Below are 55,431 nucleotides of genomic sequence, written 5' to 3' on the forward strand. Positions count from 1 at the left end.
CGTGTGGCCCTGCGCCACCGCCACCAGTTCGATGTCGCTGCCCTCCGCGACGAGGCGCGGCACGGCGGCGGCCTGCTGAGGCGCTGGTCCCTCGTCATGGCCTTCATGTGCGTAGGCAGGCGCCAGCGCCGTGGACAGCACGGGCGTGGCAATCGTGAAAATCGCGAGGGTCGCCGCGCGGATCAGCGTCTTGGCGGGAAAGTTCATGCTCAAAGCCTCTTTCGTGAGAAAGCTCAAGCAATCGCGGGATCGGGAGCGAATATCGCGCGCGCCGTAACGGCACGCAGACGAGGGTCGCTTCTTATCTGGGATTGCTCAGGGAGAGCGCCGTGAGTCCGCAATCACGCGGACGGCGAGCGCAATCAGGCCAAGTCGCGGGGGGGCCGGAACAGCGGCGAGGACAGCTGGCCGAGCGGAATATGCGCTTCGCCCACCGGAACCGTGATCCGTGCATGGGCGGAAATCGAGAGACCGCAGTCTCCGGCGGCTACCGCAAAGGTCGCGCAGCTGTGCAGGTGGGCGTGCTTGCAGGGGCCGTCGCCGGACGCCGGCTCATCGCCGGAATGGCCAGCCGTATCGGCACCTGCGTCAGCGCAATCCGTGCTGGCAACATCTTGCGACGCGTGGTCGGCGTGGGTGCTCGCGCCGTCATTGGCATTAGCGTCGTGCGCGTGTACGGCGCCGCCGTGCTCATGCATCGGACACGAGGCAAGCGCAGACGCATAGCCGTTCACGCCCGCGACGCTCAAGGCGACGACGAGCATGAAAACGTGCAGAATCTGGCGAGCCAGTTGGCGCATGGGTTCGAGAAAAGCCGTGGGATTTGCGTCAGGTCAAGTGAATTTGACGCCATAATCTTGCGCGGACCTGTGGCTTTTCCGTGTTGGTCAGTCAAGCATAGCCCGCATTGCCGGGCTCATCTGCTCGAACAGCGCCGCGCCGTCATGCCGCACAAAGCGGGCGGCGATCCCGTGCCGCTCGGCGAATGCCGGCCCGAGGTCGGGGCCGAGCACGGTGAGGGCCGTCGCCGCGGCATCGGCTGTCATGCACGTCTCGGCGATCACTGTGACCGACACCAGATCATGCGTGACGGGGGCGCCGGTGCGCGGATCGATGGTGTGCGCATAGCGGCGTCCGCCGCGATCGAAATAGCGGCGCTCGTCGCCCGAGGTTGCAACGGAGCGTCCGGTCAGCGCGAGCAGCGTTTCCGGCAGCGCCGACGCGCCAGGCAGCGTTGCGCGCGGGCGCTCGAACTCGATCCACCAGGGCGCGCCGTCGGGCTTCAGGCCTTCGCCGCGCAGCTCGCCGCCGATCTCGACGAGCATGTTGCCGACGCCTTGCGCGCGCAGGAACCTCGCCACCTCATCGACCGCATAGCCCTTGGCAATGGCGCACAGGTCCAGCGCAACGCCTCCCGGCTGCACGGCCGTGCGGTTCGGGCGATCGAGCGTGACGCTGCGCCAGCCCCGATCGGCGCGTGCCGCTTCCACCTCGGCCTTGCCGGGCACATCCGTGCGGCGGCCGCCGGGACCGAAGCCCCATACGCCGACCGCCGCGCCGACGGTGGGATCAAACGCGCCGTTGCTCGTTTTGGCCCAATGCAGCGCCGCAGACAGCACCTTGAAGAACCCCGGCGGCAGGCGATGAGCCGTGCCGGCGGGGGCGGAGTTGAACCGGCTCAGGTGCGAGCCGGCTTCCCACGGGCTCATCTCACCGACGATGCGCGTGAGAACGTCCTCGATGCCGCTCGCAAGCGCGGCGACATCCACGCTTGCCGGCACCGCGAGCTTGACGGACCAGGACGTGCCCATGGTCTCGCCGCCAAGCTCTTTCATTTCGAGAACGCGCAGCGCGGCGAACGACGGCGGCAGCGCGACGTCGGTCGGGATCAGCACGCGCCGCTCGCTGGCGGCGGGACGGCGCTGCGTATCCACTTTTCTTGCCGCGGACGAACTCACTCCGGCATCACCTCGAACGTCGCGGAATACGTCGCCCGGCGCTCCTTGGCCTCGTTGGCCGTGGCCTTGTCGTCGGTGACGGAGGCTTCGAGCCAGTACATGCCGGCCTCGGGCCACTTGTACTTGAAGGCGCCGTTCGCGTCGCTGGTCACGGTCGTGTCGCCGAGCTGATTGCGGTAGCGGATGCCGCCGCGCACGATCTCGACCTTCACGCCCGCGGCGGGCTTGCCGTCGATGACGAGCTTGAACTCGGCTTCCTCGTTGGCGACGAGATCGTTCGGATGCGTAACGGGCACCAGCTCGAGGCCCGCGCCGGCGGGCTTCAACGCCGCCTCATCCGGATTGCCGACGGACACAAACGTTTCGAGGCGGCGCTGCGCCTGGGTCACGACGACGTCGGTTGCGGTGGCCGGAATTTCCTTCGCCAGGTTCTCGGCCTTGCCGCGCCAGCGCTTCTGCTCTCCGTTCTCCTTGTAGCGGGCGAACAGGCTGTCGGTGACGAGCGCGATGCGATAGGTGCCCGGGTCTTTCAGCGGCACATCGAAGGTGCTGCGGTACTTGCCCGTGTTCGTGTTCTCGGGCGTCACGGCGGCGCCGCCGGGAGCCGTGACGACAAGCCCCTGCAAGGGGATGGGGCGGTGATCGAAGTAGAAGAGGTCGTTCGAGGCGGCGGCGTCCACGGTCACCGCAAGGTCGCCCTTGCCGGACAGCACGGTCGAGGACGGCAACAGCCATGCCTTGTGAGCCTGCGCGGCCGACAGAGGGACGAGGCCGGCGAGTGCTGCGGCGGCCGCGGCGCGGAAAATGGTCTTCATGGGTTCGGTCTCCTCGGTCGGATCAGGGCGTGACGTTGACGGCGACGGTGCCAAGCTCGTGCTCGCCCTTGGCGTTGAGGGCGGTGCCCTTCGCGGGCGGCCACTGGACAGGAATGCGCACCACCTCGCGGCCGCCGACCTCGCGGGCCGCCTCGACGATGAGCTGATATTCGCCGGGGGCCAAATCCTTCAAGGCGGCGTGTGCGGCGTCAATCTTCACGACATGGCTGCCGGGCGCGCGCGTGGCGCTGGTCAGGCCGTCGGCCGGCACGGCGAGCGAACGGCCGGCGCGGCGCCACCACTGGCGCAGATCCTTCAGCCACTTGTCGCCTTCCTTCTTGGCGTTGGCGACGTCGTACCAGACGGCAAGATTGGCGGCGACGCTCTGGTCGGGCTTTTCGAGCCAGACGGCGACATAGGGACGATGGTACTCGGACACGTCGAGCTTCGGGACCTCGATCGAGATTTCCATCTCGGCCGCCAGCGCCGGGGCCGCGACAAGTCCGGTCAGACCGAAACTCAGGAGAATGCGCATTGATCGCCTCGTGGTTGGATGACGTGATTGGTTCAACAGTCAGTGGATCAGAAACAGGGCCAGCAGAACGGGAAGCGCAAGCCCCGCGGCCACGACCGGCCACGTGGATGGGCGGCCGTTCGCGTACATCTGGAGAAGCAGAAGACCCGTCACGCAAAAGACCACGCTGACGATCGCGAAGACGTCGATGAACAGGCTCCAGGCGGGTCCGGTGTGGCGGCCCTTGTGCAGATCGTTGAGGTAGGACACCCAGCCGCGATCCGTCTTCTCGTAAGTGATCTTGCCGGTGTCGCGCTCGATCGAAACCCACGCGTCGCCGCCGGGCCGCGGGAGCGACACGTAGACCTCGCCGTCCGACCATTCGGCTTCGCGGCCGACGACATCGACGCCGATGGCTGCGAGGACGGCCGCCGCGAGGGCCGCAGAGACGGCGGCGCGGCCGGTTTTCGGCCCCGCGGCGAGGCCCGTCAGGACATCTTGCGGGAGCGTGCCTTCGGCGGTCGTGGTGGCTGCCTTGGATTCGAACGACGACGAGTGGTTGAGCGTGATGCCGGTGATGGCGAACAGCAACATCGAGATGAGGCTGATGGCGCCGCTGATCCAATGCCATTGGCGCAGCTGGCGCATGAACTGCGCGCGACGGTTGGAACGGGCGGCCCTTTCACCGGCCACATCGCGGACGTTGACGTTCACTGGCTGCCCCCCGGCACGCTTTTTTCGACGCCCGCCACCATCGCGCGCACTTGCGCGTGTGGATGGGCGCCGAGATAGGCCATGGCGTCGTCGCGGAATTCCTGCGGCGCGTGGCTCAATGACGTAACGAACCAACGAATTCCGTCGGCGATGCGTCCTTCGGCAACGAGATAGCGTCCGTGGTGGAATTCACCGCGAAAGCAGCCGCGTTCCGCCGCCCATCGATACCAGAGCGCGGCCGACCTGTCGCGCACGCGCGGCACGCCTTGCTCCTCGCGGTAGCGGCCGATCATGTTCATCGCCTTGGGATTGCCGCGGCGCGCCGAGCGCACCAGAAGCGTCAGGGCCCGCTTCTCATCTGGCGGCACGAAACGCCCCTGGGCATAGAACGAGGCTAGGTTGAACTCGCCCCACGCGTGGCCCTGGTCGGCGGCGCGGCCATAGCACCGCACGGCTTCGCGGCCGTCGACCGGCACGCCCCAGCCGAACTCGTAGCAGCGGCCCAGCATATTGAGAGCATCAGAGTGTCCGCGCGTGGCGGCCATTTTGAACCAGCGGGCGGCGGCCTCATGATCGCGCGCGACGCCGCTGCCTTCGAGCAGCTTCATGCCCCAGGCGGTCTGGGACTCGAGGCAGCCGCGCAGAGCGCGATCGCGCCATTCGTGCGCCGGGCGGCCGTCGGACACCGCATTTTCGGGCGGCAGAACGCGCACATAGAGCGTGCGGAACTTCGCCCCTTGTTCGGCGACCGCAAGCTCAAAGTCGTCGTCGATCCTGACTTCCGCGCTCATGCGCCTGTCTGTGCCTGTCTGGTGGCGGCCAACCGGCCCTGTGCCCGGTCTTGCCGCTGCAGATCAGCAATATATGACCTACAAAATCAAGATAAATCACATGCGACCCGGTTTCGCGATCGCGTGCGCGAGGGCGGGAGCCCCTTTGGTCTTTCTCTCAGGCCGATCCGGGCCTTAAACGCAAATCGCAGAAGGGTGCGAAGTGCACCCTTCTGCTGTTTTTGCCGACGGCAATCGGATTAGAACTTCTTGCCGACCGAGAAGACGGCGGTCGTTCCGGCGCCCGGCGTGGCGCGGTTGTTGAACGACTGGTCGTAGTTCAACTCGTCCGTCAGGTTGTAGCCGTTGACGGCGAAGCGCCAGCCGTCGATCTCGTAGGCGATCATGGCGTCGAGGCTGAACAGCTCGGGGATCACGTACTGGTTGGCGCTGTTGTTCACCGAGAACATGTCTGCCTGGTAGAGGATGCCACCGCCGATAGTCCACTTGCCGGGACCGGAGATGATGCTCTCGGACAGGTTGTACGTGGTCCAGATGCTGAAGGCATTGTCGGGCACGCCGCCGATATCATGACCGATGTTTGCTTGGGTGGTCGAGTCAGTAATCTCAGCGTCAAGATAGGTGTAACCGGCCTGCACGACCCACGCCCTGGTCACCTGCCCCGCGATGCCGAATTCGACGCCGCGGACACGCTGAGATTCGCCCGTTTGAATCACCGCCAATGGATTGGCAGGATCCTGTGCAATCACGCCATTTTTCTCGACCTGGAACGCCGCGGCCGTCAGGCCGAGTCGGCCGTTCAGCACGCTCCACTTCGCGCCCAACTCGAAGCTCTCGTTCTCCTCCACGGCGTTCTGCGGAAGCGTGGTGGTGATCGGGTTGAGCGAGTTCGTTACGAATTGTCCGACGGGAGAAGCCGATCTCGACCAAGATGCGTAATAGGTTTGCGAGCTTGAGGGCTCCCAGATCAAGCTAACCTTCGGACTCCAGAAGTCACCTTCCGAGCTTCCGTCAATCGGCACAACTGGCGTAGCAGGGGTGACACCGGGTGCCGGTATGCCGCCGCGCAAATTGAAGTTGTAGTCAAAGTCCGTCCAGCGAACGCCTGCGAGAACCGACACCTCCGGCGTGAACCAGACCCGATCGCTCGCGAACACGCCGATCTCGGTACCGTCGCTGTTACGATCATTGGCAGGATTGCGAATGATATCGTAGCCATTGGAATACCGGATGCCCGGATTGCGGATGGGGCTGTTCGCAACTTTGTTGATCTGCGAGTACCCTGGCCGATCGTCCTCTTGATAAAACACGTCGACGCCCGCGACCAATTCATGTTTCAGGCCACCGGCTTGAAAGCGAGCAAGAGCGCTTGAAATGTTCTGGAAGCCCCAGGACTCCTGCATGATGGTCGGATTGCCGCCGCCAAAGCTCACATTGGGATTTCCGCCACCAAGGAAGTTGTCAGCGCAAGCGCCGGTGCAGCCCGGTACGGTGGTCGAGAAGTCACGCTGATAGAAGGCCAAGCGGCTGTCATTGAAAAGCGTCAACCCGCTGTTCACGCGATGCTGCAGTTTAGACGTGATGATGTCGACATCTGTCTCGTCGTGATCGCCGATACGGCCATAGAATGTGGACCGATCGACGCCGAGTTCGGTGACCGGCGCTCCGTATCTCTGCCCGGTGCCGATGATGTTCGGCACACCGTAGTCGGGCGTGCGCTCGCCGGACTGATGCAGATAGTTGACGGTCCAGGACGTGTCCGTGCCCAGGCCAAGGCCGATCGAGCCGAGGAAGCCCCAACGCTCAGATTCGACGTGATCGCGATCCGCCATGTCCTGGCTGTGGTAGAGCGCGACGCCGCGCATGGCGGTCGTCGAGTTCACCTGCTTGTTGATGTCGATGACGCCGCGATACAGGTTGTCCGTTCCGACGCTAAAATCGAAGCTCGACGAGTCGCCCAAGTGTGCCGTCTTCTGCCGGAGATTGATGACGCCGCCCGTTGTGCCGGCGCCAAAGCTTTCGGAAGCGGGGCCCTTAAGAACCTGCACCTCTTCGGTTGCGAAGCTGTCGCGTACATAAACGCCGAAGTCGCGCAGCCCGTCGACGTAGAGATCGCCCTTGGCTTCAAAGCCGCGAATGCGGAACTGGTCGCCGTTGAAGCCGCCGCCGCCTTCGCCGATGGCGACGGTCACGCCCGGCACATTGCGCAGCACCTGTTCCACTGATGAAGTGTTTTGCTCGCGAAGCTGCTGCTGCGCAATGACGTTGACGACCTGCGGCGTCTCCTGCACCGAGCCCGGCAAGCGACCGATGCCAGTGCCTGCTTCAAGCGAGTTGCCGGAGCCCGGCGTGAACGCGGCGTCCGGATTGACGTCCGGCTTTTCATTCTGCTCGGACTGAGCCGGAGCGGCAGGTGCGGCGACCGGGGTCGGAGAGGTCTTCTGAACCGCCTTCTTCTTGGCTGGCGACTTCTTGGCTGTCACTTCGAGCGGGGGAAGCGGCGTCGCTTCCTGCTTGTTGTTTTCCTGTGCGCCAGCCCCTGACGCCATCAAAACGGTCGCGAGACCCAAAGACACTGCACCCAACGATCCCGCCTCGGTATTTGGACCCGTAAGGGTCCAGCCGCGCGTCATCTCATCGCCCAAACTCATGTCGAACTCCCCCAAAGTGTGAAAATTTCGCGACACCGGGCTGGGTACACACTCTTGCCTTGCTACCGTGTATCTACGGAGGCATTCATCCTATTATGACTTTATGTGTCAAGTTATAGCGGGCGGTATGGCCGCTATCTGCGGCACATCCGGCGAGGCCGTGGCCGTACGGCCACTACTTGATGTTGAACTGGATTGGCAGCGACAGATTCTGCACGCCCGCCTCACTTTGGTCGGGAGGTGCAGGAAGCGGGCTTGCCCGCGAAAGCATCTCGAGCGCTTCCGCATCGAGCAGCGCCGAGCCCGAGCCCTTGGTCACTCGCTTATTCAGAATCTTGCCGGCGTTGTCGATCGCGAACGTCACCGTCACCACGCCTTGCACGCGGTTGCTCCGGGCTTCGCTGGGGTAGCGCTTGTGGCGGTTCAAATGGAGGTGCAGAGCCTTCTGCCACGACAGCGTCGCCTGGTTGGGCTTGCGTGACGTGCCCTGGAGAGGGGCAGCGGCCTTCACGTCGCGCATGGCGACTTCGATCTTGGGCGGCGCGCTCGCGAGCGAGGATGCGACGGCCTGCGCCTGCACCAGCTCCTGCGGCTTGACCTCTTCTTCCTTCTCCTGCTCCTCGACGGGCTTCACCTTCTCGAGCGCGACCTCCGGGTTCGGCGCAAGCGGCGCTTCCTCGACGGGCGGGAGTTCTTCCGGACGCTTCTCCTTGATTTCTTCGACCGGCGGCGTCGGCGTCGAATCCTCGGCGAGCGGGCCAGGCGTCAGGTCCTGGCGCTCCTCAGGCGGCGCAATCGCCATCGGAGCCAGCTCGAGCACCATCGCGCCCTCCGGCTCCTCTTCGTACTGCTCCTCCGGCCATTGCCAGAGCGCAGCCGCAGCGCCGCCGACGTGCATCGACAGCACCAGCGCGCCCGCCGCCATGAAGCGGCGCATGCGGCGCCAGTCCGACTCCAGATATTCGAGGCCGGTCGTCATGGCGTGGGGCCTTTAGGAGGCGGGGGAGTGGGCGCATCTTCAAGACCGACCAGCGCTACCTTGAGATAGCCGGCCGCGCGCAGCAGGTTCATCACGCGCATCAGCTCGCCGTAGGGCACGGTCTTGTCGGCACGCAGGAAAATGCGCTGCGTGCGGTCCGAGCTCGTCACGCCGTCGAGCGTGCTCGCCAGGCGTCCGCCCGGAATGGCGTCATTGCCGAGCGCCAACGACAGGTCCGCCTTGACGGTCAGGTAGATCGGCTTGTTGGGGCGGGGCTGCGGCTTGGCACTCGCGACCGGAAGATCGACCGGCACGTCGACCGTCGACAGCGGCGCGGCAACCATGAAGATGATCAGAAGCACGAGCATCACGTCGATGAACGGCGTGACGTTGATCTCGTGGTTCTCCGACAGGTCGTCGCCGTCGTCCAACCGTCCAGCCATGTCTCGACCCTCGCGTTCGCTTACTCTGCTGCCCGGGCGGCTTTGACCTTGAACCCGCGATCGAGATCGCGAGACACGAGGCGCATGACTTCGGCCGACGCCTCACCGATCAGCGCCTTGTAGCCTGAGATCGAGCGCGCAAACTGGTTGTAAATGATGACCGCCGGGATGGCAGCAACGAGGCCGATGGCCGTTGCCAGAAGCGCTTCGGCGATGCCGGGCGCGACGATGGCGAGGTTCGTCGTCTGTGCTTCGGAAATGCCGATGAAGCTGTTCATGATGCCCCAGACGGTGCCGAACAGGCCGACGAACGGCGCGGTGGAGCCGATGGTGGCGAGCACGCCGGTGCCCTTGTTCATGCCGCGGCCCGCAGCGGAGGCCAAGCCATCCAGGCGCGAGGAAATGCGCTCCTTCATGCCGGCCTTGTCGGGCACGTCCGCAGACAACCGCAGCTCGAGCGCGGCGAGTTCGATGAGACCTGCGACGACGCCCTTGCCGGTGCCAACGCGCTGTGCCGCCTCGGCGAGGCTCGCGGCGGCGTGGATCTCGGAGACATCGCGCGTCAGGCGACGGCGCGCCCACATCAGCTCGATCGATTTGGCGAGCCACACCGTCCACGTCACGACGGACGCAAAGGCGAGGCCGATCATCACCGACTTCACGACGATGTCGGCGGCCATAAACATGGCCCACGGCGACAGATCGCGCGGGAGGTGAGACGTATCGGGCTTGGATTCGGCGACGGGCGTGGGCGCGGCGCCGGCGGCGTCCGGCGCGGCCGGCACCGCCTGCGCGGAGGGATCCTGCGCAGCCGGATCTACCGGCGTTGCGGGTGCGCTCGACGGGGCGGCGGCATCGGCCGAAGGCGATGCCGTGGGGGCCGTTGACGGAGGAGCGGCGGGCGCGGCCGAAGGCGCTGCGGCGTCAGCGGCCGGAGTGGTTGTGGGCGTGGCTGGCGGCGTTTCAGCCGTCGCGGCCGGAGCCGACGGGGTGGGCGCTGCCGCGGCAGGCGTCTCGGTCGAAGACGGCGCCGCATCCGTAGCGGTGGGCGTCGTCGACGCGGGAGGCGTCGCAGCGGAAGGGGTCGATGTCGGCCCCTCCGGCGAAGGCGTAGCGTCCTGAGCGCGCGCGGCCGTTAGCGGCTGCGTCACAGACGAAAGGACAAGCGCCGCAACAACCGCCCCGCGCACGGCGCGCTGCGACAGATGAAGCGGATCTAGAATAGATCTAAACAATGTCATGGTCGGTCCGGAACCTGCTCTGGCGCTCATTCGCGCGCCGCGTTCTTACGCGGCCGAGCCCCATAAATGAAACTATACTAGCTTAGTCAATATTAAGTCTCAACGGGATAGCCCATGGCTCCGCTTCGAGGCTGCGCAACAGTGTCGCGCACGCCTCTCCCCATCGCGATCGGGCGCCTTTTACGCTCGATGCCGCAACGTTCACGGAAGATCTAGGACCAAAGATGGCGTGCCGCACCTCGGTGCGCATCGCTCGGGTCTCTTGGGGATGGAAAAATCAGCGGGCACTCGGGCGCGACCCGGCGCGTGGTACCGCCTCCCTGGCTCGAACAGGGGACCTCTAGATCCACAATCTAGCGCTCTAACCAACTGAGCTAAGGCGGCATTTCGGCCCGATGCGATAGGCGTGCCCGAACGGGCCGCGTCGCGAAGGCGGCGAAGCACGTGCTTATAGAAGCCGCGCCTGCCGGCTGCAACCCTCATCGCGCGGGCCTCATCGTGCTGGCCTGCCAAGGTTGCCGGTCCACACGGCTGACCGTTTCCGCCAGGCTCCGTGCCGAGCGCTGCCGAGGGGGCGCGCGAGATGCCGCGGACTCGCAAACCCATTTCAAATCAAAACCTTGCAGCGAACCCTTGCGGCAAAGGATAGGATCCGACGGCGGCATGATCTAGGGTTGCGGCATGAAACGCCGCGCTCACACGCTGTACAGCGCCGACCTTGCCCCCTCCGTGCTCGCGGCGCTCGACGCCAGCGGGCCCGCGGCCGCCTGGGCAATCGATGTCGACAGCGGTCGTATCCTGGCGGCGAACAGCGGGGGGCGCGCATCCTTGGGACTGCCGGCCGAGGACGGCACGTCGCCCGTGCTGGACGCGGCGACGCCTGCTCTGTCTCAGCTGCGCGAGATGGCGGCCGCATCAGACGATACGAAGACCGCGACCCTGACGTTCTGGGCTCCTCGCGGTGCGCAAAAAGTCCGCGCCCGCGTCCAGATCCTTCACGCGGGCGCGCAGGCGCTAGCGATCGTAGCAGCCAGCGCAGAGGGCGGCGCAGCGGAGCGAGCGGTGCGCACGCAAGGCTCCGCCAACCTGCGGGGCGACGACGGCGCCACCCTCAAGGAAATCGCGCGGCGCATCCGCGAAGGGGGACCGGCGTTCTCCGAGGTATCCGATCCATCCGGCGCGGCCGTCGCGATGCCGGATCTCGTAACGCCTGATCTTGCGCTTGATCTCGCAACGCTGGCACACGAACTCAAAACGCCGTTGGCAGCCATTTCGGCCGCATCCGAAATCATCAAGGACGAGCGATTCGGGCCGCTCGGAAACGCGCGCTACGCCGGTTACGCCGCCGACATTCACGGCAGCGCGCTGCACGCCTTGCGCCTGGTCGATCGCCTGCTGGACCGCGACGCATCCGGCGAGGGCCCGGCGGCCGGTCTCGACTTCGTCGAGCTCGACATGCGGAGCGTCCTCGAAGCGCTGTTCTCCCAATTGGCGCCGCTGGCGCAGGACGCGGGCGTCGCGCTCACGCTCCACGCTGTGCGCGGTCTGCCGCGTGTCATCGCGGACGCCACGGCCGTGCGCCAGATCGTGCTCAACCTGTTCTCGAATGCGCTGAGGCACACGCCACGTGGCGGCACGATCGACGTGCATGCGCGCCTGCGGGCCGACAACACCTTCGAGATCGCGGTGTCCGACACGGGCTCGGGCATGACGCGCGAAAAAGCCCAGCTCCTGGTGCGCGGCGCCGCTTCGCAACGCCCACACACCGGCTCACACTCCGGTCCTGGCACCGCGACCGGACATGGACATGGCATCGGCCTTCCGCTCGTCGTCTCCCTCGCCAGAGCCAACGGCGCGGCGTTCACCCTCGACAGCACGCCGGGGAGCGGGACCTCTGCCGCAATCGTTTTCAGCCGGGATCGCGTGGTGCCGATCTGATCGTGATCGACCCGCCGGACAATTGTGACAGTTTCTTCAATATCCTGAGGGAATCACCGATTGTTGACTTTCTTGACGTAGTTTTCCGCCGCTGCTTTATGGGCGGAGCGTTCTGCCGCCGGGCGGTGTCGAAACCTCCCATGCGCGCGGGACCGATAGCGGGGCCTTGACCCCCGATTATTGGAGACTTCAAACCATGCCTCACGCACTTCATCTGCGCGGCGCGATCGCGGCGCTCGCCGTGCCTGTGCTCGCACTCGCTGCCACGCTCCTGCCGTCCGTCGCCGCGCACGCCGAGGGCGAAGTGAACATCTACAGCTACCGCGAGCCGGGGCTGATCGATCCGATCCTGAAGCAGTTCAGCAAAGAGACCGGCATCAAGGTCAATGTCATCTATTCGAAGGATGGCCTGATCGAGCGGATGTCTGCCGAGGGCGCCAACAGCCCGGCCGATCTGCTGCTGACCCCGGAATCGGGCCTGCTGATCCAGGCCAAGGCCGCAGGCGTCACGCAAGCGCTCAACTCGAAGACGCTCGAGGACGCCGTGCCCGCCAGCCTGCGCGATCCCGAAGACCACTGGTTCGCGCTCACGCGGCGCGCACGCGTCGTCTACGCGTCCAAGGATCGCGTGGCCCAGAACGCCATCACCTACGAGGAGCTGGCGGACCCCAAGTGGAAGGGCAAGATCTGCATCCGTTCGGGCCAGCACACCTACAACATCGCGCTGATCGCCTCGATGATCGCCCATCTCGGCGAAGAGAAAGCGGAAGCCTGGCTGATCGGCCTGCGCGACAACCTTGCCCGCAAGCCCGCCGGCGGCGACCGTGAAGGCGTGCGCGACGTGCAAGCCGGGCTTTGCGATCTGGCCGTCGGCAACACCTACTACATGGCGGCAATGCTGAAAAACCCGGAGCAGAAGGTCTGGGCGGACTCGGTCAAGATGCTGTTCCCGAATGCCGCCGACCGCGGCACGCACATCAACATTTCCGGCGCGGCGCTGGCGGCCCATGCCCCGCATCGCGACAACGCCGCCAAGCTCATGGAATTCTTCGTGTCGCATGAGGCGCAGGAAATCTACGCCGAAGCGAATGGCGAGTATCCCGTGATCGCCTCGGCGAAGCCGTCCGAGCTGGTCAAGAGCTGGGGCGAGCTGAAGGCCGATCCGATCCTGCTCTCCGACCTCGCGGCGCTGCGCAAGAAGGCCTCCGAACTCGTCGACAAGGTGCGCTTCGACGCCGGCCCGAGCTCGTAAGACACGTCTTCGTCTCAACCTGTCCCGAAGGGAGCGGCGCGCGCGCCGCTCCCTTCGCCTTTTCCGCCGGCGCCCACGCTTGACGCGGGCGGCCACGGCAGCAATGGTCCCGGCCGATGAGCGTTACGCCCCCAATGTCAGAGAGGCCCAAGGCCGCAGGTCCGTTCGAGGCGCTGCGCGGCTGGCTCTCGGCGCGCCAGGGCGCGGCCCACGCTCCGGGCTGGGGCCTGTCGGTGGCCGTGCTGCTGGCGCTGATCGCGCTGCCCGTCGCCGCCGTGCTCGTGATCGCGGCGACGCCGGCCAACAACGACTGGCCGCATCTCGCAAGCTCGGTTCTGCCTCATGCACTCCGGCAAACCCTGCTGCTTGGGCTCGGCGCCGGACTGTTGACGCTCGCCACCGGCACGGCGACGGCCTGGCTCGTCACCATGTACCGGTTCCCCGGGCGTGTGCTGCTCGACCGCCTGCTCGTGCTGCCGCTCGCCATCCCGACCTACATCGCCGCCTACAGCTACAGCGAGCTGTTGGATTATGCCGGCCCGGTCCAGACGACGCTTCGCGGCCTGTTCGGATGGACGACGGTGCACGACTACTGGTTCCCGAGCATCCGCTCCCTCGGCGGCGCGGTGTTCGTGATGTCGGCCGTGCTCTATCCCTATGTCTACCTCGCGGCGCGGGCGAGCTTCGTCCAGCAGTCGGTCTGCGCGCTCGAAGTCGCGCGCACGCTCGGGCGCACGCCGATGGGGACGTTCTGGGCGGTGGCGCTGCCGCTGTCGCGTCCGGCGCTGGCCGCGGGCGTGGCACTGGTTGTCATGGAAACGCTGAACGACCTCGGCGCGGTGCAGCACCTCGGCGTCGAAACGCTGTCCGCCAGCATCTATGCGACCTGGCTGCAGCGTTCGAACCTCGGCGGGGCGGCGCAGATCGCGACGGTCATCCTGGGCCTCATCGTGCTGTTGTTCGCGGCCGAACGCTTCGCGCGCGGCGGGGCGAAGGTGCATCACACGACGGGGCGCTACCGCGCCATTCCGTTCCAGGACATCGAGGGCTGGCGGGGCTATGCGGCGGCGGCGCTCTGCGCGCTGCCGTTCGTCGCCGGGTTCGTGCTGCCGTTCCTGCTGCTGGCGAAGTTCGCGCTCACGCATATTTCGGTCGCGATCGAAGGCGGTTTTCTGCGCGCGGCGTGGAACAGCATCTTCCTCGCGACGGCGGCGGCGGCCGCGGCAACGGCCCTGGCGCTCGTCTTCACCTATGCTCCGCGGGTCGCCGCGAGCGGCCTCACGCGGTTTGCCCGCCGCGCGGCCGGGTTCGGATACGCTCTTCCGGGCACAGTTCTCGCAATCGGCGTGCTCGTCCCGCTGGCAGCATTCGACAACTTCGTGGATGGATGGGCGCGCAGCGTGCTGGGCATCTCGACCGGGCTGATCCTGTCGGGATCGATCGCGGCGCTCGTGTATGCGTATGTAATCCGTTTTCTCGCCGTCGCGCTCGGGGGCATCGAAGCCGGGCTCGAGCGCATCTCGCACAATCTCGACGCCGCCGCCCGAGCCCTCGGCGAAACGGCCATGTCCGCGCTCTGGCGCGTGCACCTGCCGTTGCTCGCGCCCTCGCTCGGCGTCGCGGCGCTGCTGGTGTTCGTCGATGCCTTGAAAGAACTGCCGGCGACGCTGCTGCTGCGTCCGTTCAACTTCGAAACGCTGGCGACGCATGTCTATGCGTTCGCGGCGCTGGAGCAGATCGAAAGCGGCGCGCTCGGCGCGCTGACGATCGTGCTGGCCGGGCTCGTGCCGCTTATTCTCCTGCACCGCGCGATTGCCGGCGGGCGCGCGGGCGGCAGCGGAGACTAAATCGCGCCCGGCATCCGTTTGGACGCCGAGCGCTTATTTCACTTACTTCTGCACGCCTTCGACGTCGAGGATCAGCTCGACGTTCTTCGACGCCGGGCCGAGATCCTTCGGCACGCCGAAGTCTGCCAACGCAATCGACGTCTTGCCGGTGAAGCCTGCGCGCGTCGAGCCCCACGGATCGGCGCCGCCGCCGACGTATTCTGCGTCGATGGCGACTTCCTTCGTAACGCCGCGCAGCGTCAGGTCGCCGACGATCTTGGCCTTGCCAGCAGCTGCAGGGGTGACGGATTTGCTGACGAAGGTCGCCTTCGGGAACTTCTCGACGTCCAGGAAGTCGGGGCTGCGGAGATGCTTGTCGCGCTCGGCGTGATTGGAGCTGACGCTCGCCGTTTCGATCTCAACGCTCACCTTGGAGGCCTCGGGCGCCTTCTCATCGTAGCTGAACGTACCGCTGAAGCGGTCGAAGCGCCCCGAGAGCCAGCTGAAGCCGAGATGATTGATGCGGAAGTTGATGGCGGCGTGCTGGCCTTTCGTATCGATCGCGTAGTCTGCCGCGGATGCGGGTCCTGTCAGGCAAAGTCCTGCGACGAGAGCGAGAGGGGCGAGGCGAAGCAACATCGGTATGTCCTTTCTGGGGGTGGAAACAATTACGCGGAAGGCGGGCCGGACCACATGCGCGTGAGCGTTTGCTTGCGGTCGACGAAATGGTGCTTGAAGGCGCCCGCCGCATGAACGGCCGCGAGCACGACAGTGGTGTAGGCGAGCCAGGCGTGCACGGCTCCCGCCGTATCCTCGAGCCCCTTGTTCTCGCCGGGCGAGGGGACGGAGAACCAGCCGAAGACTTCGATCGGCCGGCCGTCGGCGGTTGAGATCAGGTAGCCGCTGACCATCAGGGCCAGCAGGAGGGGATAGAAGCCCCAGTGAACGATGCGGGCAGCGATGCGCTCGAAGCGGCCGAGATCGCTGTCGTCCGGCTTGGCGTTGGCGATACGCCACCCAAACCGCAACGCGAGAGCGACGAGCAGGAGGATGCCGATGCTCTTGTGAAGCGCAGGGGCCGAATTGTAGTAGGGGCTGTAGTAGTCCAGATCGACCATCCAGAGGCCGAGCCCGAACATCGCGAGGATCGCGATTGCCATGAGCCAGTGCATGAGGCGGCTCACAAGCCCATAACCCGCCAGCGTATCTCGCATCAGCATGCGACCCCCCGACGGCTGCGCTGTTGAAACCGAAGCTGACGTAAGACCCGTCAGGTGCCGTTTCAAGTGAGCGCCTGTGCGAGCCGACGCGTGCAGTGTGCGCGTCCGCAAAGTAGAACGGCCGCAAGCTCTATGCTCGCGGCCGTGTTTACCTAGGGGATCTGGTATCCGCTAGAATCCGAAGTAGAGGCCGAACCCGCGACGGCGGTGATACCGGTACGGGTTGTAATAGTACGGCGAGTATCCGCCATAATAGTACGGGCGATAGTAGTGGCGGCGGTGCCAGCGGTGGTGTCCGCCCCAGTGGCGGTGGCCGCGCCAATGACGATGGCGCCAATGACGGCGTCCGACCTCTTGCACGCTGCTCTCGGCGCCTGCGGCGGACGATTGCGCAACGCCGCTGCTGGCAGGCATCGCGACTGCCGGAGCATTCGCAGAGAATGTCACCGCGCCTACTCCAAGCAAGGCTACGGCTATCAAGCTTCGCATGGTCAACTTCCTTTCTACGTTGATCCCGGCATAGTCTGGCGTTGAGCGATATAACCAATACATTGCGCTACCAATTTGACGGTCTTATTAATCCGCCATCGTCCCTTCTGCTGCGCCATCCCGCACAACAGGAGGAACTTCCACGACAGGAACGCAATGCAAACTACCGGCACCTACACGTTTTCCTATCAACGCAACCGCGTTGCATCGGTTCCTGTGCGCGCAATAGTTCTTATGTATTCCGGACGCGGACCTACGCGCTCAACGATTACTGTCTTTAATGTAGATCGCGATCCCGCGAGTTCAAATGCTCCGCACGGAATTTTGAGCGCCGGGACTCGCGCGTGACGCGGACTTCTCATCACCAGGCTGATCATCTTGGCTATCTCCCGCACGTCGACGGGCTTCGCGCGATTGCGGTTGCGCTCGTCGTCGTGTTTCACGCCTGGCCGAGCGTCCTGCCGGGCGGCTTCATCGGCGTCGACGTCTTCTTCGTCATTTCGGGCTTCATCATCACGCGGCAGCTCGCGGCCGAGATGGAGAGCGGGGGTTTCTCCTATCTCGCCTTCCTCGGCCGGCGCATCCGGCGCCTCATCCCGGCGGCGGCCGTCTGCTGCATCCTGACGGCGATGGCCGCCGCGGTCATTCTGATGCCGGATGCGCTCGAGATGTTCAGCCGGAGCCTCGTTGCCGTCTGGGGAATGCTGGCGAACTTCTACTTTTTCAAGGAAACGGGGTACTTCGATGCACCCGCGGCCGAGGCGCCGCTGCTGCATATGTGGTCGCTTGCAGTCGAGGACCAGTTCTATCTCACGTGGCCTCTTCTGCTGCTGCTGCTGTTCAAGCGCCAGTGGACGCGGCCGCAGATGCTCGTGGCGCTTGCCCTGCTCGCCGCCTTGTCACTTGCCCATTCCCAGCATGCCGCGACGCACCATCCCCAGGCGGCGTTCTTCCTGCCGCTGTCGCGGGCCTTCGAGTTGCTGGCCGGCTGCGCGTTGGCGCTCGCGCTCCCGTTCCTGACAACGCCGTCGCGCGGGCGCGGGCTGATCGACGCCGCGGGGCTCATCCTCGTGCTCGGATCCGCCGTCCTGCTGTCGGGCCAGACGCCGTTTCCCGGCTTCGCCGCGGTGCCGGCCATCGTGGGGTCGATGCTGCTCATCGGCACGGGACTCACGGGATCCACGCCCGTGTCGCGCGTGCTGTCGCTTCCGCCGGTGCTGCTCGTTGGCAAGATGAGCTATTCGATCTACCTCTATCACTGGCCGGTGCTGGCATTGGCGACCTATGCGCTCGGGCGGGCGCCTAACGCTGCGGAAGCGGGCGTGCTGGTCGCTGTCGCGCTGGTGCTCGCGGCGCTCTCGTGGGTGCTCGTCGAGCAGAAGCTCACGAGCGCGCTCAAGCTGCACAGCATGACACCCTTCCCGCTGATCGCACGCGCACTCGCCACGAGCGCTGGTCTCGTTGGCCTCGCGCTGATCGGAATTGCTGGCGAGGGATTGCCGCAACGCCTCGACCGGCCGGCCGCGGAGGTTTACCACGCTGCATCCTCGGGCAATCCGCTGCGGAGCGTCTGCGACGGCTACGATGCCGCATTCGACCATCACACCCACTGCACCTTCGGCGCGCCGCTGACGTCCAAGGGCTATGACATCGCGATCTTCGGCGATTCCAATGCCGATCATTTCGTGCCGATGGTCGCAGCCCTCGCGCACGACGCCCATCTGTCGGGCCGGCAGGTGACGCAGAGCGCGTGCGCGGCTCTGATCGGCGCGTCGCGGCTGGGGCCAGCGAGCCAGCAGGAGCCCTGCACGCGCTACCAAGAGACGGTGCTCGACTTCATCAAACGGAATCCCAACCTCAAGGTGGCCGTGCTGTCGTCGGCGTGGGGCGGCTACACGACGGTCGAGACCAACCGCCTGCTGACGCCGGCCGGTCCACCCGAGCGGCGGAGTTTCGCCGAGTTCGCGCGCTCAACAGTCGAGATCTTCCGCAAGCACGGGATCAAGGTGCTCATCATCGGGCAGATCCCGCATTTCAAGACGTTCACGCTCTCCTGCCTCGCGGCGGCGGCGCGCAACAAGACGAGGGACGTGGACTGCACGGCCCCGCGCGCCGAGATCGATCGCGCGCTTGCGGCGTCGCAGATGGCCTTTCGGGAGATCGCCAGCGCCGACCCCGGCGTGACCTTCCTCGACATGGTGAAGCTGCTCTGTACGGAGCAGCGTTGCAGCGCATTCAAGGACGACGTGCTGGTCTACCGCGACCGCGGACATCTCAACGCGATCGGGTCGGCGTATCTGGCGCGCTATGCGACGTTGCCGGCGCTCAACCCTTAGAAGGCTCGCGGCCTCATAAGCGTCAAGCCGCCGAGGCCACGCCCGCGACAGCCGCGGCTTGCGCGGGGCGGCGCGGCTTTCTCAGCTCGACGATGAGATTGTCGTCGAACAACGACATCCAGTTCATCCAGCGGAACTCGTAGCCGATGCTGGTGGCGAGCGCCTTCAACGACTTCGGCGTGAAGTAGTTCACGTGATCGGGAAAGCGGAAGCCGCACCACTCCGAGCCCATGATGAAGCGGTTGGCAGAGTTGTAATTGGGCGAGCGCAGCAAAATCGTGCCGCCGGGCTTCAGGCGCTTGAAGGCGCGTTCCAGGATCAAGCGCGGCTGCGCCTCGTGCTCCAGGTAGCTGCGCATCAGGATGCTGTCGAAGAAGTTCTCGTCGAACCGCTCGATGCCCGTGGTGGCGGGCTCGTGATAGACCGCGCCGCCGCGCGCCTCGAAAATGGGGCGTGCTTTCTGGCTCAGGCCTTCGCTGATTTCGATGCCGTAGGGGGTGGGTCCATCTGGAATGCGGGTCGAGCCGCCGCAGCCGATCTCCAGCACACGCCCGCCGGCCCCGACAGCGCGCTGATGGCGCCGGCGGTCCACGACCTTGCCGAACTTGAGGCGAAAGCGCGTGAGCGCATCGAAGCGGGCCAGCTTGTTGGTTTTCTTGCGCCGCTCTTTTTCCTCGGCGTGCTGCTTCTCCCACGCATACGTGACGGAGAGATCCTCGTAGTCGGGAACGGTGCCGAGATAGACGAAGCCGCAATGGTCGCACGCGACGACCGGCCAGGGGCTGCGCGTATACTTCGGCACGATGGTCTTGCCCGACTTCAGGCAGACCTCGCAGGTCGTGCGCTCGTGGGCTGTCGTGTCAGGCATGAGTGCTTGCGCCATGTGCTTCCCTCGCGCGGAGCATAAGACCGGTTGGCCATATAGCTAGCGGGCAAGCGCGATAGGAGCAAGATCGGCCGCCCGCCCTTCAAACTACCTTCAGCCCAGCGGGCCGCTTCTAAGGGCCGCGATTTCGGCGTTCAGGGTGTCGCGCAGGACGGTCATGGCTGCGGTGCGCAGCCCGTCCTCGTCCATCGTGCCCTTCACAGGGATCTCGACGGTGGCCTCGATCCATTGCCGAGACACAGCCGGGTCCGGCTCATCGCCGATCACGAGGTGAACCAGCACCGCGCGGCCGACGCCATGCATTTCGATCTGATGCAGCTTCAAGCCCCATCCTCCGCCAGTCCCGCGCGAAGAAAAACTAAGGTCGAGATGCGGCTGAGATGAGGCAAACCTCATGCGTGGGAGCGCAAGAAAGGCATGTCGTGGCGGAGTCTTCCGCCGCCATGACGGCAAGCACGATTGGACCACCACCGACAATCCGCGCGCCGTTGACCATGTTGGCCGAACTGCGCCCCTCAGGGGAATTCAGGGCGTAGTCCCAGCACGCATCGATATCGCCATTGCGCTGAGCTTCGTTGCCCCCCGGCGTGCTGAAGGCAAGTTCGGGCGGAGCGGTCCCTCATGCTCCAAGCAGGACCGCCCCTGCGCACACACACGTTCCCACGCATGCGAAGCGCAATTCACCCACTCCCCGCGTGTCGATTGCCCTACAGCGGGATGTTGTCGTGCTTCTTCCAGGGGTTCTCGAGGGTCTTGTTGCGCAGCATGTTGAGCGCGCGGCAGATGCGCCGGCGCGTACCGTGCGGCAGGATCACCTCGTCGATGTAGCCGCGCTCGGCGGCCACGAACGGGTTGGCGAACCGCTTCTGATACTCGTCGATGCGGGCCTGGATCTTGGCCGGATCACCGAGGTCGGCGCGATAGAGAATCTCGGCCGCACCCTTGGCGCCCATGACCGCGATCTCGGCCGAGGGCCAGGCGTAATTCACGTCGCCGCGGATGTGCTTCGAGCTCATGACGTCGTAGGCGCCGCCGTAGGCCTTGCGCGTGATCAGAGTGACCTTCGGCACGGTGGCCTCGGCGAAGGCGAACAGCAGCTTGGCGCCGTGCTTGATGAGGCCGCCGTATTCCTGCGCGGTGCCCGGCAGGAAGCCCGGCACGTCGACCAGGGTGATGATCGGGATCTCGAAGCAATCGCAGAAGCGCACGAAGCGTGCGGCCTTGCGCGAGGCGTCGCTGTCGAGCACGCCGGCCAGCACCATCGGCTGGTTGGCGACGATGCCGACGGTGCGGCCTTCCATGCGCGCGAAGCCCGTCACGATGTTGCGGGCGTAGGCTTCCTGGATCTCGAAGAAGTCCGCCTCATCGACGACCTTCAGGATCAGCTCCTTCATGTCGTAGGGCTTGTTCGGATTGTCGGGAATGAGCGTGTCGAGCGAATAGTCCGGACGGTCGACGCTGTCGGACGTCGGCAGAGCCGGGACGCCGGACTTGTTGTTGGCCGGCAGGAAGTCCATCAGGCGGCGCATCTGCAGGAGCGCCTCGACGTCGTTCTCGTAGGCGCGGTCGGCGATCGAGGATTTGGTGGTGTGGACCTTGGCGCCGCCGAGCTCTTCGGCCGTCACCGTTTCATTCGTGACAGTCTTCACGACGTCCGGGCCGGTCACGAACATGTAGCTCGTGTCCTTAACCATGAAGATGAAGTCGGTCATGGCGGGCGAATAGACGTCGCCTCCGGCGCAGGGGCCCATGATGACGGAGATCTGCGGGATGACGCCCGACGAGAGCACGTTGCGCTGGAAGACTTCGCCGTAGCCGCCGAGGGCGTCGACGCCTTCCTGGATGCGCGCGCCGCCGGCATCGAACACGCCGATGATGGGCGCGCGGTTCTTGAGCGCCATGTCCTGGATCTTCATGATCTTCTGGGCATGGGCCTGAGACAGCGAGCCGCCGAAAACCGTGAAGTCCTTGGCGAACACGTAGACGGTGCGGCCGTTGATGGTGCCCCAGCCGGTGACCACGCCGTCGCCCGGGGTCTTCTGCTTCTCCATGCCGAACTCGGCGCAGCGATGCTCGACGAAGGTGTCGAATTCCTCGAAGGAGTTGTCGTCCATCAGAAGCTCGATACGCTCGCGCGCGGTCAGCTTGCCGCGCTTGTGCTGCGCCTCGATGCGCGCGAGACCACCACCCAGACGGGCGTTATCGCGCCGGCGCTCAAGCTCCTCGATCACTTCCTTCATAAGACCCCATCCCGTATGTAAATGTACGATGACACGTCGTGCTGCGGCGTGGGATAGCACAGCACTCGGCGGCCAGCCAATGGGAGCTTAGGCCGGACCGGTGCGGCTTGGCGTTTGCCCTCGGGCCGCTGCCCCCAACTCAGGAGAAGAAGTCCATGGCGAAGGCGGTCCACATGATGGTGCGGGTGCTCGAGGAGGAGCGCAGCGTCGCCTTCTACAGCGCCGCGTTCGGCCTCGCGGTGGCGCAGCGGGTCGATTTTGCCGATTTCACTCTGATCTACATGAGCAACGCGGAAGCCAGCTTCGAGCTCGAGCTGACGGTCAACAAGGGCCGGAGCGAGCCTTACGACCTGGGCAACGGCTACGGGCACCTGGCCTTCGTGGTGGACGACCTGGCGGCAGAGCGCGCCAGGATCGAGGCCGCCGGATATTCCCCCAAAGATATCAAGCAGATGACCCATAACGGTCAACCATTCGGCCGGTTTTTCTTCATCGAGGACCCGGATGGCTACAAGATCGAGGTGCTGGAGCGCGGCGGCCGCTTCGTCTGAGCGGCTTGCCCCGGCTAGTTGCTCATACTGCTGACGCGCGAGGATCCTGCCGACGTTGCGCTCGTGGATGTTTGGATGGATCCCGGCCGTCCGTGCGAAGCATGGCTCCGCCATGACGCAGGGATGACGGTGGGAAGTTGGCTTCCTCTCGGATGCGCATATGCTCGCACGCGGGCCAGATGCGGAGCGCAAGCTTCGCATCAGCAAATGCCAATAACCCTTTGACTCATCGTATCGTTTCGTGCCCGGCACTTGTCGATGCAGCTCGGCTGCAGCGTTATGTGCCGCGGTCCGCAACGACATGCGCCATCAGGGCGGGTCGGAGGGCGGCACCATGCATCATATCGTGCCAAAGGCACCTGGCGTTGCACACCCCTCGCATCCTGTGGTGCCGGAGGGCGGGCAAGCGGCCGCCTCCGCCAAGACCACCGTCTCCACCTCCGGCGCGGGCCACGTTTCTGCCTGCGGCGCGGGGCACCATTCCACCTCCGGCGCAGGTTTGGCCTGCCCCCACTCCGGCGCGCCGTGCCCGGCGCTCTCGGCCTTCTTTCCGCACGCCGAAGCCGTGGCCGGCCCGGACGCCGCCGACATTCAAGCTTTCGTTCGCTCGCTGATGCCCTGCGGCCAGTGCCGCGTTGCATCGGCGGCCGGCCGCGACACTCTCCGCCACCTCCGTCTCGGCCAACGCGAACGTGACATCCTGCTCGCAGCCGCCGCGCAGAGCGCCCTGGTCCTCACCGAACCCGGCATGACGCGGTCTCTCAGCGCGGCCCGGCGGCGGGCGGCCCTGTCGCTCGGCAAGGCCGGGCTCGTCGCCCCGGTCGCGATATCGACGACGGACGGTAAAAAAGAGGCCGGGGGACCGGCCAAGACGGCGCCCCGGGCCACCATCGCGCTAACGCCGCTCGGCCACTATGTGATGGCCGCCTACGGGCGCTTCATCGCGACCGGAAAGCCGGTGCGCTGGACGCGCCCGGCGCGTGGCGCCGAGCTGCCGGGGCGCGATCCTTCGGACCTGATCGAAGACACGCTGTCCCTCACCCAGGCGGCGTTGCGCGAGACGCTCAGCGAGCTCACGGGCGTGCTGATCGCCGCCGTCGGCCGGCCGCTCAAATCACCGGGCCTGCTCGATACGCTCACGCGGCATCTGGAGCGCAAGGCGACCCTGCTCAAGGCGGTGCTGGAACCCTCCCGCAACATCGTGGCCCTTGCTCCTTCGGGCACGCGTTCGACCGCTTGAACGGCGCCTCGTTCGCCCCATATCAACTACGTCCGGAGCCGAAAAGGGCCGGGCCGGCGGCGATCCCCGTGGATGCCGCTCGCATTTGAAGGTCGCTTCAGGAAGGACTTTCGCTGTCATGAGCAGACTATCTGTGCTGTCCAATCCGCTGCTGCTCGGGTTTGAAGAGATCGAGCGTCTCATCGATCGCACCGGCAAGGGCGCGAACGAAGGTTACCCGCCGTACAACATCGAGCGCATTGCGGCGCAATCGGGCGAGAAGGAAAAGCTGCGGATTACCGTGGCGCTGGCGGGGTTTTTGCGCGACCAGCTCGAGATCACCGTCGAAGACAACCAGCTCGTGGTCCGCGGCCGCCAACAAGACGACAAATCGCGCGAGTATCTCTATCGCGGCATTGCGGCGCGCCAGTTCACGCGCACGTTCGTGCTCGCGGACGGGATCGAGGTTCAGTCGGCTGAGCTTTCGAACGGGATGCTGGCGATCGATCTGGTGCGCCATGAGCCGCACCGCCTGGTCCGGCGGATCGAAATCGAGAACGGCTGAGGCTAATGCGTCCTTACGACGCGAAAGCGGGGCGAGAGGCAAGTGATTCAAATGGGCTAGATGCCCGCCCGCTACAGCCAAATCCATGGAATCGGACAATCATGGAAGCTAGGTGCGAAGGATTTTCGCACCCTTGAACGTTTCCATGACGAGAATACCTCGAGAGAGGAGGAGTTGCGTCATGAAAGAGAACACCACAAAGCGGCGCCGCTCGACGCGGTCAGCAGCAATCGTTCCTGTGATGAGCGAAATCGAGCTCGCAAGGCTCGGCGGCGGACAGGTCGCCTATATCAAGACGATGTCCTCCGACGAAGCTCTGCAGATGTTCCCGGCCATCGAAGATCTGCCGCGCGGCATCAACCTGTTTGCGCTCCATGCAGCCGACGGTACACCGATCGCGCTGACGGATACGCGTCAGGCCGCGCTCAGCCACGCCATGGACGGTGAACTGGAAATCGCCAGCGTCCACTAACGGCGCGGATCGGCGAATAGATCGAGGGCGAGCCTGCTCAGCGGGCTCGCCCTTTTTTCATGCCGCGATTGAGGCCACGGGCGTTCGGTGGGCACTCGGGAAGAGGGCGCGCCCGCCTCCCACGCTATTTCGATTTGCAGGCGTCGAGCTTCTGCTGGCGCGCCTGCAGCTCGGCCTTCCATTGGTCGGGACCGACGCCGCCGCACCAGGCGATGTGAGCCTTCATATCCGGGCTCCATTGGGGGCCGGTGAAGCCGCACTTGCTCTCGGCTGCTTCCTGCTGCTGCTGCATGGCGAGCTTGGCGTACATGTCGCAATTGGCCGCCGCGTGAGTGCCCGGCGACAAGACCGCCGCGCCGGCGAGTGCGGCCAGGCAGGCGGAGCCTCCGAAGGCCGGTCTCGCGGTGATGGTGAGACGTGGAAAACGCATGGTCGACCCCAATTCCTTCACGCCGGCGATGGCGGATGCGCTCGATCGTGTCCCAGACGGCCTGAACCACGCCTGAATGTGGACCAGGGAGCGCGCCGGTTTCAACTCTTTGGTTGCTCGTGCTTCTTATCGAACATTGTCTTCGCTGGCACGGCTTCGCCATGACGTCGCTGACACGGCTTCGCCATGACCGGGTTCCACTTTTTCGGAAGCGCTCGTTGCCCGTGCTTCTTGTCGACAAGGAAGAACTCTAGACCGTGAAGCGGCGCGCGATGTCGGCCATGGCCGCCCGCGTCTGTTCGGTCCAGGGCGCGACGTTGGAGGAAATCAGGTTCGCTTCCGACCGCAGCACGAGCCCGTCGTCGAGGATCCTGAGCCCGTTGGCGGCCAGCGTCGTGCCTGTCGTGGTGATGTCGACGATCAGCTCGGCGGTGCCCGCGGCGGGGGTGCCTTCGGTCGCGCCCAGGCTTTCGACGATGCGGTAGTCCGACATGCCGCGCGCAGCGAAGAAGCGGCGCGTGAGGTTCAGGTACTTGGTCGCGACGCGATACCACCGGCCGTGCGTGCGCCGGAACAACAGGGCGATCTCGGCCAGATCGTCCATGTTGCGCACGTCCACCCAGCAGTCCGGCACGGCGACGACGACGTCCGCATTCCCGAAGCCGAGCTTTTTTACGAACGTGACGCGGGTGGCCGCGTCCGACATCTGCTCGCTGACGAGATCCTCGCCGGTGACGCCGAGATGCACGCGGCCGGTTTTGAGATACCAGGCGATTTCGGACGCCGACACGAAGGCGACGTCGATCTCGGGGTGGCCCACGATCTCGCCGCGATAGCCGCGTTCGTTGCCGGTCTTGCGCAGCGTCAGGCCGGCCACGGCAAAGGCTTCGGCCGTCTGCTCCATGAGGCGGCCCTTCGACGGTACGGCCAGGATGAGCTTGTCAGGAGTTCCGTTGCTCACGGCGCACCTCCGTTGGCGTGCGTGGTCCCATTGGCCAGAGCCGTGACCAGGCGATCGGTGTGCACGGCGGCGCCGACCGCGGGCACGTCCTCGGGCGCGCCGACGGCCTTCAGCAGATGATCGTAACGGCCGCCGCCCGCGACGGGGCTACGGCGGCCAAGGCCCGGCGTTACGACCTCGAACACGAAACCGGTGTAGTAGGCGAGCGAGCGGCCGAAATCGGCGGAGAACTCCGCGCGCTCCAGGTCCAGGCCCGACTGAGCCATCAATTCCAGCCGCCATTCGTAGGCGCCGACCGCTTCCTCGATCTGGATGCCCATCAGCGTCGCCAGCTCGCGGATGCGCCGCACGGAGGCGCGCGCGGGCGCCACGATGGCGACGTAGCTCGCGATCAACTGCGCCGTCTTGGCCGAGAGCGGCTCGGAACGCGCGTCGGCCACGCGGCCGAGCAGGTTGGCGGTGATCTCGGGTATGTCGCGCAGGCCGATCTGCTCGATGCCGTTCGCTTCCAGATACCTTGTGACGGCGGCCTCGGCGCCGGCCGTGTCGTCGGGATCGAGCGTGCGCAGTTCGGCCGGGATGTGCGCCGACGCGGCGCCCGGCTCGACCGTGAGGCGGGCAAGTTCCGCCTTGAAGGCCTGCGGGCGCACGAACAGGTGCATCAGGCGCTGACGCCAGCGCGGCGGCATGTCGGCCGCCTTCAGAATGGCGCGCAACAGGCCGAGATCGCCGAAGCGGAGCTGATACGACGCCAGGCCCGCCGCTTCGAGACCAGCCGCAATTGTCGTCACGACCTCGGCGTCGGCGCGCTCGCGGTTGACCTCGCCGAAGGCTTCGATGCCGGTCTGGCGGAATTCGCGCGTGTGGGCGAGGCCGCTGCCGAGCGGCTGAAAGCGGAACGCCAGGCCGTCGTAGCTGTACTTCGCCGGCACACTGGCCTGCGGGTGGCGCTCAAGGTGCAGGCGGCAGGCCGGCACGGTGAGGTCGGGGCGCATGCACAGCTCGTCGCCGTCGGGATCGGAGAAGACGTACGTCCGCGCGCGGAGCGACTCGCCCACAACGTCGAGGAACACGCCCGCGGGCTGGATGATGGCCGGGCTCACGGCTTCATAGCCGCCGCGCGTGAACGCGCCGAGCAGCGTCTGGGCGGAGGCTTCCGTCGCCTCGAAGTGCTTCACCGTCTCAGCGGGCATCGGGTCTCGTTTCGACTCGTCTCTCGTGTCGTGCCTTTATCGGAAAACCGGGTTCCATTTTTCCGGAAGCACTCGGGAACGCCTCAATGACATATGCCGTCCTGCATTTCGCTGACGGAGGCAAGCGCCACCTCGGGGATGCGTTAAGTATGGCGGGCCAGGATCTCGCGGACGGCGTCGACGAGGCCGGATTCCGGCACCGAGACCTGGGCGGGGCGGGTCTCTTTCCATTCCTTGTTGTCCTTGATCGCGGCGGCGGCCTTCGCGCCTTCGATCATGTCTTTCAGGATGACCTCACCAGCCTCGCGCTCGTTCGAGCCCTGGATGACGACCACGGGCGAGCCACGCTTGTCGGCATATTCGAGCTGCTTCGGGAACTTCTTCGGGTTGCCGAGGTACAGCTCGGCGCGGATGTTCGCGTCGCGGAGCGTCTTCACCATTTTCTGGTAGGCGGCGATGGCGTCCTTATCCATCACAGTCACGACCACCGGGCCCAGCGCGGGCTTCGGCGCGCGGCCGATCAGGTTCAGCGCGGCCTGGAGACGCGAGACGCCGATGGAGAAGCCGGTGGCGGGCACCTTCTGGCCGGTGAAGCGCGCGACGAGATCGTCGTAGCGGCCACCGCCACCGACGGAGCCGAAGCGGACGGGGTTGCCCTTCTCATCCTTAGCGGGGATCAGCAGCTCGGCTTCGAAGACCGGGCCGGTGTAATATTCGAGGCCGCGGACGACGGAGTAGTCGATGCGCACGCGGTCATCACGATAACCGCCGGCGTCGAGCAGCGCGCGCATTTCGTCGAGTTCGGCGAGGCCCTCGCGATAGAGCGGTGTCGGCTCGAAGCTCGTCTCGGCCGATGCGACACCGACAAAGCCCAAAATGGCGTCGATCTGTGCGGGTTCGAGGCCGGCGCCCTTTGTGAAGTCGCCCGAGTCGTCCTTGCGGCCCGGCCCGAGAAGCAGGCGCACGTCGGCTGCCGCAAACTTGTCGAGCTTGTCGAGCGACCGCAGAACCGCGAGCTTGGCGGCGCCGTTCGTCAAATCGATGCCGACGGTCTGCATAATGCCGTCGAGGACTTTGCGGTTGTTGACCTTGATGACGTACTGGCCACGCGCAATGCCCAGCGCCTCCAGCGTGTCCGCTGCGAGCATGCACATCTCGGCGTCCGCCGCGACGCTCTCTGCGCCGACCGTATCGGCGTCGAACTGCGTGAACTGGCGGAAGCGGCCGGGGCCGGGTTTCTCGTTGCGGTAGACCGAGCCCGTCGCATAGCGGCGGAACGGCTTCGGCATGTCCTGGTAGTTCTCGGCCACGTGGCGGGCGAGCGGCGCCGTCAGGTCATAGCGCAGTGAGAGCCACTGCTCGTCCTCGTCCTGGAACGAGAACACGCCCTCGTTCGGCCGGTCGCTGTCGGGCAGGAACTTGCCCAGCGCGTCCGTGTACTCGAAGGCCGGCGTCTCCAGCGGCTCGAAACCATAGCGCTCGTAGACGCCCCGGATCGTCTCCAGCATGGCGTGCGTCTGACGCAATTCCGACGCGCCGATGTCGCGCATGCCCTTCGGCAGGCGCGCCTTGGGCTTCTGAGCAGTCTTGTCGGGCTTGGCCATGAACAGGTCTTCGGAGTTGGGTTGCTGATGCGCTCAAGAACGCGAGGCGCGGAGCCGCCTTATACCGGATGCACCAAAACCGGCAAAGCTTACCACTTTGCCGCTCGGCCTCGCCCTTTCGCCCCGGGCCAGAAATCGCTAGAAGATGCGGCATGACCCTGGTTCTGGACCATACGCCGCCGCGCGAGACGCAGGCGCCCGCAACCGCATTCCGCCCGACGCTGGCCGGCATGAGCCGCGCGCGGCTGGCCGAGGCAATGGCTGCCGCCGGCGTGCCGCAGAAGCAGGTCCGCATGCGCGTCGTCCAGCTTTGGCGCTGGCTTTACATTTCGGGCGCCACGTCGTTCGACCAGATGACGGACATCTCCAAGGAGACGCGCCAGGCGCTGGAAGCCCTCTACACCCTCGACCGGCCGGAGATCGTGGCCGAGCAGGTGTCCGTCGACGGCACGCGCAAGTGGCTGCTGCGGCTGCCGAAGCTGGGGCATGAAGCGCGCGCGCCCGAGATCGAGGCGGTCTACATTCCCGAAAGCGCGCGCGGCACGCTCTGCATCTCGTCGCAGGTCGGCTGCACGCTGACTTGCAGCTTCTGCCACACCGGCACGCAGCGGCTGGTGCGCAATCTCACCGCCGCCGAGATCGTCGGGCAGGTGCTGCTGGCGCGCGACCGCATCGGCGACTGGCCGGGCGCGGAGCGGCCGAACGACAAAGGGCTGCTGCCCGACGCGGATCGCAAGATCACCAACGTCGTGCTGATGGGCATGGGCGAGCCGCTCTACAATTTCGACAACGTGGCCGAGGCGATGGACATCGTGTCGGACGGCGAGGGCATTTCGCTGTCCAAGCGGCGCATCACGCTGTCCACGTCCGGCGTCGTGCCGGAGATCGGCCGCTGGGGTGAGCTCTCGGGCACGATGCTCGCGATCTCGCTGCATGCCGTGCGCGATGAGCTGCGCGACGAGCTGGTGCCGATCAACAAAAAGTACCCGATCAAGCAGTTGCTCGACGCCTGCCGCAATTATCCCGGCGTTTCGAACGCCAAGCGCATTACCTTCGAATACGTCATGCTCAAGGGCGTCAACGACAGCCCGGCCGATGCCAAGGCGCTGGTGCGCCTGCTCGCGGGCATTCCGGCCAAGATCAATCTCATTCCGTTCAATCCTTGGCCGGGCTCGAAGTACGAATGCTCGGACTGGGAGACCATCGAGCACTTCGCTGACATCGTGAACAAGGCGGGCTATGCGAGCCCGGTGCGCACGCCGCGCGGGCGCGACATCCTCGCGGCCTGTGGCCAGCTCAAGAGCGAGAGCGTGAAGCTGCGCGCGCGCGACCGGCAGGGCGACGCGCCGTCTCCCGCCGCCGGGGACTGACCGGCCATGGTGCTGCGGACCATCGGGCGGATCATCTGGGTGCCCATTTCGTTCCTGATCGCGGCCGCGCTGGCCATGCTCGTGCTCGTCACCCTCGGGCTCGAGACAATCACGCATGCGGTGCACAACCTCGACGAGGCCGATACGATCTCGGCCGCCTACGACGTGATCTGGCAGGGGACCATCATTGCCTCGGGCGCCACCATCCTGCCCGCGCTGCTGGTCGTCATCGCGGGCGAGGTCGCCCGCATCCGCTCGTGGCTCTATTACATGATCGGCGGGGGCGTCGCGCTGGCGATCATTCCGCTGCTGGCCAAGATCGACCCCGGCACGATGACCTACGCGCTGCCTGCGTTGTGGCATGTGTTCGCGACGGCGGGTTTTGCGGGCGGGCTCGCGTACTGGCTGCTCGCCGGCCGGAACGCTTGAGCCGGTCGGGCGTCTCTCCTAGGGTACGGTTAAGCTCACACCAGGGGTGACACGTGTCGGTTGTCGTTGCGATTGTCAGGTTCACCCTCGGATTTGTGGCTGCGGCGCTCACAGCGGGGGCCGTGCAAGCCCTGTTCGTGACCGGCGCAGACCTGCTCGCCCTCGACGGCGCGCGGCTCGAGAGCCTTGGCTTCCTGGCCTTGCTGGCGGCCACGCAATCGGCCGTATTCGCGCTTCCCTTCGCGGTGCTGGCGGCGTTCGTGGCAGCCTGGCTGCCAATCCGGTCGCGGCTCTTTTTCGTGGCCAGCGGCGTGCTGATCGCGCTCGCGGGCTTCTCCGCCCAGTACGTGAGCGAGGCGGGCGCGCAGACGATCTACAACAGCTATGCGCTGGCCGCCTACGTCACCTCCGGCCTCGCCGCCGGGCTGATGTATGTGCTTGTTGCGGTTCCGAAAAAGCCGAAACCCGCCGCGTAAGGCCGCTTGTCCGGCCCGCCCCAAAAATCACGCTGGCAACCCGTTGCTCGAATCCCGGTTCGTGCTTATATTGTGCGGTGCACAATAATTGATGCTGCGCGAAATTTTCGATCCCTGCGCAGCTTGCGGTGCCAAACGGAGTGGAGCCGGCGATGGGTCATTACGATCACGAACTTTCGACGCGCTTTGCGAAGAGCTGCACGACGGCGGCTTTCGGCTATGCGCGGGCCGCTTCGGCCGCCTACGCGGCGATGGCGGACCAGACGCTGTCGTTCTGGTCGACCGCCGCGCGGGCCTACAATGCGGGCGCGACCGGCGACAGCCGCGATCTTCAGCTCGTGACGGGACCGCGGCCTTACCGGTCGGCCGTGTCGTCGGCCCACATTGTTCCGTCGACGCCAAGCGAGTTCCTGAAGTTTTCGACCGATTGGGCGAATTCGCCGATGTTTGCGCCCGCACGGGCCTGGTGGGGCATGTTCCCCCTGCAGGGCACTCCGGCTAGCTGGCCGATGGCCTACGCCATGATGTCCGCCGGAGTGCCGCGCGCCGTCGCCATGCCGACCGCCGAAGCCAACATCGCGGCCATGGACGCCGCACAGCTTGCCAAGCAGTCGATCGACCGCGCGTTTTCGTCCTATCGCTCGGAGGGTGGATATGCGGTTTCGCCGATGGCCCCGGCGCAGTCGTTCATGACCGCCATGTTCCCCACGACGATCCCGGCCTTCAAGTTCCCCTGGGCGTCCTGAGCGAGCGCACTACTGCCGCGACGGTACCGTCACCACGACCGCGTTGCTTTCGGATCCCGGCATGATCGGCGAGACGGCGCTGAATGACGGCATCTTCGCGGCTGCAGGTTGCGAGGGCTTCGCGGCGATCGGAGATTTCGTCTCGACCTTCTTCGGCTCTTCCTTCGCCGCGGCGGCTTCGGCGTTCGGTTGCGGGGCCGGATCGGGCTTCTTCTCGACAACGGCGGGCTTGACGACGACGGGCTTTTCAGCCGCCCCCGGCGTCACTTCGACGGTCGCCTCGGCGGCCGGTTCGATCACCGGCACCGCAGCCTTCTTCACCGCCTTGGGCTCAGCCGGGGCCTTCTTGTGCTCGGCAGGGCCTTCGACGTCCTCGACGCGCGTGACGGCGGCCTTCACGGCGGGAGCTGCCGGAGCGCCCGGCGCGGCTGCGGCTTCCTTTTTGACGGCCGGAGCTTTCGGCGTCTTCTTGGCTGCTTTCGGTGGCGCGGGGGGACGGGCGACGCAGCGCTGCGGCGACACGGATCCGTCCGGCAGCGCGACTTCGCCGACCCAGCTGCAGGTCTTGAGATCGCGGCAAGCGGCTTCGAACAGGGTCCCGCACTGGGCCTGAGCGGCGTCCAGCGTAGCCTGGTCGCCGGACGGCAAAGCGGCGGTCGCCTGAGGCGCCACGGGCTGGTTCGCCCAGGGAAGAACCTCTTGGGCGCCTGCTGGGGCTCCCGCTGGCACGCTCCACGCCAAGGCGGCCAGGACGGCGCTTTTGGCAATCAGCTTCGCCGGATGCATTGTCACAATCGTTCCCCCGATTGACTGCTTTTGTTGGCGCTCTGCCCGGAGATTAGGCCGTTTGACGCAGAAAAACACGGCCAGATGATGGAGAATTTCTCATCTGTGTCCTAAAGCTCGGGCGCCGCCGGGCGCACTCGCGCCCTATGCATTTGATGGGACCGATGTTTCGCGCTTCCGAAGGCCCGGCCCGGAGCGACCATTGTCCTCATACATTTGCTGTGGGCACCTGAGACGGCGTGCGCCTTGCGGGGCAGCGGCGGGCCCCTATAGTGCCGCCGAATCGAGAAAGGGAACGAGGTCGAGACGATGAGCACGAAAGACTCCAAGCCGAACATCAAGAAGGTGGTGCTCGCATACTCGGGCGGCCTCGACACTTCCATCATTCTCAAATGGCTGCAGGAAACCTACGGCTGCGAGGTCGTGACCTTCACCGCCGACCTCGGCCAGGGCGAGGAGCTGGAGCCCGCGCGCAAGAAGGCCGAGATGCTCGGCATCAAAAAAGAGAACATCTTCATCGAGGATCTGCGCGAGGAGTTCGTCTCCGAGTATGTGTTCCCGATGTTTCGCGCCAACGCGCTCTACGAGGGCATCTACCTGCTCGGAACCTCGATCGCGCGCCCCCTGATCGGCAAGAAGCAGATCGAGATCGCACGCGCGACCGGCGCGGACGCCGTCTGCCACGGCGCCACCGGCAAGGGCAACGATCAGGTGCGTTTCGAGCTCACCTATTACGCGCTCGAGCCCGGCATCAAGATCATCGCTCCCTGGCGCGAGTGGACGTTCAAGGGCCGCGAGGACCTGATCGAGTTCGCGCGCAAGAACCAGATTCCGGTTGCCAAGGACAAGGAAGGCGAGAGCCCGTTCTCGGTCGACGCCAACCTGCTGCACTCGTCGTCGGAAGGCAAAGTGCTGGAAGATCCGGCCAAGAAGGCGCCCGAGATCGTCTATCAGCGCACCATCTCGCCGATGGATGCACCCGACAAGGTGACGACCATCACGATCGGCTTCGAGAAGGGCGACCCGGTTTCGCTCAACGGCAAGAAGCTAAGCCCGGCAACGCTGCTCAAGGCGCTGAACGACCTCGGCCGCGACAACGGCATCGGGCGCATCGACCTCGTCGAAAACCGTTTCGTCGGCATGAAGAGCCGCGGCGTGTACGAGACGCCCGGCGGAACTATCCTTCTGCAGGCGCACCGCGCCATCGAGAGCCTGACGCTCGACCGCGGCGCGGCGCATCTCAAGGACGATCTGATGCCGCGCTACGCGGAGCTGATCTACAACGGCTTCTGGTTCAGCCCGGAGCGCGAGATGCTGCAGGCCGCCATCGACAAGAGCCAGGAGCATGTCGAGGGCGAGGTGACGCTCGAGCTTTACAAGGGCAACGTCATCCTCGTCGGCCGCCAGAGCGCGAAGTCGCTGTACTCGCCGACGCTGGTCACGTTCGAGGACGACAAGGGCGCCTACGACCAGAAGGACGCGGCCGGCTTCATCAAGCTCAACGCGCTGCGTCTGCGGACGCTCGGCGCGCGCGACCGGAAGAAGTAAGGCAACGCCGAGTTTCGGGTTTTGTTACACGCCGGCTGCTTCATGCGGCCGGCGTTTTCTTTTGCGTCGCGCCCAGGTGAGATCTGGATCAGCGCTCCTTGCGACGGCAGTCGTCAACAGGATCCGGATCCGCTACTGGTAGGGCGGTCTGTCTACGGAAGAGGCTCGCTCCATGATTTCGCGCCCGCTTGTCTGCTTCGTGTTCGCCACGCTGATCGCAGCCGGTTCCGGCGAGGCAAGCGCGCAAAGCGAACGGCCGTGCGTGAAATCAACCGAGCCGGTGGCGGGCGAGCTGCGCAAGGTCACGACACGACGCCCCACGACGCGCGAGCTGATCACCAACTGGCACATCGTGTCTCCTGAGCTCATGTGCATCGAGACCGATGCGGGCGAGGCGAACGGGATTACAGATATCGAAGTGATTTTTTCGAAGTCCGTCGACCTCAAGAAGCTCGATGACATGCTCGGCATGTCGGTCGGCGTGAAAGGCAAGATCGTCGATGCGCGTGACGACGCCGACACCGCCATCGTGGTCGTGCTGGACGCGGAGCTTTACGACGACCTCGACGACTCCGGGATGGTCAGGCGGAAATAGCTGCGGCCGAGATGGCGCTTACTAAACAGGGCCCACTGAGCGGGCTCTCCGTGATCGCGCCGTTCTGCGACCGAACGGCCTACGTTCGGCGCTCCGGCCCGCCCCTCATGGTGCGCATAGGCAACATCCGCTTAGGGATCGCGCGCGTGGCCCCATGTGTAGGGCTTCCGCTAACCAAATCGCGGTAGTCAGCCCACCGGGCGGATTGCATAATCGCTGCCTGTCACGTGGGGTGCGCCTGAATGCTGTCCGTTCGTTCCAAAGCCGTTGCGTCAGTGCTTGCTGCCATCGCCGCTGCTCCGGCTACCGTCGCAAACGCGGGCGGCTTCGGAGATCTGGCCAGCACCGACTGGCAGGTTGGCGGTTTCGTTTTCGTCGCCCCGAAGTACGAAGGCTCGAAGGACTACGAAGTCCGCGGCGCGCCATTCATTGCGCCTGCCGGGCTTGGCGACACGAGCCGCGTGCAGTTCCGCGGACCTGACGATCTGCGCTTCCGCCTGATCGAATTCGGCGGTTTCGAAGCCGGCCCGCTGGCTGGCTGGCGTTTCGATCGTGACGACAACGACGCGGCGCGCCTGCGCGGCCTCGGCGACGTGGACGGCGGTTTCGTCGCGGGCGGATACGCGGCCTACAATCTCGGGCCGCTGAAGCCGTTCGTGTCCTATCACCATCAGTTGAGCGGCGACGACACGGGCGCGCTGATCCGTTTCGGTGCCGAAACGCGCGTGCCGCTGACGTCCGGCATCTCGGTGCAGGCGACGGCAGGCGCCAGCTACGCCGACGACGACTATATGGACGCCTACTTCTCCGTGACGCCGGGGCAGAGCGCGACTTCGGTCGCAGGGCTCGGCGTGTATGACGCGAGTGCCGGCATCAAGGACGTCTACCTCGGCCTCACGTCGGATGTTCCGCTGTCCGACGTCTGGACGCTGAAACTCAGCGGCCGGTATTCGCGCCTGGTTGGAGACGCGGCCGACAGCCCGATCGTCGAGGACGAGAACCAGTTCTTCGGCGGCCTCGGCTTCAGCTACAGGTTCAAAGTCGACTGAGCCCAGCGCTCGTCTCACTCTGTATCTCTCAAGCGTGAGATCTTCTCAGCGCCGCCGCATCTGCGGTGGTGGTTGACGTTGCGCGACGCGGTGCGACCGCGCGCCTAACGGTCCGTGGACTTATCGCCGCGATTTCAGCTTATTCGGGAACAATAAGGCCCTCGCGCCGTTTTGCGCTTATCACGCCGAAGTTCCCCAAAAGGAGATCTGTTTTGAGACTCGCCACACTCGCCATGTCCGCATGCCTGCTCGCATTCGCAGGCGCTGCCCCGACCGTCGCTGCGCCCGTTTCCGGCGCCGGATCTGCAAACGTTCAGTCCGAAGCCGCTGCCACTCAGGTGCAGTACAGCCCGTACAAGAAGAAAGGCAATTACAAGTACAATAAGTACAACAAGGGCAAGAACTACGGTGGCTTCAAACAAGGCTATCGCGCCGGCAGCCGCCATGCGCACGCGCCCAAGGGCTGGCACCGCCATTCGTATCGTCCGTCCTACTGGCAGACGCGCGGTTGCATCATGGTCGGCCCGGTTTGGTTCTGCCCATAAGGCCGCCTTTGGCTGCATTCAGTCGATCTGATCGTGCCGGAGACCTCGTCTCCGGCACATTTTCTTTGCCAGCCGAACGACTTGCGAATTGCCCTTGAATTGCCGCCGTGACCCCATCACGGTTGCGTCCGAAATCCCTGCAAGCCAGCCCGAAGCTCCCATGACCCGCACCTCGCTCAACCGCACGCTTCGCCGTGCTTATTTCTGGCTCGGCCTCGTGCTGGTGCTGTCGCTCGCTTCGAAGTTTGCCGACCGCATTCCCTATATCGCCGGAACTCCGCTGGAGGCGGCCGCCCAGGATCTCTACGAGTACCTCAAGGATATGGCGCTGGTGTTCGTGACCGTGGTCGCGGCCTATCTCGCCAACGTGTTCCAGAAGCGCTCCAACTTCGTAGAAAGCCTCGAAGAAGAGTGGCGCGGCATCGTGCGGACGAAGTCGGCGCTCTATACCTACTGCGAGAAGACCTACGTTTCGACGGACGACTACCTGGCCGCCTTCTGCCGCATCTCCGAGACGATCGACAACCTGCGCATCGTCTATGCGAACGCGGGCGAGACGGACACGCTGATCGGGCTTTACCCCTATGCGCCGCTGCACGACATGCGCCGCGCGCTGCAATCCATCGATCCGCGCAAGCGGCCCGACCTTCCGCCCGAGGACCGCAAGCTCGCGCGCGATGCCATCCTGCAATCGTTCTATGCGCTGCGCGAAACCATGCTCGAAGAGCTCGATCTCGACGAGCCCGCGCATCCGCTGCTGATCTCCAGGGGCCGGAGGCTCAAAAAGCCGGGCGCCACGCGGCGCGCACTCTTTCGGCAGGGCCGCCAGGAAAAGCGCCGGGATGGCGCACCTCCCGCAAAGCCCGAGGTGGATGCCCTCCTCAACGACCTCTACCAAGCTGAAAAAGCGGGCACAGGCGTGTAAACGGCGCTAGTGCGCCGCACCTTGACCAAAAGTTCTCCCTGTCCCTGGCGATGAGCCGCCGGGTGTGCTACCTCCGCGCCAGAATTTTTGCGGCGCACACTCTATCTCTGGTTGCGCCCGGCCATCAGGACACCCATGGATATCCGGAATATCGCGATCATCGCGCACGTCGACCACGGCAAAACGACCCTCGTCGACGAGTTGCTCAAGCAGTCCGGCTCGTTCCGCGAGAACCAGAAGGTCGCCGAGCGCGCCATGGACTCGAACGACATCGAGCGTGAGCGCGGCATCACCATTCTCGCCAAGTGCACGAGCGTGGTCTGGAAGGACACGCGCATCAACATCGTCGACACGCCCGGCCATGCCGACTTCGGCGGCGAGGTTGAGCGCATCCTGAACATGGTGGACGGCGTCGTCGTGCTCGTGGACGCCTCGGAAGGTCCGCTGCCGCAGACCAAGTTCGTGGTCTCGAAAGCCCTCAAGCGCGGCATCCGGCCGATCGTCGCCATCAACAAGATCGACCGGCCCGACGAGCGTCACCTCGACGTTCTCAACGAAATCTTCGATCTGTTCGCCAACCTCGACGCGAGCGACGAGCAGCTCGACTTCCCGGTGCTGTACGGCTCCGGCCGCAACGGCTGGATGGCCCTCGATCCGGCAGGGCCGAAAGAAAACCTGGCCCCGATGTTCGACCTGATCGTGCGGCACGTGCCGCCGCCCACGGTGGAGCCCGGCCCGACCCGTCTGCTCGCGACGACACTCGAAGCCGACAGCTTCCTCGGCCGCATTCTCACGGGCCGCATCACCTCCGGCACGCTCAAGGCGAACCAGCAGCTCAAGGCGCTCAATCGCGAAGGCAAGGTCGTCGAGAGCTTCCGCGTCTCAAAGGTGCTGGCCTTCCGCGGCCTCGAGCGCGTTCCCGTGGAGGAAGCGCACGCCGGCGAGATCGTGGCGCTGGCCGGCATGAGCGAAGCGACGGTGGCGGATACGCTGTGCGATCTCTCCGTCGAGGAGCCCATCGCAGCCCAGCCCGTCGATCCGCCGACGCTTTCGATGACGTTCCGCGTCAACGACGGCCCGTTTGCCGGTCAGGAAGGCGACAAGGTTCAGAGCCGCGTCATCCGCGATCGCCTTGCCAAGGAAGCCGAACGCAACATCGCGATCCGCGTCACGCCCTCGACCGACGGCGGCGAAGCCTTCGACGTTGCAGGCCGCGGCGAACTTCAGCTTGCGATCCTGCTCGAGAACATGCGTCGCGAGGGCTTCGAGGTCACCGTTTCGCGCCCCAAGGTCGTGTTCAAGATCGACGAGGAGACGAACCAGAAGCTCGAGCCGATCGAAGAGGTCATCATCGACGTCGACGAGGGCCACACGGGCATCATCGTCCAGAAGCTTTCCGAGCGCAGAGGCACGCTGCTCGAGATGCGGCCTTCGGGCGGCGGGCGCACGCGCCTCGTGTTCCATGTGCCCACGCGCAGCCTGCTCGGCTATCAGGCGGAGCTGCTCTCGGATACGCGCGGCACGGCCGTGATGAACAAGCTGTTCCACGCCTACGAGCCTTTCCGCGGCGAGATCGCCGGGCGCCACACGGGCGTTCTGATCTCGAACTCGGACGGCGAAGCAGCCGCGTATGCGATCTTCAACCTGCAGGACCGCGGCCCGTTCTTCATCGGCGCGCAGACGCGCGTGTATGTCGGCATGATCGTGGGCGAGCACACGCGCGACAACGATCTCGACGTCAACGTGGTGAAGGGCAAGAAGCTCACCAACGTGCGCGCGTCCGGCAAGGATGACGCCGTGCTGCTGACGACGCCCATCAAGCTCACGCTCGAGATGGCCATGAGCTACATCACCGACGAAGAGCTGGTGGAAGTCACCCCGAAGACCATTCGCCTGCGCAAGCGCTGGCTCGATCCGAACGAGCGCAAGAAGCAGGAGCGCAAGCGCGAATCTGATCGTGAGGCTGTCGCTTAGACAGCCCACGGTTACCCAGGAAAGCCTTAGAACGATTGTCCAGTTGCGTTAAGTTATACTCGATTTATTGGATGAACCGGAGCGTCCTTAGCCGCGTTGGACATTCGAAGGCCCGCATTTGCGGGCGGTGACCCGTGGGACTGGGCTTTGAAAAAACTCGATGCGCAAACGGCGCATAACATTTTGATCGCTGTCCACGACGCTTGGTCCAACGGCGCCATCGAACGAATATTGAGTCACTACACGGACGACCTGGTCTACTGGTGCAATGCAGGGTACGTGCAGGGACAGCCGTTCCAGATGGACGGCAAGCAATGCATGCGGACGTTCCTGCACACCATTCTCGCGGTCGCTGAAAGCGGCACGTCAGTGGCGGAGTTCAGTTTCGTCGATGGGCACGCGCACGCGACCATCGCGGCGCACATCAAGCATCGGCGCACCGGACACCAGCTCAGCGGCACCTACGGCCAGGTCCTCACGTTCCGCGGCCGGAAGATCTGCAGGATCGAGGAATTCCACGACGTGGAAAGCATGTCCCAGTTCTGGCGCATGGTGTCCGTCGACTGCGATGGATCGCAGCCAGAACAACACTAGACAGCCGCGCCTCGAACCGGCCGCCTACTCGATGACGACGGTGGCGACGTAGTCCATCGTGCGGTTGATGTTGTCAGGCGGCAGCAACGTGTTCAGCAGATACGACGTCGGCGAATAGTTCTCGGGCACGGCGCGATTGAAGGCGCTCCGGATCAGGCGCGCGCGCATGCGCTGGACGATACTGCCGCCGCTGACGCCCAGATAATAATCCTTCAGCGTCTCGAACTTCGGCTGCATCGCCTCCGCGACCTTGCGGTGCCCTTCGGACATCTTCGCCAGGCCCTTCGGGTCTTCGACGAACACCGACTTCAGCATCTCCTTGCGGTCGTCATTCGGAATCTTGAGCTTGTCGATGACGGTCAGCGGGCCGTCCGCAAGCCCCACGACGGAGGAGCGCCCTTCGCTCGCAACCGAGTTGCCGGCGGCATCGAGCGGCTTCATCGGCGCCTTGACGCAGGCCGGCACGCGGCTGCCCTTGAAGGCGTCGGCGGTCGTCGCCGGATCGCAGTCCCTGAGCGCGAGCACCGACCAGGCGAACTCCGAGCAATAGAGATCGAGCGTGCCGGGAGGGTTCTGCCCGAGCGCGATCTGTCCGAGGCGCTGGACGAAATCCAGCGAATGGCCGGGCTTGAACTTCGGGGCGTTGTAGTCGTCGTTGAACTTGATCTGGCTCGGATACACCTTCCTGGCGCTGGCGTTGAGACGCGTGGCCCAGGCGGCGATGTTGCGGCGCTCTTCGTCGTTCAAGGCACGCGGGCGGATGATGTGAATGAAATTCAGTGTACGGTAGTGCTCGCTGGTGAGGTCGGCGCTCATGCCCTTGCCGAGGTACTCCTCGTTCAAGGGATTGTCCAAGTTCCGCACCTTGCCGTCCTTGATGTAGGCGAGCCCCGTGTGGCTGATCCCCATCTGGATGTTCGGGTAGGCGCCGGCGCCGCCCCATTCGGCGCGGAACGTGAGCAGCAGGTCGCCGGTCTCGACGATGCCGCTCTTGGCGAGCCGCGCCGCCATGCCGGAGCGCGGCGTCACAATGAGGCGAAGACCTGCGTCGCTGCCGGTCTTGATGGCGTCCGGATGCTTGAAGTCGACCAGAACATCCGACGTCTCGAACGGCCCCTTGAGGGGCGCGCGGGTGCTGGACGGCACGGTGAAATAAATCGGGATATTGAGCTTCTTGGCGAGGCGTTCGTTCGCCTTCTCGCTGAAGGTGAAGTCCTTTTTCGCCGCCAGGGCCGGCGCGCCGGTCAGCGCCAGGGCCGCTCCCATTGCAAGCCACATACGGGTGGAGAGAGCTTTCGATGTCGGCTTTGCCATTCAATCACCTGGAACGCACATTGATCGTCGTGGATCGTTGGATCGTCTTTGGTCGTTGATCTTCCGCAGCCAATCCCTCCGGCGGAGGAGCAAACAGTACGCACGCCGGGCCGCGCCGTCCACCGTCACCGCCCGAGCCGCCGCCCCCAATTGTGACACGAGCGGTGGCGGCCAGATTCGCAGGTTGGTCTGCGGCGGTTCCGAGGCGACGCACATCACTCGAGCAGCATGCGCCCTTTTTTGAGGACAACGCGCTTGCATTCCGGCGCCCGAGCCGAAAAAATCGCGACCGAACCGCAAAAGGAGCCCGATGGAACACGATATCTCGCTGATCGCCACCATTTCGATGGGACTCGTGCTCGCCTTCATCGGCGGCATGATCGCCAATAAGCTGCGATTGCCGCCCCTGGTCGGGTACCTACTGGCGGGTGTCGCGCTCGGTCCGTTCACGCCGGGGTTCGTCGGAGACGCCCACATTGCGGGGCAATTGGCTGAAATCGGCGTCATGCTGCTGATGTTCGGCGTGGGCCTGCACTTTTCCATCAACGACCTGCTGGCGGTTCGCGGCATCGCGATCCCGGGCGCCATTGCCCAGATCGCAGTCGCGACGCTGTTCGGCGTGGCGCTGGCGCATCTGTGGGGCTGGGGGCTTGGGGCTGGCCTGGTGTTCGGCCTCGCGCTTTCGGTCGCCAGCACCGTCGTTCTCCTGCGCGCGCTCGAACAGCGCAATGAGCTCGACAGCGTCAACGGAAAGATCGCGGTCGGCTGGCTGATCGTGGAAGATCTGGCGATGGTGCTCGCGCTCGTGCTGCTGCCGGCGCTGGCCGGGGCGCTCGGCGCGGACGGCGGGAGTCGTGGCGTCGCGAGCCAGCTCTCGGGCGACAGTGTCTGGCTGACGCTGGTGCTGACGCTCGGCAAGGTCGCGCTGTTTACGGCGCTGGTGTTCGTCGTCGGCACGCGCGCCGTGCCCTGGATGCTGAAGCATGTGGCGCGCACGGGCTCGCGCGAGCTGTTTACGCTTTCGGTGCTCGCAACGGCACTCGGCATTGCTTATGGCTCGGCCGAGCTGTTCGGGGTCTCGTTCGCGCTCGGCGCGTTCTTTGCCGGCATCGTGCTCAGCGAATCCGATTTCAGCCACAAGGCGGCGGCGGACTCCCTTCCGTTCCAAGACGCGTTCGCGGTGCTCTTTTCGTGTCGGTCGGCATGCTGTTCGACCCAAGCATTCTCATCCGCGATCCGCTGTCGGTGCTGGCCGTGCTGTTCCTGATCGTGTTCGGCAAATCGATAGCCGCGTTCGCCATCGTCATGCTGCGCGGCTTTCCCGTGCGGACGGCGCTCACGGTTTCGGCGAGCCTCGCGCAGATCGGCGAATTCTCATTCATCCTGGTCGCCCTCGGAGTCTCTCTCGGAATGCTGCCGCCGGAAGGGCGCGATCTCGTGCTTGCGGGCGCCATCCTGTCGATCACGCTCAACCCGCTCGTGTTTGCCGCCATCGAGCCCATCATGGGGTGGATCAAGGCGCGCCCCGCCCTTGCCGCGCGGCTCGAGCGCGCGAGCGCGGACGAGCTCGTGAATGCGGGCGCGGTGGAAGCCGGATTGAAGGACCATGCCATCATCGTCGGCTACGGCCGGGTGGGGGAGGTGATCGGCGAGCAACTCAAGGCGCAGGGCCTGGATTTCGTCGTCATCGAGGAAGACCGCAGACGGCTCGAGGAGCTGCGCCGGCAGGGCCTGAACGCGATCTACGGGGACGCGGCGGCTGTCGGTGTTCTCGACGCCGCGGGCGTGGCGAACGCCAAGATCCTGATCGTCGCCATTCCGCCCGGCATGCTCAAGCGGCGGATTATCGAACTGGCGCGCGAGGCCAATCCGGCCATCCAGACGGCGGTGCGGACGCATCGCGCCTCCGAGCTCGCCTATCTCAAGTCCCAGGGCGTGGGCTTCGCCATCATGGGGACGCGGGAAGTGGCCCTGGGGCTGCTCGGCTTTGCGCTGACGAGCATGGGGTATTCCGATAAAAGGGCGCAAGCCGTAGTCCAGGAGGCCCGGCTTTCCGGCGACGGGGCGGCCTTCGACCGGGAACTGCTGGAGGCAACGCCCGAACTCCGGGAGCACAAGGAGCCAGACGGGCCGACCTAGCGGGCAAGCGGGCAGATTCTTCGCAGTTTCGCGCGCCGGGGAAGCCCATTAGGATGGCCGCCGGTCAAGACGGGTAGGGGAGTTCTGATCATGGCGCAGGCGGATACCGCGGGCGGGCCGGACGGCAAGTTCGAGCCCACCATCTATGCCGCAACCGGCGGGCGCAAAACGACCTTCTCCTTCGTGTTCCTGATCCTGCTGCCGTTCTTCGCCAGCCTGCCGGCGATGATGTACATGCGCGTCAAGCACGGCCTCTACTTCGACGCGGCCGGCCTCGCCATCATGGCCATCGGCTTCTCGATCCTGATGTTCCTGATCGTGATCGAACTCCTGTTCTCGCTGCGCGCGCGTGTCGAGATCGGCGAGAAGTCGGTGAAGATGACGCTGCCCTCGGGGCGCGGGCCAACGCCGATGCTGTTCTACAAGACCTACGACATCCCCTACGATCAGGTGCAGACGGTCGAGACGCGCCGCGAAATCTATGGCGGCTCGATCGTGCCTGTGCTGCTCAAGGGCGCGCGGTTGATCACCAAGGACGATAAAGCGATCCCGATCGGCTACATCAGCGAAGCCAATGTCGATCCGTGCTTCCCCTATCCCGAGATCGCCCAGAAGATCGCCGACCGGGCGCGCCTGCCGCTGATCGACCGCGGCAACGTGCGCCGCTCCTTCCGCCGCAAGTTCTTCGGTTTCAAGCGTGGCAGCGTGAGCGAGGTCGACACCGTCGACGACGCGCAGATCGCCGATCTCAACCGGTCGCACCACAACGTCGTCATGGGGTTGATGGGGGCGCTGGCGGTTCTGATGGTGATCGGCATCGTCGACGATTTCGCGAGCGAAACGCCGATCGGCCAGACGGCCTCGGCCGCAATGCCGATTTCGGGCACGCTGGCGCCGACCGCGGCTCCGAAGCGCAAGTAGACGCGGCCGTCCGGATCAGTTGACGAAGATGCGCACGGTCCGGCGGCGGCGCCCCGCGTAGCCGCTGAGCAGGGCCAGTGCGCCGAACGCCACGAAGGTCGGCACCTCGAGCAGCGGCCCGATGAGGTTGCCCCAGAGCCAGGGGGACGCCTCGACGACGGCGCGCCGGGCGACCTCGAAGGAGCTTGGGCTGAGCTCCTTCCAATGGCCGGCGAGCGAGGTGGCGTGGAAGCTGCCGACGCCGTAGCTGGCTGGGGTGGCATCGACCACCAGGGCGACTGTCGCCACCAACAGGAAGACGGCTGACAGGAAGCGGAAAACGGCCATTCCGAAGCTCTCGATCGATGGAGCGGCGCGGCTGCGCCGGTCGCGGCCATCCTAGAGGAGCTCTGCGCCGAGGGGAATCGCGGACCTGCTCCGGGCCTTTGGATTGCGGTGTTTCCAGCCCGGCACGATCTCTTGCGTGGCTCCGCGATAGCCGGTCCCACTTTGCCGGACGCTGGGCAATTGCCTAGCCGTGCGTCCGGCCTGCAAGAAGACCTGCAAGAGTGCCGTTTGGCGTGTTGCCAGTCCGGCGGTTCTGGGTATAGTGCGCCGCTTCAGGCCGGGACCGGCGTTGCTTCGCGACGCATTTCCGCCCGGCCTGCACGGTCCTTTTTCTCAACCAGACTAGGATCGGTTTTGCGCCGGAGAGATGGCCGAGTGGTTGAAGGCGCACGCCTGGAACGCGTGTAGGCGGGCAACCGTCTCGTGGGTTCGAATCCCACTCTCTCCGCCAATTCCACGTTCGCCAGCGTTCACTGCGGATCGCGGACATCGCCATATAGCTAGCAAAACTAGGGATAAGTTGTGCGCCGCAGTTCGCCAGCATCCGTTGGCATCCGCAAAAATTGATGGTATTCCCGTTGGTGTCGCGTATCGAAATACCAACATCGACGGGAGCCGCTCATGCCCCTCACCGATACAGCGATCCGCAACGTAAAGGCGCGCGGTGAACCGTTCAAGATTTCAGACGGTGGCGGCCTGCATCTGCTCGTACAGCCGAACAACTCGCGCCTCTGGCGGCTAGCCTACAGGTTCGCCGGCAAGCAGAGGACGCTAGCGCTCGGTAGATATCCAACAGTGTCCCTCTCCAAAGCGCGAGAAATGCGCGACAGCGCGAAACGGCTACTGGCTGATAGGATTGATCCCAGCGCCCAGAAGCGGCGCGACAAACTCGCTGCGCGCGCCGCCGGCGATGCCACGTTCAAGGCGCTCGCGCTAGAGTATCTCGACAACCGTCGCCACACCCTGACACCCCTCTATGCCGACCAGCTCCTCCGCAGACTGGAGGCGGACATCTTTCCGCATCTGGGATCACGTCCAATCGCGGAGATCGATGCGCCGGAGCTGTTGGACGTTCTGCGCGGCGTGGAGAAGCGAGGCGTTATCGAGCAGGCGCGACGGCTGCGGCAGAGCGTCGGACAGGTTTTCCGCTACGCAATGATCACGGGCCGGGCAAAGCACGACCCTTCGACGGCGCTCAAAGGCGCTCTTAAGCCCAAAGGCCGGCAAAGGCACCACATGCCGATGCCTCGCGACGAGTTGCCCGGTTTCCTCCGCGGGCTAGACGCCTACGACGGCGATCCGCGCACGGCGCTGGCACTGCGCTTGATCGTGCTAACTATGGTCCGCACGACCGAGCTACGTGCTGCGCGCTGGGAGGAATTCGAGCACCTCGACGGGCGTGAGCCTCTTTGGCGCATTCCCGCCGAGCGTATGAAAGCCCGCTTCGAGCACCTCGTGCCGCTGTCCGGTCAGGCCGTTGCCACGCTCGCCGAGCTTCGCGCGCTCCCGGGCGCGAGGGCAAACGGCTTTTTGTTTCCTTCGCCATCGCGCGAGGGCTGCATGTCGAACAATACGATGCTCTTCGCGCTCTACCGCATGGGCTGGCACGGCCGCGCCACCGTGCACGGCTTCCGCGGCGTCGCCTCGACGATCCTCAACGAGATGGGATTTCCCGGCGATTGGATAGAGCGGCAGCTCGCGCATGACGAGCGCGACGACGTGCGCGGTGCTTACAATTCGGCGCAATACCTACCCGGCCGGCGAAAGATGCTGCAGCGCTGGTCGGATTGGCTCGATGAGATCAAACGCACGGGCAAGGTTGCTGTGCTCGCGCGGGAGGCCGCGGAATGACTGATTGGCGCGCAAACGGGAGAAAACTCCTGTCTACTTGGGAGCAACGCCGGAGCGAGGAATGGCAACGCATTGCCCCGCACGTCGAGCCTGTTTTAAAGTGGTGGGACGAGGAAAATTCATTCCCGCGCGCGGTGATGGCCGCCTTCGGGGTGGAGCAGAACCGCGAGCCGTTGATCGCACTGCTGCGATCTGAGAAGGCTATCTCGATGATGGATCGAGAATGGCTCGCTGACGAGCTAGAGGGCGCCGACGTTGTTCGAATAGTGCCAGAAACCTTGACTCGCGGACGGGGGGCGCCGCCCAATCTAGATCAACAACGCGCGGCGCGTGACGCTAGGAAGTTCTTTAACGACTGGAAGCGCCTCAATAAACAGGATGACATCAGCGACCTGGCAATGCGGAAGCAGATGCTAGAGGAGTCCGTTGAAATCGTTCTCAAGCTTCACCGGTTGGAGGCCGCAATTGATCCTGAATCCATTCTGGGGCGAATGCGACGTGGGAAAAATCGCCAATAATAAGCGTTTTGCGCGCAATTGCGGTGGCGCGCTGATTTAGCAAATCACTCATCGTCCTTCGTGCAGTATCGCCAACGTTCACGAGGGCTACGATGCAAGACAGCGATAAGATCGCCTACACGCCCAAGTCTCTTTCTCATGCGACGGACACGGGCCTGACTAAAATTTGGGAAGCCATCAAGAAAGGCGACCTTAAAGCGCGGAAGCTCGGCCGGAAGCGCCTCATCCTGCGCGAAGACGCCGTGGATTGGCTCAAAGGGCTTCCGGCATGAGCAGCCGTCCCAACCCACGTCTCGATACGTGTCGGGACAATGAAAATCACGTCTCAGGACGCTCGCTGTTCGGACTTGGGACGGCCTTCCGAGCAATTGCGAGACTGTTCTCCGGATATCGGCGCTCGTCTCAGGACGCAGCCCAAATGGCTGACCAGCGGCGATGGACTTTCGACTGGCCAGAAGAGATCCTCGCTCGCGTTGCAATCGCGCGTACAGAAGATTTCGCCGCCTGGCTGCGCGAGAATGGGTGGCGAGAGCTTACCCGTCGACAGCTGATCTCTCGATATTGGGAGTTCATCGAGATCACCGCCACTCGACCGCTCACAGGTTGGGGTCGCTTTGATCGATCTCTGCGCGGCGCGGGCATTCGGCGAGTCCGTTCAACTGTCGGTGCGCGGGAATACGGCTACCAATTGGCGCCCGCTCGCCCAAAGCTCGTCGCGCGCACCGATCTGCGCGACCAGCGCAGCGTCGCATGATGTGTTCACGTTTCGCGATTGTCCACGCATATCGGCCCGGATAACTCCGCCGGCCGCACATGAAAGAAAAGGCACCTGAGAGCGTCGCTCCAAGGTGCCTTTGAAAACTGTCTGAGCCTGCCAGCTCAGTGTCGGCGTTGCGTTCGAGTTCTCTACATCCAGCGAGAAACGGAAGCGCGTCGTCTTGAGCATCGGTAAGTTTATTCGCCGGTTCCGTCAAGCGCGCCTGCTGCACGACAGGGCCAGATGACGACGGAACCGCCGCTAGAACTTCCTCACAACATCGAAGCGGAACAGGCGCTACTCGGCTGCCTGCTGATCCACAATCACGCGTTCGAACGCCTTGAGGCGCTGGGCGCGGAGCACTTCTTCGACCCGCTGCATGCTCGCATCTTTGGCGAGGTCGCTGACTGTGTCGCTGCCGGCCGGCTTGCAACGCCCGTCTCAATGAAGACCGCCTTTGAGCGCGACGCGCCGATATGCGACGATCTCACCGTACCTCAATATCTCGGACGGCTCGCCGCCAACGCGGCATCGACCGCGCATGTTGCCGACTACGCGACAACGCTCATCGATCTCGCGAAGCGCCGCCAATTGGTCGAGATCGGTCAATGGATCGTCCGCGAGGCATATGAGGCGCCAATTCATGAGCCTGCAGAGCGGCAGATCGAGGGCGCAGAACGTGCGCTCTTTCAAATCGCGGAGAGCGGCCGGCACTCGGTCGCGGAGGCCACCTTCTCCACGGCCGCCGCGGAGGCAGTCAACGCCGCCAATGAGGCGTACCGATCGAAGGGGGCGACGCGCGGCCTAGCGACCGGCTTTATCGACCTTGATGCCAAACTCGGCGGCCTGCAAGCGTCCGACCTGATCATCATTGCAGGGCGTCCCGCGATGGGAAAGAGCGCCCTCGCAGCTAACATCGCGTGGCGCATTGCCTGCCATGGCCGAGCATCGCCGGATGGCGAGCCGATTGCTGCGCCGGTTCACTTCTTTTCGCTTGAGATGAGCGCTGAGCAGGTTGCGACACGAATTTTGTCGGCAGAGACCGGCGTTCCGAGCGAGAAACTGCGGCGTGGCGCAGTCGAAGAGAAGGACATGCGCGATCTGATCGCTGCCGAACAGAAATTTCGCGATGTCCCGCTGATCGTGGACCAGACAGGCGGCATATCCATCGCTCAACTCGCGGCGCGGGCGCGGAGAACGAAGCGACGCCGCGGCACAGCGCTGATCGTCGTCGACTACCTCCAATTGATGACAGGCGCCCAGCGCCGAGGTGGCAACCGCGTGGAAGAGGTGACGGAGATTACGACCGGCCTCAAGGCGCTCGCCAAAGAGCTTCAGGTGCCCATCATCGCCCTTTCGCAGCTCTCCCGTCAGGTTGAGGGCCGAACGGAAAAACGGCCTCAGCTTGCAGATTTGAGGGAAAGCGGGTCGATCGAGCAGGACGCCGACGTTGTCATGTTCGTGTTTCGCGAGGAATATTATGTTGAGCGCGCCGAGCCGGACCCTTCCGACGGCGTGCGCTACGGCGAGTGGCAAGACGCGATGCGGCGATGTGCCGGTAAGGCGGAAGTGATCATCGGCAAGCAGCGTCATGGTCCCACAGGAATCGTGCCAATGATGTTCGATGGGCGGCTGACGCAGTTCGCTGACCTCTCACGCAGCCGCTTGCCAATGGTGGCCGCATGATCAACACCGGACGCGCTCCATACTTTCCATTCTACGTTCAGGACTTCATCCACTCCTGTCGCCGCTCGGGCATGACCGCCGAGGAAGTCGGTGTTTTCATCGTATTTCTTTGCAAGCAGTGGGAGGCGGGAGGGCCGGTTGCCGATGATCTGCGCGCGTTGACCACCTACTGCGGCTGGGACATTCGCAGCGTGCGCCGGCTCATCGAGCGGCTGGTCTCGATCGGCAAGATCAAGCGGTTGGCCGATGGGCGTTTCTCAAGTGCACGGATGCAAGACGAGATCGAGAAATACGTGGCGCGCGCGAAGGCTGCCCGAGAGCGTGAGAACCGCAAGCGAGCGCTAGATCCGGCCGGACTTCTCGGAGAAGTTGGAGGAGATGTCTCGGAGAAGTTCCGCAACATAGACGGGCCACCTACGGGCGAAGTTTCCGAAACTGCCAACAATATCAAACGTAGCATGACCACCGACGGGAGCACCGATCGGGCTCTACCATATCCATATCCAGAACCAGATAAGAAGACTATGCCGACCGTGCCGGTCTGCACGGCCATCGAAGCGCCTGATCTGAACGCTCGCGCGCCTAGATGCTACACGGCCGACTTCGAGGCCTTCTGGTCGGCCTACCCGGTCAAAGATGGCAAGTGGCCTGCTTTCGAAAAATCCTGGCGCAAACTCAGCGCAGTGGATCAGGCGCGCGCCACCGCCGCGGCGGCGCTCTATGCGGAGCGCGTCCAACGCGAAAAGATCGAGAAGCCGAAATGGGCGCAGGGATGGCTCACGGATCGTCGCTTTGACGACGAGCTTGCACGCCCTGGAAGTGCCGCCGCAAAGCGCCCGTGGTGGGAAGATCCCGACAAATTGGCCGGTCTGACCGAGGATGACTGGGGGCACCTGATCAGCAAGCACGCGAATGGCAAGTGGCCTACCGCCGAGCTCGGCTACGCGCCTGGCCATGATCGGTGCGTCGTGCCGCCGACGGTTGTTGCCAAGTTGCGCCTGACGGAACGCTACACCTCTGCCGGCCTCAGCCGGGAACAGCATTAGAACCACATTTGTCAAACCGCTCGGAGCTGCTGAGATGAAACAACGTGAAGAGCTTGTCGACGAACTCGCTCGGATGGAAGCAATCGCACGGAAATACCTGACGGCGGCCAGTCTAGCGGTGAACGACCCGAGATGCGAAGCACTTCAAGAAGAAGTCTCGACCTCTCGGGAGATCGCAGAAACGCTCCTGCTCGTCACTGAAACGGGACAGTGGGGCATCACGAGCGGCGAAGACGCCATCCGCGCCCATGAGCGCGCAGCTTGGTTGCTCGCACGCCTGAACGAACAAACTGCATGGATGGATGCATGCGGGCAAGCGGCGTTCGTTCAAGATCTCCGCGTTTACAGATCCTAGGGAGAGGCCTGATGGCTATTGAAGTTGACCGTCTCGTTACGGTGCTCGAAGCGCAATATGGTCCCTATCTGCGCGACCTTAATCGAGCGCAGCAGGACACGAACCGAAAATTGGCGGATATCGAGAAGCGGTTCGCGCAGACCAATGCCTCGGTGTCGCGTTCGGTCGGATCCATGGGCGCCGCGCTGGGAACGATCGGCGCTTATCTCTCGGTCGATCAGATTATCGCCTACGCCAACGCCTGGACGCGCGTCACGCGCTCGATCGACGCCGGCTCGGACGTCTTCGGCATTAGTCTCAAGTCGGCCGAAGAGTTGACCGACCTTGCCAACGAGGCGCGGATCGACGTCGAGGCATATACGAAAACCTTCATCCGCACCGCGGCCGCCGTGCGTGACTACGGCATGGACGCCAACGTTGCGGCCGAGGTCACGAGCACGCTCGCAAAGGCGCTCAAGTTGGGCTCGGCCTCGGCGAGCGAGCAGGCGTCGACCATCTTGCAGTTTTCGCAGGCGTTGCAGAAGGGCAAGCTCGACGGCGACGAATTCCGCACCGTCATGGAAAACGCCGGCGTCATTCAGGAATTGCTCGCAAAGCGCCTCGGCGTGACCAAGGGCAAAATTGTTGAAATGGCCGCCGACGGCAAGTTGAAATTGCTCGATCTCGTCGGCGCGATGCAGGACGGCAAAGAGAGCATTGACGCCGTTTTCAACATGCAGCCGACGACGGTCGACGAAGCCTTCACGAAGCTGAATAACAATATCATCCGCTTCGTGGGCGAAATGGACAGCGCTTATGGGATTTCTAAATCCCTGACCGGCGCCCTCGACTTCCTCGCCTCGAATATCGACACGGTGGGCAAGGCTGCGCTTGTCGCCGGCATTGGTCTCTTAGCGATGTTCGCGCCTGCCATCATCGGTGGCATGGTGGCGCTTGGCGCTGGCGCTGTGGTGGCTGGCGGCTCGCTCGGAGCGCTCTTCGGTGTCATTGGCGGTGGCGCCGCTGCGCTCTCGCTCTTTGGCGATCAGGTCGACATCGCTGCCGACGGGCTTGTGAGCCTCAAGGACGTTGCTCGGGCGACGGCCGAGCAGTTGCGACTGTTGACCGAGGAAGAACAGCGGCTCGCCGCCTTCACGTCGGGCGGCTTTGCGGACGCCTTCGGTGAGAGCTTTATGGACCGGGTGCGCCGTCAGTCGAAGGAGTTCGCGCTCGGCCGCGGTTTCGAGACGACGGTCTCCAAGGAGCGCCCGACGCACAAGCTCGAAGGGCCGGGCGCCGACAAGGATACTGAGAAGAGACAGAAGCGGTTCGAGCGCAAGATCGCGCAGGCTAACCGGCAGATCGACGCTGCGGAAGCTGAGGGGCGTGCGGTCGGTAAGAGTGCCTTTGACGTGGCGCGACTCCGGAAAGAGCAAGAACTCCTGACGGCCGCACGCGAGAACGACATCCAGCTCACGCCGCAGGTGCTCGCCGACATCGACCAGACTTCCCTTCGCTACGCAAAGGCAGTGACGGGAGCGGACGCGACGCGGGCGGCATACGAAGACCTCGCGAACACTAGTAAAGCGTTCCTGTCCGACTTCGTGCGCGGAATGAAGAACGGAGAGAGCGCGTCGGATGCGCTTGCGAGCGGTCTCGACCGGATCTCGGACAAGCTGATTGATATGGCGGTTAACAATCTCGTGGAGACGGCGCTTGGCGGCCTCACGGGTCGCGGCGGCAACTCGCAGGCCGGCGGGCTCGCCGGTGGGCTCATGTCGCTATTCGGCTTCGCTGACGGCGGAATTGCGGCCCACGGCAAGCCGGTTGAGCTTCCTCGCTTCGCCAAGGGCGGCGTATCGAATTCGGCGGCCATCTTTGGCGAAGCCGGGCCCGAGGCGGCCGTCCCGCTGCCCGACGGGCGCCGGATCCCCGTCGACCTTCGGATGCCGGCGCCCGCCGTTGTCGGTGGCGGGATGACGCTCAACTTCGCGCCGAACATCACGCTTGAGAACGGAACGCCCGAAGGCGTGCAACCCGCCAAGTCGGAGTTGATACCGCTTATTCAACGGGTGGCGCGGAACGAACTCTCGCAAGCATTCGATCGGAACGACGCTTTTCGCTGGCTGAAGGGGGGGTGAGCCGTCCCCCAAAAGGAGACGTCTCTCATCCCCTTGAGTGGGACGGGCAGCACGCGCCTGCCGAAGAAGCCCTAAGCCTTCCGAGCGAACGGAACAGGAATGCCGAAACTCAGCCGATGGGAACGGATGGCAATCTCGTTCCTAAAGAAGCCGATGCGCATGAAGTGCGAGGCCAGGACGCGAGCCGGTGGAGCCTGTCAGGCGCCGGCGGCACCGAACGGGCGATGTAAGCTTCACGGAGGCCGATCAACCGGACCTCTAACGGAGGAAGGCAGGGCACGTATCAGTTCCGCTCAGCGCCTACGGTGGCGCCTTTGGCGAGAGCGCAACACCCAGCGCGCAAGGCTCGCTAGCTGACTAGCCTTGACCTATCGCCTCGCGCGTCTTGGGGTATTACCGCCCGGAAGCCTGCGACTGGCCAGCGGACGTCATCTAGCGGTGCAACACGCAACAGTATGCAACACCGCTACGCGGGTCAGGCGAGTGTTGCGCAAACCTAGCGTTGAAGGCATCTGAGGCCGTTAACCCGTGTGTCAAACGTTTCACGGACCGCTCCCGCGCGGCCATCCGGTCGGATTCGTCCTGACTGGTAGCTTGGAAGCCGACCGGTTTGGTCCGACCGCCTGGGAAACCGCCGCGCTGAAACCGCCGCAATAAAAACCCCTGTTTTCGATGGGGAGTTATTCTTGCGGGAGTTTCGGCCGCACACTTCTTGATCGCGCCCAGCGCACACCGCTCCCGTGCGTGCTGTCTTCTGACAGTAGCTCGACACCCGCTTCTCGGACTGCGGCGACAATGCGATCCCACACATCGGCAGAGACGTGCCCATGCCGCCGGCCCGGGGAGACACTGACCGTCCCGCCAATCTCGATCCTATGAACCGTGCGCGGCGTCACGTTCGCCTTTTCAGCCAAATCGGCGACGGTCATCTCGGCGAGGGCTCGGGCTGCCGTAAGCTGGCGGCCGTCGAAAGTGGGCAGGTCATCCATAACCTACGTTCAATCACGACATTCATCAGGGATCAATCATATCCCTTGACGGGGATAAATCATATCCCTATGTTGGATTTGACAATAGGTGTTTATCACTACCTATCGGCTCAAATGGGATCTCCCATGAATTCGATCGTCACCGCGGATGGCAACGGCCACGTCTCATTGCTCTCCGGTCTCTCCGAGAGCGCACACGCCTTCGCTCGCGCCTCGTTGGCCGATAACACCCGCCGGGCCTATGCGGCGCAGTGGCGGCTCTGGAGCGAGCATTGCGCAGTGCTGGGGCTCGCCCCCCTGCCGGCGCTACCGGCCAATGTCGCGAACTGGATCGCGAGCCGGGCGAACATCGGCACCCGAGGAGGCAAGCGGCGCAAGACTGGCGGCGCAGGCCAGGCGATCGCCACGCTCAGGACCGCTGTCGCTGCGATCAAGGCCGCACACGAGGCCAACGGGCTCGCCTTCGACACCAGTGCCGCAGAGTTGCGCATGGTCCTGAAAGGCATCCGCCGCGAGAAGGCGGAAAAGATCGCTAAGGCCGCGCCGCTGCGCGCTGGGCTTCTTCTCGATGTTATCTCGGGCCTTGGCGCATCGTCTCTAGAAGCTCGTGACGCGGCCCTGCTTGCTCTGGGCTACGCCTTCGCCCGCCGCCGCTCGGAGCTGGCTGGCCTAGATCTCGGTCGGCTCGGGGACGGCGACGGCGTGCTCTCCAGCGACGGCCACTCCCTTGCCGTCACGCTCGTTCGCCACAAGACGCAGACCGGTGAGCCCCTAGTGTCCGTGGTGCCGCGCGACGGCAGCGAGGTCGCGGTCAAAGCAATCGAGGCCTGGCTCGCACTTTCCGACGTCCAGCCCGGGCAGCCGGTGCTCCGCCGCATCCTCAAGGGCGGCAAGATCACCGCTGAGCGGCTACATCCGCAGAGCGTGACCGGCATCATCCAGCGCCGCATCGCGGAACACTTCGAGCGCAAGGGCGTGCCGGCCGCTGTAGCCCAGCGCGAGGCCGAGCTCTATTCCGGCCACTCGCTGCGGCATGGCTTCTGCACCACGGCCGCCGAGGCAGGTGCCAGCGTCCAGGCGATC

General features: G+C 64.8%; 56 protein-coding genes, 2 tRNA genes and 1 pseudogene (2 of these 59 running past the window's edge). 33 read left to right on the forward strand and 26 right to left on the reverse strand.

Annotated features, from left to right (window positions below; translation table 11 throughout):
* The 11 genes from K2Y42_RS12380 to exbB all read right to left on the reverse strand — a co-directional run.
* Nucleotides 1–207, reverse strand: the start of a protein-coding gene (locus tag K2Y42_RS12380) for an HlyD family efflux transporter periplasmic adaptor subunit (protein WP_291152838.1). 1,530 nt of this gene lie to the left of the window's left edge; only the first 207 of its 1,737 coding nucleotides appear in the window; the start codon lies at nucleotides 205–207; its stop codon lies off the left edge, out of view.
* A 155-nt stretch (nucleotides 208–362) separates the two neighbouring features.
* A complete protein-coding gene (locus tag K2Y42_RS12385; protein WP_291152840.1) occupies nucleotides 363–764 on the reverse strand; it encodes a hypothetical protein in 402 nt (133 codons plus the stop codon).
* 123 nt (nucleotides 765–887) lie between these two features.
* A complete protein-coding gene (locus K2Y42_RS12390; RefSeq protein WP_291152842.1) occupies nucleotides 888–1,958 on the reverse strand; it encodes an FAD:protein FMN transferase in 1,071 nt (356 codons plus the stop codon).
* On the reverse strand, nucleotides 1,955–2,773 hold the full coding sequence (locus tag K2Y42_RS12395; RefSeq protein WP_291152845.1) for a DUF4198 domain-containing protein: 819 nt from the start codon (nucleotides 2,771–2,773) through the stop codon (nucleotides 1,955–1,957). Before K2Y42_RS12395 ends, K2Y42_RS12390 begins: the two co-directional genes overlap by 4 nt.
* 22 nt (nucleotides 2,774–2,795) lie before the next feature.
* Nucleotides 2,796–3,308, reverse strand: coding sequence for a DUF2271 domain-containing protein (locus K2Y42_RS12400; protein WP_291152847.1), 513 nt, complete (start codon nucleotides 3,306–3,308; stop codon nucleotides 2,796–2,798).
* A gap of 39 nt (nucleotides 3,309–3,347) precedes the next feature.
* Nucleotides 3,348–4,001: a PepSY-associated TM helix domain-containing protein gene (locus tag K2Y42_RS12405; protein ID WP_291152849.1), complete on the reverse strand. Its 654-nt coding sequence runs from the start codon at nucleotides 3,999–4,001 to the stop codon at nucleotides 3,348–3,350.
* The gene (locus tag K2Y42_RS12410; protein ID WP_291152850.1) at nucleotides 3,998–4,792 is read right to left on the reverse strand and encodes a tetratricopeptide repeat protein; all 795 of its coding nucleotides are present in this window, start codon (nucleotides 4,790–4,792) and stop codon (nucleotides 3,998–4,000) included. Before K2Y42_RS12410 ends, K2Y42_RS12405 begins: the two co-directional genes overlap by 4 nt.
* A gap of 239 nt (nucleotides 4,793–5,031) precedes the next feature.
* Nucleotides 5,032–7,443, reverse strand: coding sequence for a TonB-dependent receptor (locus tag K2Y42_RS12415; RefSeq protein WP_291152852.1), 2,412 nt, complete (start codon nucleotides 7,441–7,443; stop codon nucleotides 5,032–5,034).
* A gap of 175 nt (nucleotides 7,444–7,618) precedes the next feature.
* Nucleotides 7,619–8,422, reverse strand: a complete 804-nt coding sequence (locus K2Y42_RS12420) for an energy transducer TonB (protein ID WP_291152855.1) — start codon at nucleotides 8,420–8,422, stop codon at nucleotides 7,619–7,621.
* On the reverse strand, nucleotides 8,419–8,865 hold the full coding sequence (exbD, locus tag K2Y42_RS12425; protein WP_291152857.1) for a TonB system transport protein ExbD: 447 nt from the start codon (nucleotides 8,863–8,865) through the stop codon (nucleotides 8,419–8,421). Before exbD ends, K2Y42_RS12420 begins: the two co-directional genes overlap by 4 nt.
* Nucleotides 8,866–8,885: 20 nt before the next feature.
* A complete protein-coding gene (gene exbB, locus K2Y42_RS21265; RefSeq protein WP_366512391.1) occupies nucleotides 8,886–9,551 on the reverse strand; it encodes a tonB-system energizer ExbB in 666 nt (221 codons plus the stop codon).
* Between the two features lie 43 nt (nucleotides 9,552–9,594).
* Between exbB and K2Y42_RS21270 the strand changes: the two genes are divergently transcribed.
* Entirely contained in the window at nucleotides 9,595–9,987 is a 393-nt protein-coding gene (locus K2Y42_RS21270) for a hypothetical protein (RefSeq protein WP_366512392.1), read from the forward strand.
* Between the two features lie 426 nt (nucleotides 9,988–10,413).
* Here the strand turns inward: K2Y42_RS21270 and K2Y42_RS12435 are convergent.
* Nucleotides 10,414–10,490: transfer RNA gene (locus K2Y42_RS12435), tRNA-His, on the reverse strand.
* A 297-nt stretch (nucleotides 10,491–10,787) separates the two neighbouring features.
* On the opposite strand from K2Y42_RS12435, the gene K2Y42_RS12440 reads away from it, so the two are divergent.
* From K2Y42_RS12440 to K2Y42_RS12450, 3 genes are all read left to right on the forward strand, one after another.
* On the forward strand, nucleotides 10,788–12,044 hold the full coding sequence (locus K2Y42_RS12440) for a HAMP domain-containing sensor histidine kinase (RefSeq protein ID WP_291152859.1): 1,257 nt from the start codon (nucleotides 10,788–10,790) through the stop codon (nucleotides 12,042–12,044).
* A gap of 196 nt (nucleotides 12,045–12,240) precedes the next feature.
* Complete coding sequence (locus tag K2Y42_RS12445) at nucleotides 12,241–13,296, forward strand: Fe(3+) ABC transporter substrate-binding protein (protein WP_291152862.1); 1,056 nt, start codon at nucleotides 12,241–12,243, stop codon at nucleotides 13,294–13,296.
* Nucleotides 13,297–13,430: 134 nt separating this feature from the next.
* Nucleotides 13,431–15,143: an iron ABC transporter permease gene (locus K2Y42_RS12450; protein WP_291152864.1), complete on the forward strand. Its 1,713-nt coding sequence runs from the start codon at nucleotides 13,431–13,433 to the stop codon at nucleotides 15,141–15,143.
* Between the two features lie 42 nt (nucleotides 15,144–15,185).
* Here the strand turns inward: K2Y42_RS12450 and K2Y42_RS12455 are convergent, their stop codons facing one another.
* From K2Y42_RS12455 to K2Y42_RS12465, 3 genes are all read right to left on the reverse strand, one after another.
* Nucleotides 15,186–15,761: a YceI family protein gene (locus K2Y42_RS12455; protein WP_291152866.1), complete on the reverse strand. Its 576-nt coding sequence runs from the start codon at nucleotides 15,759–15,761 to the stop codon at nucleotides 15,186–15,188.
* A 29-nt stretch (nucleotides 15,762–15,790) separates the two neighbouring features.
* On the reverse strand, nucleotides 15,791–16,342 hold the full coding sequence (locus K2Y42_RS12460) for a cytochrome b (RefSeq protein WP_291152868.1): 552 nt from the start codon (nucleotides 16,340–16,342) through the stop codon (nucleotides 15,791–15,793).
* A 171-nt stretch (nucleotides 16,343–16,513) separates the two neighbouring features.
* Nucleotides 16,514–16,789 carry a hypothetical protein gene (locus K2Y42_RS12465; protein ID WP_291152869.1) on the reverse strand — a complete coding sequence of 92 codons (276 nt, stop codon included), beginning with the start codon at nucleotides 16,787–16,789 and terminating at the stop codon, nucleotides 16,514–16,516.
* Nucleotides 16,790–17,175: 386 nt separating this feature from the next.
* Here K2Y42_RS12465 and K2Y42_RS12470 point away from each other — a divergent pair, with 386 nt between their 5' ends.
* Nucleotides 17,176–19,167, forward strand: a complete 1,992-nt coding sequence (locus K2Y42_RS12470) for an acyltransferase family protein (RefSeq protein WP_291152871.1) — start codon at nucleotides 17,176–17,178, stop codon at nucleotides 19,165–19,167.
* A gap of 22 nt (nucleotides 19,168–19,189) precedes the next feature.
* On the opposite strand, the gene K2Y42_RS12475 is transcribed toward K2Y42_RS12470, so the two are convergent.
* The 3 genes from K2Y42_RS12475 to K2Y42_RS12485 form a co-directional block, all read right to left on the reverse strand.
* Entirely contained in the window at nucleotides 19,190–20,050 is an 861-nt protein-coding gene (locus K2Y42_RS12475; RefSeq protein WP_291152874.1) for a class I SAM-dependent methyltransferase, read from the reverse strand.
* 96 nt (nucleotides 20,051–20,146) lie between these two features.
* Nucleotides 20,147–20,377 carry a hypothetical protein gene (locus K2Y42_RS12480; RefSeq protein WP_291152876.1) on the reverse strand — a complete coding sequence of 77 codons (231 nt, stop codon included), beginning with the start codon at nucleotides 20,375–20,377 and terminating at the stop codon, nucleotides 20,147–20,149.
* 383 nt (nucleotides 20,378–20,760) lie between these two features.
* Complete coding sequence (locus K2Y42_RS12485) at nucleotides 20,761–22,293, reverse strand: acyl-CoA carboxylase subunit beta (RefSeq protein ID WP_291152879.1); 1,533 nt, start codon at nucleotides 22,291–22,293, stop codon at nucleotides 20,761–20,763.
* 155 nt (nucleotides 22,294–22,448) lie between these two features.
* On the opposite strand from K2Y42_RS12485, the gene K2Y42_RS12490 reads away from it, so the two are divergent.
* The 4 genes from K2Y42_RS12490 to K2Y42_RS12505 all read left to right on the forward strand — a co-directional run bounded on the left by K2Y42_RS12490 (nucleotide 22,449) and on the right by K2Y42_RS12505 (nucleotide 25,100).
* Nucleotides 22,449–22,844: a VOC family protein gene (locus K2Y42_RS12490; RefSeq protein WP_291152881.1), complete on the forward strand. Its 396-nt coding sequence runs from the start codon at nucleotides 22,449–22,451 to the stop codon at nucleotides 22,842–22,844.
* 334 nt (nucleotides 22,845–23,178) lie between these two features.
* Nucleotides 23,179–24,084, forward strand: coding sequence for a hypothetical protein (locus tag K2Y42_RS12495; protein WP_291152883.1), 906 nt, complete (start codon nucleotides 23,179–23,181; stop codon nucleotides 24,082–24,084).
* Between the two features lie 118 nt (nucleotides 24,085–24,202).
* Entirely contained in the window at nucleotides 24,203–24,628 is a 426-nt protein-coding gene (locus K2Y42_RS12500) for an Hsp20 family protein (protein WP_291152885.1), read from the forward strand.
* Between the two features lie 181 nt (nucleotides 24,629–24,809).
* Complete coding sequence (locus K2Y42_RS12505; protein WP_366512393.1) at nucleotides 24,810–25,100, forward strand: DUF1150 domain-containing protein; 291 nt, start codon at nucleotides 24,810–24,812, stop codon at nucleotides 25,098–25,100.
* A 124-nt stretch (nucleotides 25,101–25,224) separates the two neighbouring features.
* Here K2Y42_RS12505 and K2Y42_RS12510 read toward each other — a convergent pair whose 3' ends face one another.
* From K2Y42_RS12510 to hisS, 4 genes are all read right to left on the reverse strand, one after another.
* Nucleotides 25,225–25,530: a hypothetical protein gene (locus K2Y42_RS12510; RefSeq protein ID WP_291152887.1), complete on the reverse strand. Its 306-nt coding sequence runs from the start codon at nucleotides 25,528–25,530 to the stop codon at nucleotides 25,225–25,227.
* A gap of 250 nt (nucleotides 25,531–25,780) precedes the next feature.
* Entirely contained in the window at nucleotides 25,781–26,491 is a 711-nt protein-coding gene (gene hisG, locus K2Y42_RS12515) for an ATP phosphoribosyltransferase (protein WP_291152888.1), read from the reverse strand.
* Nucleotides 26,488–27,684, reverse strand: a complete 1,197-nt coding sequence (locus K2Y42_RS12520; RefSeq protein WP_291152891.1) for an ATP phosphoribosyltransferase regulatory subunit — start codon at nucleotides 27,682–27,684, stop codon at nucleotides 26,488–26,490. Before K2Y42_RS12520 ends, hisG begins: the two co-directional genes overlap by 4 nt.
* Nucleotides 27,685–27,827: 143 nt before the next feature.
* Nucleotides 27,828–29,288: a histidine--tRNA ligase gene (hisS, locus tag K2Y42_RS12525; RefSeq protein WP_291152893.1), complete on the reverse strand. Its 1,461-nt coding sequence runs from the start codon at nucleotides 29,286–29,288 to the stop codon at nucleotides 27,828–27,830.
* A 152-nt stretch (nucleotides 29,289–29,440) separates the two neighbouring features.
* Here hisS and rlmN point away from each other — a divergent pair, with 152 nt between their 5' ends.
* From rlmN to K2Y42_RS12545, 4 genes are all read left to right on the forward strand, one after another.
* On the forward strand, nucleotides 29,441–30,658 hold the full coding sequence (gene rlmN / locus K2Y42_RS12530; RefSeq protein WP_291152895.1) for a 23S rRNA (adenine(2503)-C(2))-methyltransferase RlmN: 1,218 nt from the start codon (nucleotides 29,441–29,443) through the stop codon (nucleotides 30,656–30,658).
* A 6-nt stretch (nucleotides 30,659–30,664) separates the two neighbouring features.
* Nucleotides 30,665–31,087: a hypothetical protein gene (locus tag K2Y42_RS12535; protein WP_291152897.1), complete on the forward strand. Its 423-nt coding sequence runs from the start codon at nucleotides 30,665–30,667 to the stop codon at nucleotides 31,085–31,087.
* 53 nt (nucleotides 31,088–31,140) lie between these two features.
* A complete protein-coding gene (locus K2Y42_RS12540; protein WP_291152899.1) occupies nucleotides 31,141–31,563 on the forward strand; it encodes a hypothetical protein in 423 nt (140 codons plus the stop codon).
* A 152-nt stretch (nucleotides 31,564–31,715) separates the two neighbouring features.
* Complete coding sequence (locus tag K2Y42_RS12545; protein WP_291152902.1) at nucleotides 31,716–32,309, forward strand: hypothetical protein; 594 nt, start codon at nucleotides 31,716–31,718, stop codon at nucleotides 32,307–32,309.
* A 9-nt stretch (nucleotides 32,310–32,318) separates the two neighbouring features.
* Here the strand turns inward: K2Y42_RS12545 and K2Y42_RS12550 are convergent, their stop codons facing one another.
* The gene (locus K2Y42_RS12550) at nucleotides 32,319–33,095 is read right to left on the reverse strand and encodes a hypothetical protein (protein ID WP_291152904.1); all 777 of its coding nucleotides are present in this window, start codon (nucleotides 33,093–33,095) and stop codon (nucleotides 32,319–32,321) included.
* Between the two features lie 309 nt (nucleotides 33,096–33,404).
* On the opposite strand from K2Y42_RS12550, the gene K2Y42_RS12555 reads away from it, so the two are divergent.
* From K2Y42_RS12555 to K2Y42_RS12585, 7 genes are all read left to right on the forward strand, one after another.
* Complete coding sequence (locus tag K2Y42_RS12555) at nucleotides 33,405–34,643, forward strand: argininosuccinate synthase (protein WP_291152906.1); 1,239 nt, start codon at nucleotides 33,405–33,407, stop codon at nucleotides 34,641–34,643.
* Nucleotides 34,644–34,815: 172 nt separating this feature from the next.
* The gene (locus K2Y42_RS12560; protein WP_291152909.1) at nucleotides 34,816–35,238 is read left to right on the forward strand and encodes a hypothetical protein; all 423 of its coding nucleotides are present in this window, start codon (nucleotides 34,816–34,818) and stop codon (nucleotides 35,236–35,238) included.
* Nucleotides 35,239–35,480: 242 nt separating this feature from the next.
* A complete protein-coding gene (locus K2Y42_RS12565) occupies nucleotides 35,481–36,287 on the forward strand; it encodes a MipA/OmpV family protein (RefSeq protein ID WP_291152912.1) in 807 nt (268 codons plus the stop codon).
* 212 nt (nucleotides 36,288–36,499) lie between these two features.
* Entirely contained in the window at nucleotides 36,500–36,832 is a 333-nt protein-coding gene (locus tag K2Y42_RS12570) for a hypothetical protein (protein ID WP_291152914.1), read from the forward strand.
* Between the two features lie 160 nt (nucleotides 36,833–36,992).
* The gene (locus K2Y42_RS12575; RefSeq protein WP_291152917.1) at nucleotides 36,993–37,757 is read left to right on the forward strand and encodes a hypothetical protein; all 765 of its coding nucleotides are present in this window, start codon (nucleotides 36,993–36,995) and stop codon (nucleotides 37,755–37,757) included.
* Between the two features lie 135 nt (nucleotides 37,758–37,892).
* Nucleotides 37,893–39,731 carry a translational GTPase TypA gene (typA, locus tag K2Y42_RS12580; RefSeq protein WP_291152918.1) on the forward strand — a complete coding sequence of 613 codons (1,839 nt, stop codon included), beginning with the start codon at nucleotides 37,893–37,895 and terminating at the stop codon, nucleotides 39,729–39,731.
* Between the two features lie 183 nt (nucleotides 39,732–39,914).
* Nucleotides 39,915–40,325, forward strand: coding sequence for a nuclear transport factor 2 family protein (locus tag K2Y42_RS12585; protein ID WP_291154040.1), 411 nt, complete (start codon nucleotides 39,915–39,917; stop codon nucleotides 40,323–40,325).
* A 24-nt stretch (nucleotides 40,326–40,349) separates the two neighbouring features.
* Here K2Y42_RS12585 and K2Y42_RS12590 read toward each other — a convergent pair whose 3' ends face one another.
* The gene (locus K2Y42_RS12590; RefSeq protein WP_291152920.1) at nucleotides 40,350–41,639 is read right to left on the reverse strand and encodes a hypothetical protein; all 1,290 of its coding nucleotides are present in this window, start codon (nucleotides 41,637–41,639) and stop codon (nucleotides 40,350–40,352) included.
* A 310-nt stretch (nucleotides 41,640–41,949) separates the two neighbouring features.
* Here K2Y42_RS12590 and ybaL point away from each other — a divergent pair.
* A pseudogene (gene ybaL, locus K2Y42_RS12595) lies at nucleotides 41,950–43,778 on the forward strand (YbaL family putative K(+) efflux transporter).
* A 90-nt stretch (nucleotides 43,779–43,868) separates the two neighbouring features.
* Complete coding sequence (locus K2Y42_RS12600; protein ID WP_291152921.1) at nucleotides 43,869–44,699, forward strand: hypothetical protein; 831 nt, start codon at nucleotides 43,869–43,871, stop codon at nucleotides 44,697–44,699.
* A 15-nt stretch (nucleotides 44,700–44,714) separates the two neighbouring features.
* On the opposite strand, the gene K2Y42_RS12605 is transcribed toward K2Y42_RS12600, so the two are convergent.
* Nucleotides 44,715–45,026, reverse strand: a complete 312-nt coding sequence (locus K2Y42_RS12605; RefSeq protein ID WP_291152922.1) for a hypothetical protein — start codon at nucleotides 45,024–45,026, stop codon at nucleotides 44,715–44,717.
* A gap of 361 nt (nucleotides 45,027–45,387) precedes the next feature.
* Between K2Y42_RS12605 and K2Y42_RS12610 the strand changes: the two genes are divergently transcribed.
* The 10 genes from K2Y42_RS12610 to K2Y42_RS12655 all read left to right on the forward strand — a co-directional run bounded on the left by K2Y42_RS12610 (nucleotide 45,388) and on the right by K2Y42_RS12655 (nucleotide 53,716).
* Nucleotides 45,388–45,477: transfer RNA gene (locus K2Y42_RS12610), tRNA-Ser, on the forward strand.
* A gap of 170 nt (nucleotides 45,478–45,647) precedes the next feature.
* Nucleotides 45,648–46,877 (forward strand): integrase arm-type DNA-binding domain-containing protein, encoded by a 1,230-nt coding sequence (locus K2Y42_RS12615; RefSeq protein WP_291152925.1) that lies wholly within the window; start codon nucleotides 45,648–45,650, stop codon nucleotides 46,875–46,877.
* Nucleotides 46,874–47,395 carry a hypothetical protein gene (locus tag K2Y42_RS12620; RefSeq protein ID WP_291152927.1) on the forward strand — a complete coding sequence of 174 codons (522 nt, stop codon included), beginning with the start codon at nucleotides 46,874–46,876 and terminating at the stop codon, nucleotides 47,393–47,395. Before K2Y42_RS12615 ends, K2Y42_RS12620 begins: the two co-directional genes overlap by 4 nt.
* A 92-nt stretch (nucleotides 47,396–47,487) precedes the next feature.
* Complete coding sequence (locus K2Y42_RS12625) at nucleotides 47,488–47,667, forward strand: DNA-binding protein (protein ID WP_291152928.1); 180 nt, start codon at nucleotides 47,488–47,490, stop codon at nucleotides 47,665–47,667.
* 146 nt (nucleotides 47,668–47,813) lie between these two features.
* Nucleotides 47,814–48,149 (forward strand): hypothetical protein, encoded by a 336-nt coding sequence (locus K2Y42_RS12630; protein ID WP_291152931.1) that lies wholly within the window; start codon nucleotides 47,814–47,816, stop codon nucleotides 48,147–48,149.
* A 246-nt stretch (nucleotides 48,150–48,395) separates the two neighbouring features.
* Nucleotides 48,396–49,838 (forward strand): replicative DNA helicase, encoded by a 1,443-nt coding sequence (locus K2Y42_RS12635; RefSeq protein WP_291152934.1) that lies wholly within the window; start codon nucleotides 48,396–48,398, stop codon nucleotides 49,836–49,838.
* Nucleotides 49,835–50,884, forward strand: a complete 1,050-nt coding sequence (locus K2Y42_RS12640; protein ID WP_291152936.1) for a DUF1376 domain-containing protein — start codon at nucleotides 49,835–49,837, stop codon at nucleotides 50,882–50,884. Before K2Y42_RS12635 ends, K2Y42_RS12640 begins: the two co-directional genes overlap by 4 nt.
* A 34-nt stretch (nucleotides 50,885–50,918) precedes the next feature.
* Nucleotides 50,919–51,239 (forward strand): hypothetical protein, encoded by a 321-nt coding sequence (locus K2Y42_RS12645; protein ID WP_291152938.1) that lies wholly within the window; start codon nucleotides 50,919–50,921, stop codon nucleotides 51,237–51,239.
* Between the two features lie 11 nt (nucleotides 51,240–51,250).
* Entirely contained in the window at nucleotides 51,251–53,359 is a 2,109-nt protein-coding gene (locus K2Y42_RS12650) for a tape measure protein (RefSeq protein WP_291152940.1), read from the forward strand.
* 159 nt (nucleotides 53,360–53,518) lie between these two features.
* The gene (locus K2Y42_RS12655) at nucleotides 53,519–53,716 is read left to right on the forward strand and encodes an HGGxSTG domain-containing protein (protein ID WP_291154042.1); all 198 of its coding nucleotides are present in this window, start codon (nucleotides 53,519–53,521) and stop codon (nucleotides 53,714–53,716) included.
* A 323-nt stretch (nucleotides 53,717–54,039) separates the two neighbouring features.
* Here the strand turns inward: K2Y42_RS12655 and K2Y42_RS21275 are convergent, their stop codons facing one another.
* Nucleotides 54,040–54,348 (reverse strand): helix-turn-helix domain-containing protein, encoded by a 309-nt coding sequence (locus tag K2Y42_RS21275; protein ID WP_366512396.1) that lies wholly within the window; start codon nucleotides 54,346–54,348, stop codon nucleotides 54,040–54,042.
* Nucleotides 54,349–54,474: 126 nt separating this feature from the next.
* Between K2Y42_RS21275 and K2Y42_RS12660 the strand changes: the two genes are divergently transcribed.
* A protein-coding gene (locus K2Y42_RS12660; RefSeq protein WP_291152942.1) for a tyrosine-type recombinase/integrase crosses the window boundary here: on the forward strand, nucleotides 54,475–55,431 show its 5' portion. Its footprint extends 126 nt past the window's final position; 957 of the gene's 1,083 nt are visible here — the first part of the coding sequence; its start codon is at nucleotides 54,475–54,477; the stop codon falls past the right edge of the window.

Source organism: Hyphomicrobium sp. (assembly GCF_019744875.1).
In the GTDB taxonomy this organism is placed as follows: Bacteria; Pseudomonadota; Alphaproteobacteria; order Rhizobiales; family Hyphomicrobiaceae; genus Hyphomicrobium_C.

Bases quoted from the DNA above. Each gene is read 5' to 3' on its own strand.
- K2Y42_RS12555 (WP_291152906.1), top strand. From the start codon at position 33,405: ATGAGCACGAAAGACTCCAAGCCGAACATCAAGAAGGTGGTGCTCGCA.
- K2Y42_RS12420 (WP_291152855.1), bottom strand. From the start codon at position 8,422: ATGACGACCGGCCTCGAATATCTGGAGTCGGACTGGCGCCGCATGCGC.
- K2Y42_RS12520 (WP_291152891.1), bottom strand. From the start codon at position 27,684: ATGCCCGCTGAGACGGTGAAGCACTTCGAGGCGACGGAAGCCTCCGCC.
- hisS (WP_291152893.1), bottom strand. From the start codon at position 29,288: ATGGCCAAGCCCGACAAGACTGCTCAGAAGCCCAAGGCGCGCCTGCCG.
- K2Y42_RS12500 (WP_291152885.1), top strand. From the start codon at position 24,203: ATGAGCAGACTATCTGTGCTGTCCAATCCGCTGCTGCTCGGGTTTGAA.
- typA (WP_291152918.1), top strand. From the start codon at position 37,893: ATGGATATCCGGAATATCGCGATCATCGCGCACGTCGACCACGGCAAA.
- K2Y42_RS12615 (WP_291152925.1), top strand. From the start codon at position 45,648: ATGCCCCTCACCGATACAGCGATCCGCAACGTAAAGGCGCGCGGTGAA.
- K2Y42_RS12535 (WP_291152897.1), top strand. From the start codon at position 30,665: ATGGTGCTGCGGACCATCGGGCGGATCATCTGGGTGCCCATTTCGTTC.
- K2Y42_RS12460 (WP_291152868.1), bottom strand. From the start codon at position 16,342: ATGCTGATGCGAGATACGCTGGCGGGTTATGGGCTTGTGAGCCGCCTC.
- exbB (WP_366512391.1), bottom strand. From the start codon at position 9,551: ATGTTTATGGCCGCCGACATCGTCGTGAAGTCGGTGATGATCGGCCTC.
- K2Y42_RS12600 (WP_291152921.1), top strand. From the start codon at position 43,869: ATGGCGCAGGCGGATACCGCGGGCGGGCCGGACGGCAAGTTCGAGCCC.
- K2Y42_RS12415 (WP_291152852.1), bottom strand. From the start codon at position 7,443: ATGAGTTTGGGCGATGAGATGACGCGCGGCTGGACCCTTACGGGTCCA.
- K2Y42_RS12620 (WP_291152927.1), top strand. From the start codon at position 46,874: ATGACTGATTGGCGCGCAAACGGGAGAAAACTCCTGTCTACTTGGGAG.
- K2Y42_RS12385 (WP_291152840.1), bottom strand. From the start codon at position 764: ATGCTCGTCGTCGCCTTGAGCGTCGCGGGCGTGAACGGCTATGCGTCT.
- K2Y42_RS12625 (WP_291152928.1), top strand. From the start codon at position 47,488: ATGCAAGACAGCGATAAGATCGCCTACACGCCCAAGTCTCTTTCTCAT.
- K2Y42_RS12400 (WP_291152847.1), bottom strand. From the start codon at position 3,308: ATGCGCATTCTCCTGAGTTTCGGTCTGACCGGACTTGTCGCGGCCCCG.
- K2Y42_RS12475 (WP_291152874.1), bottom strand. From the start codon at position 20,050: ATGGCGCAAGCACTCATGCCTGACACGACAGCCCACGAGCGCACGACC.
- K2Y42_RS12575 (WP_291152917.1), top strand. From the start codon at position 36,993: ATGACCCGCACCTCGCTCAACCGCACGCTTCGCCGTGCTTATTTCTGG.
- K2Y42_RS12545 (WP_291152902.1), top strand. From the start codon at position 31,716: ATGGGTCATTACGATCACGAACTTTCGACGCGCTTTGCGAAGAGCTGC.
- K2Y42_RS12655 (WP_291154042.1), top strand. From the start codon at position 53,519: ATGAAGTGCGAGGCCAGGACGCGAGCCGGTGGAGCCTGTCAGGCGCCG.
- K2Y42_RS12635 (WP_291152934.1), top strand. From the start codon at position 48,396: ATGACGACGGAACCGCCGCTAGAACTTCCTCACAACATCGAAGCGGAA.
- K2Y42_RS12510 (WP_291152887.1), bottom strand. From the start codon at position 25,530: ATGCGTTTTCCACGTCTCACCATCACCGCGAGACCGGCCTTCGGAGGC.
- K2Y42_RS12495 (WP_291152883.1), top strand. From the start codon at position 23,179: ATGCATCATATCGTGCCAAAGGCACCTGGCGTTGCACACCCCTCGCAT.
- K2Y42_RS12445 (WP_291152862.1), top strand. From the start codon at position 12,241: ATGCCTCACGCACTTCATCTGCGCGGCGCGATCGCGGCGCTCGCCGTG.
- K2Y42_RS12440 (WP_291152859.1), top strand. From the start codon at position 10,788: ATGAAACGCCGCGCTCACACGCTGTACAGCGCCGACCTTGCCCCCTCC.
- K2Y42_RS12560 (WP_291152909.1), top strand. From the start codon at position 34,816: ATGATTTCGCGCCCGCTTGTCTGCTTCGTGTTCGCCACGCTGATCGCA.
- rlmN (WP_291152895.1), top strand. From the start codon at position 29,441: ATGACCCTGGTTCTGGACCATACGCCGCCGCGCGAGACGCAGGCGCCC.
- K2Y42_RS12645 (WP_291152938.1), top strand. From the start codon at position 50,919: ATGAAACAACGTGAAGAGCTTGTCGACGAACTCGCTCGGATGGAAGCA.
- K2Y42_RS12485 (WP_291152879.1), bottom strand. From the start codon at position 22,293: ATGAAGGAAGTGATCGAGGAGCTTGAGCGCCGGCGCGATAACGCCCGT.
- K2Y42_RS12565 (WP_291152912.1), top strand. From the start codon at position 35,481: ATGCTGTCCGTTCGTTCCAAAGCCGTTGCGTCAGTGCTTGCTGCCATC.
- K2Y42_RS12490 (WP_291152881.1), top strand. From the start codon at position 22,449: ATGGCGAAGGCGGTCCACATGATGGTGCGGGTGCTCGAGGAGGAGCGC.
- K2Y42_RS12410 (WP_291152850.1), bottom strand. From the start codon at position 4,792: ATGAGCGCGGAAGTCAGGATCGACGACGACTTTGAGCTTGCGGTCGCC.
- K2Y42_RS12395 (WP_291152845.1), bottom strand. From the start codon at position 2,773: ATGAAGACCATTTTCCGCGCCGCGGCCGCCGCAGCACTCGCCGGCCTC.
- K2Y42_RS12450 (WP_291152864.1), top strand. From the start codon at position 13,431: ATGTCAGAGAGGCCCAAGGCCGCAGGTCCGTTCGAGGCGCTGCGCGGC.
- K2Y42_RS12640 (WP_291152936.1), top strand. From the start codon at position 49,835: ATGATCAACACCGGACGCGCTCCATACTTTCCATTCTACGTTCAGGAC.
- K2Y42_RS12650 (WP_291152940.1), top strand. From the start codon at position 51,251: ATGGCTATTGAAGTTGACCGTCTCGTTACGGTGCTCGAAGCGCAATAT.
- K2Y42_RS12455 (WP_291152866.1), bottom strand. From the start codon at position 15,761: ATGTTGCTTCGCCTCGCCCCTCTCGCTCTCGTCGCAGGACTTTGCCTG.
- K2Y42_RS12505 (WP_366512393.1), top strand. From the start codon at position 24,810: ATGAAAGAGAACACCACAAAGCGGCGCCGCTCGACGCGGTCAGCAGCA.
- K2Y42_RS12550 (WP_291152904.1), bottom strand. From the start codon at position 33,095: ATGCATCCGGCGAAGCTGATTGCCAAAAGCGCCGTCCTGGCCGCCTTG.
- K2Y42_RS21275 (WP_366512396.1), bottom strand. From the start codon at position 54,348: ATGGATGACCTGCCCACTTTCGACGGCCGCCAGCTTACGGCAGCCCGA.
- K2Y42_RS12630 (WP_291152931.1), top strand. From the start codon at position 47,814: ATGGCTGACCAGCGGCGATGGACTTTCGACTGGCCAGAAGAGATCCTC.
- K2Y42_RS12605 (WP_291152922.1), bottom strand. From the start codon at position 45,026: ATGGCCGTTTTCCGCTTCCTGTCAGCCGTCTTCCTGTTGGTGGCGACA.
- K2Y42_RS12590 (WP_291152920.1), bottom strand. From the start codon at position 41,639: ATGGCAAAGCCGACATCGAAAGCTCTCTCCACCCGTATGTGGCTTGCA.
- exbD (WP_291152857.1), bottom strand. From the start codon at position 8,865: ATGGCTGGACGGTTGGACGACGGCGACGACCTGTCGGAGAACCACGAG.